This is a genomic window from Pseudomonas sp. NPDC086112, from assembly GCF_044746425.1.
Taxonomy (GTDB): Bacteria; Pseudomonadota; Gammaproteobacteria; order Pseudomonadales; family Pseudomonadaceae; genus Aquipseudomonas.
In genome coordinates this window covers 367-56,684 of record NZ_JBIVCD010000006.1, presented here as the reverse complement: position 1 = coordinate 56,684, position 56,318 = coordinate 367, and the positions used below count along the sequence as shown (strand labels likewise).

The following is a 56,318-nucleotide window of genomic DNA, read 5'->3' as shown; positions in this document are numbered from 1 at the left end:
CATCGAACTGTTTTGCCTGGCCGCCGAAGCAGGCAGCTTTACCGCAGCAGCTCTAGTGGCGGGTGTGACGCCGGCCGCGGTCAGTCGCTCGGTGTCGCGCATGGAAGAACGCTTGGGCGTGCGGCTGTTTGCGCGTACCACCCGCAGCGTCAAGCTGACCGACAGTGGCCGGCGTTATTTCGAGGAGTGTCGCGAGGCTCTCGCACAACTGGTCGAGGCCCAGCGCGAGGTAATGGGGCAGCAGCAAGAACCTTCTGGCACTTTGCGCATCAGCATTCCCACGACCTATGCCCATCATCGAATCCTGCCCTTGCTGCCTGCGTTTCGGGCGCGCTTTCCCGCCGTGAAAGTCGAGGCACATATCAGCAATCGCAACATCGATTTCGTCGGCGAAGGCTATGACATGGCAATCCGTGTGCGGGCCATTCCCGACTCCGGGCTGATTGCACGACCGTTGGAGGACGCCGCGCTGGTGATGATTGCCAGCCCTGATTACCTGAAGCACGCCGGCACCCCGCAGACCCTGGATGACTTGGCTCAGCACGAATGCATCCAGTACGAACTGCCCAGCAGTGGGCGGCGGATTGCCTGGCTGTTCAACGACAACGGTGGGCCGCGGGAGATTTTGGCCGAGGGCAACTACTGCTGTTCCGATGACGTATTGGGCGGCGTGACGCTGGCAAAAAGCGGCGCCGGAATCTTTCAAACTTACCGCTTCATCGTCGAAAAGGAACTGGCGGACGGTTCGCTGGTGGAAGTTCTCGAGCCCTACGGCGGACGTTCCCGCCCCTTCACTCTGCTGTATCCGCAAAGCCGCCATGTGCCGTTGCGGCTAAGAGCGTTTATCGATTTTCTGGTTGAGCATCTGCCGCGCTGAAAAGATCGCACCTGTTGGAGCTGCCGCAGGCTGCGATCTTTTTGCGCATGTTCGATCACCGCACAAATAATCCAGGCCTGAAGCCCTCTTCAATTGACCTTATTAACCGGTTAGTACAATTTCTCTCCACAGGCTGAAACCCTCGGCCAATGCCAAAAATAATATGTGGAGAGACCCGATGTCCCCTATCGTTCTGGTGCTCAACGGCCCGAACCTGAACCTGCTGGGCACCCGTGAACCGGCGACTTATGGCCACGAAACCTTGGCGGACATTTCAGCGCTGTGCGGTCGCGCGGCCGAAGAGTTCGGCCTGACAGTGGAGTTTCGCCAGACCAACCATGAAGGCGAATTGCTCGACTGGATTCACACCGCCCGTGGCCGCTGCGCCGGGATCGTCATCAACCCGGCCGCCTGGACTCACACCTCGGTCGCCATTCGCGATGCCTTGGTTGCCAGCGAATTGCCGGTGATCGAAGTGCATCTGTCCAACGTCCATGCCCGTGAACCCTTCCGGCATCACTCCTTTGTTTCGTCCATCGCCACTGCGGTCATGTGCGGTTTCGGCAGCCACGGCTATCGTTTGGCGCTGGAGCATTTCAGCCATCGTTTGGAAGGTTAAGCGTCATGACACAGAACACCGTGGTATTGGCCGGGCTGATCGGTGCCGGCATTCAGGCTTCCCGCACTCCCGCGCTGCACGAGCATGAAGGTGACGCTCAGGGTTTGCGTTACCTGTATCGGTTGATCGATCTGGATCAATTGAAGCTCGACAGCAGTGCCCTGCCCGACCTGCTGATGGCCGCCGAACGAATGAATTTCACCGGGCTGAACATCACCTTCCCGTGCAAGCAGACGATCATCCCGTTGCTGGACGAATTGTCGCCGGAAGCCCGCGGTATTGGCGCGGTGAACACGGTGGTGCTCAAGGACGGTAAACGCATCGGCCACAACACCGACTGCCTGGGTTTTGCCGAGGGCTTTCGCCGTGGTTTGCAGGGCGTTGCTCTTGAGCGCGTCGTACAAATGGGCGCTGGTGGCGCAGGCGCGGCAGTGGCCCACGCGCTATTGAGCGAAGGCGTACAGCTGCTGAGCATTTTCGATGTGGATAACAGCCGTGCCCAGACGTTGGCGAACAACCTCAATCAGCATTTTGGCTTCGGCCGGGCCGTTGCCGGCCATGACTTGGCGAGTACCCTGGCCGAGGCCGACGGACTGGTGAACACCACGCCGATGGGCATGAAAAAGCTGCCGGGCATGCCAGTGCCGGTGGAGCTGCTTCGGGCGCAATTGTGGGTCGCGGAGATCGTTTACTTCCCACTGGAAACCGAACTGCTGCGCAACGCTCGCGCGCTGGGTTGCCGCACCCTGGATGGCGGCACCATGGCGGTGTTTCAGGCAGTGAAGGCGTTTGAACTGTTCAGCGGGGTGGTGCCGGATGCTCAGCGGATGATGGCGCATTTTCAGAGCATGAATGGTTGAAAAGCTTCGCGGGCAAGCCTCGCTCCTACGGGATCACCGCTAGCCCTGTAGGAGCGAGGCTTGCCCGCGAAGACGTCAGGCCTGCAAATATCGCAAAACCGACTCGCAAATCATCACCCGATGACGCTGCTTGATGCTTTCGTCCGGCAAGTCGATCTGAAAGATCTCACCGAAGGTATGACGGTTCGACACCCGATAGAAGCAAAACGAGCTGATCAGCAGATGCACATCCAATGGATCGAGGTCGGTGCGGAATACACCTTCTTCGCAACCGCGACGCAAAATCTCGCCCAGCGAATCGAGGATGGTGTTGTTCATCGCCTTGATCGCATCGGAGCGCTTCACATACTCGGCGTTGTGAATGTTCTCGATGCTGACGATACGCACGAAATCGACGTTGCGATCATGGTGATCGAAGGTGAATTCCACCAACCGCCGAATCGCTTCCACCGGCGCCAGTTCGGCCAGGTGCAGACGGTTTTCGGTGCTGCGGATATCCCCGTAGAGTTTCTCCAGCACCTCGACATAGAGCTGTTCCTTACTGCCGAAGTAGTAATAGATCATGCGTTTTGAGGTGTGGATGCGTTCGGCAATTGCATCGACGCGCGCACCGGAAAGTCCCTGCTGAACGAACTCGACAATGGCCTCTTGAAGAATGTTCTCGCGGGTCTTTTCCGGGTTGTTCTTGCGACTCTTGCGAGGCTCGGCAATTGGCTTTTCGGGCGCAGCGGAGAGTTCTGTAATTATTGTCATTGCGGGCTCACGGCCATCACTGCACAAGCTGGCGATTATGGGCTGCCGCGCCCAGTGAAGGAAGCCACGAGGCAGCAGTTATGTACCCGTGTTTACGATTTTCCTACAACTTTGCCTGACGTACGCCACCACTTCGCGATTTAGCCATCGCCGCCAGTCGCACTGCCACGTTGGCTGCGCCGTAACCCGCGTAGCCATTTTTGCGCTGGATGATTTCAAAGAAGAAGCGCCCTTCGAACGGCTCGGTGTACACATGAAACAGCTCGCCGCCCTGAGTATCGCGGTCGTAAAGCACGTTGAAATAGGCCAGCTCGCTGAGGAATTCATCGTCGAAATCGAAGCGTGCGGCGAGGTCATCGTAGTAGTTGAGCGGGATATCCAGCAGCGGTACGCCCGCCTCCTTCGCGCGACTGACTTCAGCAAAGATGTCGTCGCAATCGAAAGCGATGTGATGCACGCCGGAACCGCGATAACTCGACAGCGCGTGTGAGATGGCGGTGTTGCGGTTCTCGGAAATGTTCAGCGGCAGGCGGATCGAGCTGCATCGGCTGCGCAACGCGCGGCTCTTCACCAAACCATACGGGTCGGGCAGCACCACTTCATCGTCGGCTTCGAAATCCAGCAGGCTTTTATAGAACAGCACCCAACTGTCGAGGCTGTCGGCCGGCAGCGCCATCGCCATGTGATCGATACGCTTGAGGCCACCGCTGGCCACGGCCGTCGGTTGCAGATTGAAGTCGGTGCCGTAGACGTCGGCATTCTGGTCCACCAGGTAAATCAGGCTGCCGTCCGGCGCTCGCACCGCTGCCAGTTCCAGCTCATTGGGGCCAACGAGGCCGCGATAGGGCTGGCCTTTGTAAGCCACGGCACGGGCCAGCGCACTGGCGCTGTCCTGGACCCGCACGGCGGTGGCGCACAGTGATGGGCCGTGGGCCTCGAAAAAACTGTGGGCGAAGGAATAAGGCTCGCAATTGAGGATCAGGTTGATATCGCCCTGACGCAACAGGCTGACACTTTTGGAACGGTGCTGCCCGGCCTTGACGAAACCCAGCCGCTCCAGCCAATGGGACAGCTTGGCACCGAGGCTTTCATCCACTGCGAATTCAAGAAACTCGATGCCGTTGTATTCGCTGGCGCTTGGGGTCTGGAACAGAGTGTCGCGATTGGCCGGGGGTGTGGCTTCCTGTTCCAGACGTTGGCGGGTTTTCTCTTCCAGGTACAGCAACGAACGCAAACCGTCGGCGGCGTTGGCCCGTGGCGGTGCGGCGCGAAAGCCGTCGTTGAAGATCTCCAGCGACAGCGGCCCGGTGTAGCCACTCTTGATGATGGGCGCAAGGAAGCCCGGCAGATCGAATTCGCCCTGACCCGGGAAACAGCGGAAGTGTCGGCTCCACTCCAGCACATCCATGGCCAAAATCGGCGCGTCGGCCATTTGTACGAAGAAAATCTTGTCGCCGGGAATCTCGGCGATGGCGCTCGGGTCGCCCTTGAGCGACAGCGTATGAAAACTGTCCAGCAATACGCCGAGGCTTGGATGATCGGCCTGTCGAACGATGTTCCACACCTGCTGATACGTGTTGACGTGTCGACCCCACGCCAGCGCTTCGTAGCCGATCCGCAAACCACGAGCGCCGGCCCGTTCGGCGAGCAGGCGCAAGTCATCGACCAGGATCTGCTCATCACCGATGGAGTCGGCCGAGGCGTTGCTGCACACCAGCACCAGGTCGGTGCCCAGTTCCTGCATCAAATCGAACTTGCGCTCGGCCCGCTCCAGATTGCGTGGCAGGCGATCGCGGCGGCAACCTTCGAAATCCCGAAAGGGTTGAAACAGCGTGATGGCGATCCCGAGATCGGCGCACATCTGCCTGATTTCCCGCGGACTGCCGTCGTAGTAGAGAAGGTCGTTCTCGAAAATCTCCACGCCGTCAAAACCGGCGGCGGCGATGGCTTCGAGTTTTTCCGGCAAGGTGCCGCTCAAGGAAACGGTGGCAATGGAACGCTGCATGTGTCGACTCCCGGTGGTGGGGACATTCTTGTTGGGCAAATTATTGGCTTGACGAATCCACACAGCAATTCAAAGTGTACTACCCGGTTAGTTTTGCGGGCGATTATCGAACACAATGGCGGTTGGCGAATTGACGATTTTTCGTCCACTGCGCAACATCGACACCACATTGAGTCCGGCCACGACCCCATGGACTCGGTTACCAAAGACCCTGAACACCACATAAAAATTTCAAAAAACGGGTACACGCTCATGCGCTTATTCAACGCCTTGTTTGCTTGCTCCACCCTCACGCTGTATCTGGCATCCATCCGAACCTTGCGCCCTCTCGGCCGAACCGCGCCGCTGGCTGAATAACGCGTTGTCGTCAGTCCGACGAAAACACCTCAGCCGATCAATCACACCCGCGCCTGGCGCCGTCGATTGATCACGCGCCCTTGAAGTCCCGACAAGCCTCGCTTGTCAGTCATTGAACGGATGGCACATACACATGATTCCTTCTCAAAGCTCTCGCGTGGCTCCGGCCATGGGCGTCGCCACTGGCGGCATCGGCGACAAAATCCGCGGCGCCATGGCGGTCGGCAAAACCCGTTGGGGGATGCTGGCGCTGGTGTTTTTCGCCACCACTCTGAACTACATCGACCGCGCCGCCCTGGGCGTGATGCAGCCGATCCTGGCCAAGGAAATGAGTTGGACGGCGATGGACTACGCCAACATCAACTTCTGGTTTCAGGTCGGCTACGCCATCGGCTTTGTGCTGCAGGGCCGGTTGATCGACCGGGTCGGCGTCAAACGCGTGTTCTTCTGCGCGGTGCTGCTCTGGAGCCTGGCCACCGGTGCTCATGGCCTGGCCACTTCGGCGGTGGGCTTTATGGTCTGCCGGTTCATTCTCGGTCTGACCGAAGCGGCGAATTACCCGGCCTGCGTGAAAACCACCCGGTTGTGGTTCCCCGCCGGCGAGCGCGCCGTGGCCACCGGCATCTTCAACGCCGGGACCAACGTCGGCGCGATGTTCACGCCGATGCTGCTGCCGTTGATCCTCCACGCCTGGGGCTGGCAAGCCGCGTTCCTGTGCATGGCGGCGCTGGGCGGCATCTGGTTGCTGTTCTGGGGCCTGAAGTACTTCAACCCGGAAGATCACCCGAGCGTCAAGCAATCGGAACTGGACTACATCCAGAAGGAAGTCGAGCCGGAACAATCCCGCGTACCGTTCTCGAAAATCCTGCGCATGCGTGGCACCTGGGCCTTCGCCCTCGCCTACTCGATCACCGCGCCGGTGTTCTGGTTCTACCTGTACTGGCTGCCGCCGTTTCTCAATCAGCAATACAACCTGGGAATCAACGTGACCCAGATGGGTATTCCGCTGATCATCATCTACCTCACGGCTGACTTCGGCAGTGTCGGCGGCGGCATCCTGTCTTCGTTCCTGATCGGTCGCGGGATCAACCCGATCAAGGCGCGATTGATGTCCATGTTCCTGTTCGCCTGCTGCATCATCGGCGTGGTCATGGCCGCCGGCTCAAGCAACCTGTGGCTCGCGGTGTTCGCCATCTCCCTGGCCATCGGCGCGCACCAGGCCTGGACCGCGAACATCTGGAGCCTGGTGATGGACTACACGCCCAAGCACATGATGAGTACGGTGTTCGGCTTCGGCGGGATGTGCGCGGCAATCGGCGGGATGTTCATGACCCAGTTGGTCGGCCACATTCTGACGGTCACCCACAACAACTACACCGTGCTGTTCACCATGATTCCGGCGATGTACTTCATCGCACTGATCTGGATGTACTTCATGGCACCGCGCAAGATTCCTACCGTCACCGCGTAAACTCCCTTCCCCCGGCAGGCCTGATTCCAGGCCTGCCGCCCTCCTCTTGTCGACGCCGTTGTTGCCACGCCGCTGCCAACCCGCTGCAGCAAATCACCACAATCCCGATCACCGTAGTCAGGGTCGGCGTGTGGGAAAACAGCCACCAGCCCAGCAAACCTGCAAAGACAATCTGGCAATAGCCGAACGGCGCCAGCAACGCGGGCGCGGCGTGACGGAAGGCCTGGGTCAACAACAGATGCGCCGTCATTCCGCACGCCCCCAGCGCCACCATCAAAAACCCATGCCCCACGCTTGGGACTTGCCAGAAGAACGGCACCAGCGCACTCATCACCAACGTATTGCAGAGCCCAGCGAAAAAATTGCTGGTGGTCGGGCTATCGATTTCGCTGAGCTTGCGGGTGAGCAATTGATAGAAGCAGAAAAACAGCGCTGAGCAGAACGGCAGCAACACCGCAGGCGTGAACAGTTCGCCGCCGGGATGGACGATGATCAACACTCCGATGAACCCGCAAATCACCGCCAGCCATTGCCCGCGCGTCACCTGTTCACCGAGCAGTGGCACCGACAACGCCGTGACCAATACCGGTGCAAGAAAATTCACAGCCGTGGCTTCGGCCAACGGGATGAACAGCAAACCAGTCGTGAACAGCAAACTGGTCCCCAACAGGCACAACGCCCGCAACAGCTGCAGCAATGGCCGTTTGGTGCGTAGGACACGCAGCCCGGACTGCGGCAGAAAAATCCCTGCCATCAGCAAGGTGTGAACCACATAGCGGGCCCAGACCACCATGATGACGGGATAGAACCCCGAGAGATATTTCGACAAAGCGTCATGGCTGGAAAACAGGAAGGTGGCAACGACGATCAGCAGAATCCCTTTGAAGGGCTGATTGACACCGGAAAGCGGGGTGCTGACGGTCATGGGTTATCCCTGGGTCTTGAGATCAAAAGCTTCGCGGGCAAGCCTCGCGCCTACGGAGTCTCTGTTGTCCTTGTGGGAGATGAATTCCAATAATTTAGAACATGGTTCCAGATTCTTACATGAGAAAAAGCAAATAGTGTTCGAACAGCGCACAACTTTGTATGGGCGAAGGAAAATCCATGTAGGAGCGAGGCTTGCCCGCGAAGACGGTGTGTCATGCAACATTGATGTCGACAGACACACCGTCTTCGCGGGCAAGCCTCGCTCCTACAACAACTCTGAAGCCAGGCTCGCCGCCGACAACTCCTCGGCAAACTTCAGTAATAGCGGCGCCAGTTCATGCAAACGCGCCCCCGGCATCCGCGCACTTGGCCCGGCGATGCTGAGTACCCCGATCACCCGACCATCACCCGGATGCCGCACCACCGCTGCAATTGCCGACGTGCCGACCGCCGAACTCTCCTCGACCCAGGCATAGCCCTGCTCTCTGGCCAGACGCAGGCGTTCAAGCAATTCGATGTTGGAGCGCGGTGCATTTGGCCCGAGGTCCTTGGGCCGGTCACTGCCCTGGCGTTCCACCAGCGACAAGGCCTCGGCATCGCTCATGCTCGCCAGCCACGCATGCCCCGACGCGGTGTAAAACAACGGTGCATCGCGGCCCATGTCCGGGTCGTAGCGCAAGCCGGATCGGGCGCCCTGGGACTTGGCTATCCAGACCTGCCGCTCCCCTTCGATTACTCCAAGGCGCACCAGCTCACCGGTTTCCTGAGCCAGTCGATCAAGCACCGATTGAACGATATCCGCGCCGCTACTCGACAGGTAGCGAAAACCCAGGGCTACCAACTTGGTCGACAGGTGATAGCGCAGGTTCTCCGGATTCTGCCGCACATAGCCCAGTCGAATCAGCTCGGCGAGCAAACGATGGGTCGCGCTTTTGGGGATATCCAGTTGCTCTGCCAGCGTCTGCATCGGCAGGCCACGAGGGTCACTGGTAAGGCTTTCCAGCACGCTGAAAACACGTTCGATCTGACTGCCTGCCATGGGAGATTCCAAAATGAAATTTGACTGATTCTAAAAGACAACTCGAAGGAAGCAAAATCTGGAACCTGTCCGGCAGCAGTCTTGACCGAACCTGCAGTCCCCGTCCGTCCATGAAACCGCTAATGTCGCCACTTAGGAGAACCCCAGTCGCCAAGGGCTGTCAGACGACCGGACTGGCGCCATACCTACTCACCGGCAACACTCATCACCATGCGCCTTCATCAGGTAAAAAAGAGGATCCCCCATGCTTTGGAAAAAAGGCCGACGCAGCGACAACGTGGTCGATGCCCGTGGCGATGACGTCGGTGGTGGGGGCGGTGGAATGCGCTTCGGTGGAGGCAAGGGCCTGAGCCTGACGGCAATCCTGTTGATCGTCGGAATCGGCTGGATCACCGGCCAGGACCCGCTGCAGATCCTCGGCCAACTGACCGGGCAAATGAGTGAACAGTCCGCCCCGGCCCCCACCCAAACCCGCAAGGCGCCACCGGCCAATGATGAAGGGGCCGAATTCGTGCGCTCGATCCTCGGCGATACCGAAGACACCTGGCGCCAGATTTTCCAGCAGGCCGATCGACAATATAAAGACCCGACCCTGGTGCTGTTCAGCAACCGCGTCAACTCGGCCTGCGGCCTGGCGACTTCGGCGACCGGTCCCTTCTATTGCCCGGCTGACCAGAAGGTCTACCTCGATATGAGTTTCTTTCAAGAGATGTCCCAACGCTTTTCCGCCGCCGGCGACTTCGCCCAGGCCTACGTGATCGCTCACGAAGTCGGGCACCACGTGCAGACCCTGCTCGGCGTTTCCGCGAAGATTCAGGACGCTCGCCAACAGGGCCGGCAGATGGAAGGCGACAATGGTTTGCTGGTGCGTCAGGAATTGCAGGCCGATTGCCTGGCCGGCGTCTGGGCCCACAATGCGCAAAAACGTCTGAACTGGCTGGAACCCGGTGACATCGAAGAAGCCTTGAACGCCGCCAACGCCATCGGCGACGACCGCTTGCAACAGCAAGGTCAGGGCCGCGTGGTGCCGGACTCCTTCACCCACGGCACTTCGGCCCAGCGAGTGCGCTGGTTCAAGGCCGGGTTCGCACAGGGCCAGGTCGGCCAGTGCGACACCTTCGCGGCGAAGAGTCTGTGATGCGCAAGTGGCTGCTGGCTCTGCTAATCACCTGCGCAAGCACCCAGGCTGCCGAGCAAGGGGTCAAGGCGATCAGTTCCGGGCGCCTGCTGTTGAGCGCCGGGGAAATCGCGGTGAGCATGGGCCCGACACCGGAAAAAATAGAACGCGTAGTGATCATCGTCCATGGTCGATTACGCGATGCTGAAACCTATCGCCAAAGCGCCGAACGCGCTGCCGAGCAAGCCGGGCAAAGCGCGAACACCCTGGTGCTCGCCCCGCAGTTTCTCAACGAAACCGACGTCGCGAGCCAACCGGTGCCTGACAGTGTTTTACGCTGGCAAGGCAACGACTGGATGGCCGGCGGTTTATCCACCGCGCCGTTTACGCTGAGTTCCTATGCGGCGCTCGACGAAATCATCGCGCGACTGGGTGATCGGCGACAGTTTCCGGACGTGAAGCAAATCGTCATTGCCGGCCACTCCGGCGGTGCTCAGGTGGTTCAACGTTATGCCTTGCTGAGCCACCCTCAGCCAGCCCTCGAGGCGGAAGGCGTGAAGGTGCGCTATGTGATCGCCAATGCTTCGTCGTACGCTTACTTCAATGAGCAACGGCCGGTGGCGTTCAGTCACGCGAAATGTCCGAATTTCAATCGCTGGAAGTACGGACTGGCGAATCTGCCCGCCTATGCCGATGGACAAACACCTGCGCAACTCGAAGACAACTACGTCAAACGTGACATCGTTTATTTACTCGGGCAGCAGGACATCGACCCGAATCATCCGGCGCTGGATAAAAGTTGCGAGGCCAAAGCCCAGGGTGCTTCTCGATTGATTCGTGGGCGCCACTATTTCAATTATCTGAAACGGCGCCATCCGCAAGGGTTGAGTCAGCAGCTCATTGAAGTGCCTGGGGTCGGGCACAATGGGGATGGGATGTTTACATCGCCTGAGGGGCAGAAGGTGTTGTTCGGGCAGTGAGGGTTGCGGGGCCGGGCAGTGCCCCTTCGCGAGCAAGCCCGCTCCCACAGTAGATTTTGGTGTACACAAAATCTGTGTTCACACCGATCAAATGTGGGAGCGGGCTTGCTCGCGAAAGCGGTTAACCCGACAACATATCCCTCAAGCCGAAAGCATCTGCCGCAACACCACGCAATCGGCTGCATGCCAATCCGCCAATTCCGGCCAAGGATTATCCGGCAGATTCACCAGCACCGTCCGCGTCCCCGCCGCCCGGCCGCAATCCAGATCGAAGCGGTAATCACCGACCATCACCATTTCGCTCGCCGGCACTTTCCAGGCTTCGGCCAGTTTCAGCAATCCACCAGGATGCGGTTTGGGCGGTGCTTCATCGCGGCCCAGTACATCCTCCACCGCAAAGCAATCAGCCAGTCCGATGGCCTCCAGCGTGACATGGGCCAGCTCGCGAGCATTGCGCGTGAGAATGCCCAGGCGATAACCGCGCCCGGCCAACTCACGCACCAGTTCCACCGCGCCCGGCGCCGGCTTCGAACCCAGCGCCAGATCCCGCTCGTGCTCCAGCAGCCACGCGTGTTTGGCCGCGGCTTCATCGGCCGGCAGCGCAGCGAGGTGGGTCAGGATGTCGTGTTCGGCGGGAATCGCCAACGCCACGCGAATCGCCGCGAAGTCATGCACCGCCACCGTCAAGGTGCCGTCCATGTCGAACACCCAGTGCCGCACCTCGGCCAGGCTCATGCCCAATCCTTGCGATGGCGAATCAGGCCTTCCTGAGTGACCGAAGCCACCAGTTGCCCGGCACGGTTGAATACGCTGCCACGGGAGAATCCGCGGGAATTGCCGGCCCACGGGCTGTCCATGGCGTACAGCAACCAGTCATCGGCGCGCAGGTCGGCGTGGAACCACAAGGCGTGATCGAGGCTGGCGACCTGCATGTCTTTCTGCCAGACCGATTTGCCGTGGGGCAGCATCGAGGTGGTCAGCAGACCGAAGTCCGACGCGTAGGCCAGCAGGTATTTGTGCAGCGCCGGGGTGTCAGCCAACGCACCGTCGGCGCGGAACCAGACGTATTTGACTGGGTCGGCGGGCTGCGGATTGTAGGGGTCTTTTTCGGTCACCGGCCGGACTTCGATCGGTTTCGGGCACAGCAGTTTTTCGCGCATGTGCTCAGGAATCAGGTGCGCGCGCTGCTGGGTGAGCTCCAGCTCCGACGGCAAGTTTTCCGGGCCGACTACTTGCGGCATCTCAGTCTGGTGCTGGAAGCCTTCTTCGTCGTACTGGAACGAGGCGCTGCAAGTGAAAATCGGATGGCCCTTCTGGATCGCCGTCACCCGGCGCGTGCTGAAACTGCCGCCATCGCGCACCCGATCGACCTGATACACCACCGGCAATTTGGCATCGCCCGGGCGCAGGAAATAACCGTGCATCGAATGCACATGGCGCGCTGCCTCGACGGTCTGACTGGCCGCCGACAGGGACTGGCCGAGTACCTGGCCGCCGAACAACTGACGAAAACCCAGGTCTTGGCTGCGACCACGGAACAGGTTTTCTTCAATCGGTTCCAGGGTCAGCAGGTCTACCAGATCTTCCAACACTTGGCTCATTCAGACTCTCCTCACACAACGCAATGCCGCGCAGTCTTGGCTGCGGCGGTCGATTCAGTTTATGGCCCGGTTCAACATGAGGGCCATTGTAAACGTCCGCGCCTGCTTATCCATGCAAGGTTTGCAGCCATTGCTCACGGGTGATGCGGTACAGCACGTGCGGACGCAGCGGATGATCGGCTGCAAGCCGCGGGTGCTCGAAGTCATCGACGGGGGCATGGTGCATGCCGATCGCTTGCATGACTTTCTCGGATGGCAGATTGGTCTTGGTGGTGAATGCCACGACCTCTTGTAGCGCCAACCGATCAAACCCGCAGCGCAGAGCGGTCCACGCCGCTTCACCGGCATAGCCCAGGCCCCAATGCTCGCGCGCCAGGCGCCAGCCGATTTCAGTGGCCGGCGTAAATGGCGCATCGAAGCCGACCACACCCAGCCCGGTAAACCCGATGAACGCCCCGGTGTCCTTGCGCTCCAGTGCCCAGAGACCGAAACCATGCTCGGCAAAATGCCCGCGAATCCGCCCGATCAACGAGGCACTTTCCAGTCGACTCAAGGGTGCCGGAAAATAACGCATCACTTGTGGATCGGCGCACATCGCCGCAAACGCCGGCAAATCCTCATCACGCCACTGCCGTAACAACAGTCGTGCGCTTTCGAGTTCCAGTATCGGCTCCATCGTGCCTCCTCCCCCGTTTCCATGCCGCAAGTCTACATCGCTGGTAGGATCGTTCACTCATTCCTACATGCCTTCCTGTATAAATCTGCCATGCCCCTGCCACTGATCTACCACGAAGACTACAGTCCCGAGTTCCCGGCGGATCACCGCTTCCCCATGGACAAGTTTCGCCTGCTGCGCGATCACCTGGTGGACAGTGGGCTGACCCGCGACACCGATTTGCTGCGCCCGGACCTCTGCCCGCCAGAGATTCTCGCCCTCGCCCATGACCCTGCATATATCGAACGCTACATGGGCGGCGAATTGTCCCGCGAAGATCAACGACGCCTCGGCTTGCCCTGGAGCGAAGCGCTGGCCCGGCGCACGGTGCGAGCGGTCGGCGGTTCGCTGCTGGCGGCCGAACAGGCACTGGAGCATGGTTTGGCCTGCCACCTGGCTGGCGGCACTCACCACGCGCATTACGATCATCCCGCCGGGTTCTGCATCTTCAATGACCTGGCGGTGATCAGCCATTACCTGCTGGAAAGTGGCCGAGTGAACCGGGTGCTGATCTTCGACTGCGATGTGCATCAGGGCGACGGGACTGCACGAATCCTGCACAACACCCCTGAGGCGATAACCGTTTCCCTGCACTGCGAAAAGAATTTTCCTGCACGCAAAGCCGAAAGTGATTGGGATATTCCGTTGCCGATGGGCATGGGCGATGCCGATTACCTGAAAGTGGTGGACGACGCACTCAACTATTTGCTGCCGCTCTACCAACCGGACCTGGTGCTGTACGACGCCGGTGTCGATGTGCATAAGGATGACGCACTGGGTTATCTGAAGCTGACAGACGAAGGCGTCGCCGCTCGCGATGAAAGCGTGATGCGCCATTGCCTGGGCCGGGATATTCCGGTGGTCGGCGTGATCGGCGGCGGCTACAGCAAAGACCGCAAAGCCCTGGCACGCCGTCATGGCATCCTCCATCACAGCGCCCAACGGGTGTGGCAGTCATCAGGTTGTCATTGATGTGTGGGTCTTTACCCACAATGCCTGTGGAACCGCCTGTGGATAACCTGAGTGAAAGGGTCTGCAGGCCATGCGGGGTGTAGGCTACAGAGCGGTGGTTGTTTTTTAACCACCTTTGAAAACACCGACGATCAAATGTGGGAGCGGGCTTGCTCGCGAAGGCGATTTAACAATCAACATTGATATCGACTGACCCACCGCTTTCGCGAGCAAGCCCGCTCCCACATTGATCGGGGCTGATAGAATGCCCGGCTTCATTCCGCCAGACCGCAGCGCATTCCATGACCCAGCCCTCCACTTCCCTCCCCCCTCACATCGCCATCATCGGCGGCGGCCCCGCCGGTTTGATGGCGGCTGAAGTGCTGAGCCAGGCCGGGATCAAGGTCGATCTGTACGACGGCATGCCTTCAGTGGGGCGAAAATTCCTCCTCGCCGGGGTCGGCGGCATGAACATCACCCATTCCGAGGCCTACCCGGCGTTTCTCTCGCGCTATGCCGAACGGGCACCGCAGATTGCGCCGCTGTTACGGTCCTTCGGCGCCGACGCCTTGTGCCAATGGATTCATGACCTCGGTATCGAAACCTTTGTCGGCAGCTCCGGCCGGGTGTTTCCTACCGACATGAAAGCCGCGCCCCTGTTGCGTGCCTGGCTCAAGCGCCTGCGCGATGCCGGCGTCGTTATCCACACCCGCCATCGCTGGCTCGGTTGGGATGACAACAATGACTTGCGCATCGACAGCCCCGAAGGTGAAAAAACCATTCAAGCCGACGCGACCCTGCTGGCCCTGGGCGGCGGCAGTTGGTCGCGCCTCGGTTCGGACGGTGCCTGGATGTTGCCGCTGGAACAGCGCGGTGTAGGACTGGCGCCACTGCAACCAAGCAATTGCGGCTTCGAGGTGCAGGCCTGGAGCGAATTGATGGTCAGCAAATTCGCCGGCAGCCCGCTGAAAAACATCGCCATTGGCCTCAATGACGACGTGCCGCGACTCGGGGAATGTGTGATCACTGCCACGGGAATTGAAGGCAGTTTGATCTACGCCCTGTCGGCACCGATCCGCGAAGCAATCAATCAACACCGCTCGGCAACCATTCACCTCGACCTGTTGCCGGGCAAGCCTGTGGATAAAATCCAGGCGGTGCTAAGCAAACCTCGCGGCTCCCGTTCCATGGCCAAACACCTGCACAGTCAGCTTGGGCTTGATGGGGTGAAAGCGGCGCTGTTGCGAGAGCTGACACCGGCCGACTGTTTTACCGATCCGGCATTGCTGGCCAAAGCGATCAAGGCATTGCCGCTGACATTGGTGAAAACCCGGCCATTGGACGAGGCCATCAGCAGCGCGGGGGGCGTGATGTTCGAGTCGATGGATGAACGTTTGATGCTCAAGCAACTGCCCGGCGTGTTCTGCGCGGGAGAAATGCTCGATTGGGAAGCGCCGACCGGCGGCTATCTGCTGACCGCGTGTTTCGCCAGTGGGCGAGCGGCGGGGTTGGGGATGGTGGAGTGGTTGAAACACAAGGATTGAGACCGAGGCGCGCCCTTCGCGAGCAAGCCCGCTTGCCCACATTCATTCGAGTTCTTTCAGTAAGAATGCGATTGAATGTGGGAGCGGGCTTGCTCGCGAAAGCGGTCTAACCGGCGCAGCGTTTAATCAAGGCTTACGCTTACGCGGCCCGGTATTAAACACCGGCACTTTACGCACAGGCTTGATCGAAGGCTCCGGCGCCGAGGCATCACCGCTCTCGACCCACTTACCCAAATTGCGCTTGCCGCCACTGGAGGTTTTTGGCTTCTTCGGTTTTTTCGGCTTCTTGACCACCTGACCGCTGGCATCGGTATCCGGCACGCGGTGCTCAGGCTCGAAATCCTGCTCCATCTGACGAGTCAACGTCTGACGGGTCAACGTCTCGATGGCCGACAGCAAATTCACCTCATCGGCACACACCAGCGAAATAGCCTGCCCGGTTGCGCCCGCACGGCCGGTGCGACCAATGCGGTGGATGTAGTCCTCGGCCACGATCGGCAGGTCGAAATTGACCACCAATGGCAAATCTTCGATATCCAGGCCACGGGCGGCAACATCGGTGGCTACAAGGATCTGCACTTCACTGGCCTTGAAACGATCCAGTGCCCGCTGACGGGTCGCCTGAGGTTTGTCGCCGTGGATGCCGTCGGCATTGATGCCCAGGCCCTGGAGCTTTTCCACCAACGCGTCTACGCCGTTACGGGTCTTGGCAAACACCAGCACCTGCTTCCACTTGCCCTTGCGCATCAAGTGAACGAACAGCTCCGACTTGCGCTTCTTGTCCACCGTCACCACCCATTGCTTGACGGTGTTGGCGGCGACGTTGCGCGGGCTGACTTCGATGCTCAGCGGGTCGTTGAGCATTTGCCCGGCCAGCAGGCGGATCGCATCGGAGAACGTGGCAGAGAACAGCAACGTCTGACGTTTCTTCGGCAATACGCGGTAAATGTTCCCAAGCTCCTCGGAAAAGCCCAGATCGAGCATGCGATCGGCTTCGTCCAGCACCAGGGTTTGCAACTGGTTGAACTTGAGCGCGTTCTGGCGGAACAGGTCGAGCAAGCGGCCCGGAGTCGCCACCAACAGGTCGACGCCCTTGCGCAGCTTCATCATTTGCGGGTTGATGCTGACGCCGCCGTACACCGCGTACGTGCTCAACGGCAGGTTCTCGGCGTACTGGCGCACGGCTTCGTGAACCTGTTCGGCCAGCTCGCGGGTTGGCACCAGGATCAATGCGCGCACGGAGTTGGCGCTGACTTTCGGCCCTTCCATGGCCAGCAATTGCAGCAGCGGCAGGGCGAAACCGGCGGTTTTGCCGGTGCCGGTCTGGGCGGCGGCCATCAGGTCGCGACCGGCCAGCACCGCCGGAATGGCTTGCGCCTGGACCGGCGTAGGAGTCTGGTAGCCGAGCGTCTCGAGAGCGCGCAGCAAAGGTTCGATCAGGCCAAGGGTGGCGAAAGTCATGGGAGTACCGTAGGAAAATTCAGCGCGGGTTTTTCAAAACAAGTGTGCAAAACAAGATGCAATGGCGCGCAGTTTACCCTAATTCGCACGGGATTCTGTCGGCACCACTACGCCAGGCCGATCTGCACCTCGGCGCCACTGCGGCAACCCGATCAGCACCACGGCACTGATGATCACTGTCATGGCCAGCGCTTCTTCAATACCAATGGTCTCGCCAACAAATACGATACCCAGCAACACCGCCACCGCCGGGTTGACGTAGGCATAACTGGTGGCCGCTGCCGGACGCACGTGTTTCAGCAGGTACATGTACGCGTTGAAGGCGATGATCGAACCGAAGAACGTCAGATAGGCCAATGCGGCCCAACCTTCGATCGGCGGCATAGCCTCCAGATGCTCACCGCTCACCGCGCTGCCGATCAACAACACCACGCCGCCCACCAGCATTTCCACGGCACTGGCCATCGCGCCTTGTGGCAACGGCAAGTGTTTGCTCCACACCGAACCGAACGCCCAGGACGCTGCCGCGAACACCAGCAATGCCGCGCCCAACGGGCTCGATTGCAGATTGGAACCGAGGTTGAGCATGGCGATACCGATCAGCCCGAGCACAATCCCGGCCCATTCGAGACGGGTATTACGCGCGCCCCAGAAATATCCACACAACAAAGTGAACAGTGGCACCGTCGCCACCGCCAACGCGGCAACGCCGGAGGCCACGCCTGTATGCTCGGCGACGCTCACCGCACCGTTACCGCACGTGAGCAGCAAAATCCCGATGATCCCCGCCGCTTTCCACTGCGCCCACGTTGGTGCAGGTGCCCCGCGCCAGCGCAGGAACGCGTACATCAACGTACCGGCGATCACGAAACGAATACCGGCGAGCAGTAACGGCGGCCAGTACTGCACGCCGATTCGAATCACCAGGTAGGTCGACCCCCAAATCACGTACAGCGCGAAAAAAGCAGCGATCAGCGGTAAGGAAAAACGGCGTATGCCAGGCATGGGCAGCTCGAGAACAAGACAAAGAGAGCCGCTATTCTAGAAAGGCCGGCGGCGGAAAATAAGTTACAAAACCTGTTTATAGCGCCGGTACACTTTTCAAAACACGGAGTTCAGCGCTATAAACCGTGTTTTCGAAAGTCAGTCTTTTTTCAGGAATGCCATGATGGACAAATACGACCGCATGCTCCTCAGCGCCCTGTTGGAAAACGGTCGTGCGTCCTACGCCGAACTGGCGCGCAAGGTGAACCTGTCCGCTCCGGCGGTGGCCGAGCGCGTGGCCAAACTTGAGGCCTGCGGGGTGATCACCGGCTACCAGGCGAAAGTCGACATGGCCAAACTCGGCCTGCCGATCCAGTGCGTCATCGAACTGCGCCTGAACCAGCACGGCAACCAGAAAACCTACGACGAACTGATCAAAATCCCACAGCTCACCGAATGCCACCGCGTCACCGGCGACCCGTGCGTGATCATGCAAGCGGCGGTGGGCTCGATGCCGGAGCTGGAAGAGTTGATCAACCGGATCGCCACGTTCGGGTTCAGCAAGACCTCGATCGTGCTGTCCAGCGCCATTGAGAAGCGCGTGCCGTTGGGGCAGTTGGAGGGGAATGGTAAATCGTGATGCGGTGTCTGCTCTGACGCCTTCGCGGGCAAGCCTCGCTCCTACAGAACTGCACCGAACTTGTAGGAGCGAGGCTTGCCCGCGAAGAGGCCAGTAGAAACACTACAAAACCTTAAAACCCGCGATACCGCTTGAGATGCTCATTGATCTTCGCCGCCGGCACTTTCTGCAAACTGACGAGCAGATCATGGGACAACTCCCGCAACCCATGCTTGCGCCGCAACTCTTCAGCCAAGTGCGCCGTCAGGTTGGCCGCCATTTCGGCATCGGCCATGGCCCGGTGAGCCTTTCCGGTATTGGGCAGGCTGGCGAAAGTGGTGAGGGTGCCGAGTTTGTGGTCCGGCGCGGCGGGCATCAGGCGGCGGGCGAGTAACAGCGAGCAGGCAAAGTTCTGCAAGCGTGTGCGTTTGATTCGCCCGAGTTCGTAGTCCCAGAACTTCTGGTCGAACGCAGCGTTGTGCGCCAGCAGCGGTGTGATGCCGACGAATTCATTGACCTCGTTCATCACCTGCTCGGCCGAGGGCGCGGTGCGTAGCATGGCGTTGCTGATGCCGGTGAGTTGCTCAATAAAAGCCGGCACCCGCACGCCAGCGTTCATCAGGCTTTGGTAACGCTCGACAATGCGCCCCTGTTCAAGAATCACCACGGCAATTTCCGTGGCCCGGCAGCTGCTGCTCGGGGAGAGTCCGGTGGTTTCAAAGTCGATGACTGCTATGCGTTCCAAACCTGTTTCAACTCCATAAAAATCAATTCTTGAGCAGCAACGCGCCTTCGATCGGCACATAACGGCTGGCAGCGCGGATCAGCGAGTTGGCGGTGAGACCGGGCACGCCATAGGCCACCGCTTGCACGCCGTGCTTGCTGATAATGCGCTCGAGCAACATATCGAAATCGCCGTCACCGGAGGCCAGCACGATTTCGTCGACATGGTCGGCGGCGTCCATGATGTCGAGGGTGATGCCCACATCCCAGTCGCCTTTGGCCGAACCGTCGCTGCGCTGGATGTAGGGCTTGAGCTTCACAATGAAGCCGAGATTGCGCAGGATCTGCTGAAATTGCTGCTGCTTGCTGTCGCCACGATCGATCGCATAGGCATAGGCCTCGACGATTTGCCCTTCTTTACTGACGTCAGCCCATAGCGCGGCGTAGTTGAAGTGGCAACCATAGGCCTGACGCACGGTGTAATAGAGGTTCTGGACATCGGCGAACACTGCGATTTTTTTCACCGTACATCCTCTTTGGCGTGCCGAAGCGCGGGCAGGATCAGGCACCAGGCCCGAAAAGTTGCCCAGTATGCCAGCCCGAAGGATTGTTCCGCGAATAATCGGCCATGTGGTGAGGGAGCAAGCTCCCTCGCCACAGATGTGTCAGACGAAGGAATCGTCGTCGCCACCGAAGAACGATGAGCTGTCATCGCTATAGTCGGCGTCAGCGTATCCGCCTTGATCGCTGGAATTGTCAGCCACGCGCTGATCGTCGCCCCAGCCATTGCCGCTGTCGCTCTGATCGTTGACCTGAGCCGGCTCTTCCTTGATGACTTCAACCACTTCCGGCTGCTGATGATGCTGAAACAGACTGCTGATGCCCTGCGCCAACATCACACCACCGGCCACGCCCGCTGCGGTTTTTAATGCCCCGCCGAGGAAACTGCTGCCGGCGGCCTGTTGTGGTGCGTAGTTTTGCTGGGGCGGCGCTCCGAAGTTCTGCTGAGTAGCCGGCGCACTGAAGTTTTGCTGTGGCGGCTGCGAGTTGAACGACGGCCGCCCCGGTTCACGCCAGCCGCCATTCGACGGGGCTGCGCTTTGAGTCGGAGCAGGCTGTGGATCACGGGAAGCGCCACCGAAGATGCTCGACAAAAAGCCACCGCTGCTCGGTGCCGGAGCCTGAGCCTTGGCCGATTGCAGCTCAGCCTGCAATTGCTGGATTTGTTGATTAAGTTGCTTGTTCTGTTCGTCGAGGCTCTTGATGGCAGCCTCTTGCACCAGAATCGCCTGGGTCATGAAATAGCCCGCCGCTGGCTGGCGAGTCAGGTGTTCCTTGATCCGTGCTTCGGCTTGGGCGTCGCGCGGGGCTGAATCCGTTTCGGCCTGTTGCAGCCGGGAAAACAGTCCATCGATCAGGGTTTGTTCTTCGCTGTTCATGGCGACCTCATAGATTGCCGGGAATATCGTCGCCCTCATCCACGGTGGACAAGGTGCTCACCAGTAATGGGGCTGATACAGGATGTTTCAATGACCTTTACCGAACGTTTACGTTTGCGCCCCAAAGGGGTTCATCGGTTAAAGTGAGGCACCTGCTTTCGACCTGCGATACCGACTGATGAATCCGTTCGATGTACTGCGTGACTCTCTGTATTTCTTCAAGCGCAATCTGCGCCAGATCGTGCAGCTGTGCCTGCCGCTGGTGATTGTCGAGGCGCTGCTGCAACAAGTGGTCGACCACTCCACGGAGCCGGACAGTTTCCCCGGCATCAGTGTGATTGTCGGCCTGCTGGTGTATCCGCTATACACCGCCGCGCTGATCCTGTTTCTCGATGCCCGCAGCCGTGGCGAAACGCCGCGCACCCGCGACTTGCTGGCGACCTCTGCAACCCTGTGGCCACGCTTCGCCGTGCTGACCGCCCTCAACACACTGCTGATCCTGATTGGCCTGTCGCTGTATTTCCTGCCGGGGATCTGGCTGATGGTGACGCTGGCGTTCGGCGAGTACCTGCTGGTGCTGCGCGGCCTGGCACCGCTGGCGGCGATGAAGGAAAGCCTGCGCCTGACCCGCGGAAACTTCCTGCGCATTCTGGTGTGCATTCTGTGCGTGATGGGCCCGCTGTGGGTGCTCAAGGGGGCGACGTTGGCGGTTTACCCTGATCCACAGAACCCGGTGATCTCGCTGCTGATCGACAGCGCCCACAGCTTCCTGCAACTGTTCACCAGCGTGGTGGTGTTCCGTTTGTTCATGCTGATTAGCGATGCACCGGAGAAAGCTGACGGAGCGCTCTGAGCGCTCTACCTTGGGCTTGGGCGCTGCTCTCGGTTATGCTCGAGGTCAATTTTGTAACGCTATAAGCCGAGCCATGACCCGTCTACTGCGCTACACCCTGCTGGGCCTGCTGATTGCCATTGGCCTGATTGCTTTGCTGATCTACAGCCTGACCTGGCGCCCCCAGGCCAAGGAAGCGCTGCCGGTCAGTTGCAACACCCAGGCGCCGACGCTGGTGCCCGGCCAGGCGCTAACGGTGATGACCTGGAACGTCCAGTACCTGGCAGGCAAGCGCTACGTGTTCTGGAACGATCTGGCTGCAGGAAAAGACGAGCGCCCTACGCCTGAAGACATGGCCTTCAGCCTCGACGAAGTGGCGCGGGTGATTCGCGACGAGCAACCGGACATCGTGCTGTTGCAGGAACTCGATGACGGCGCCAAGGCCAGTGACTACCAGAACCAGTTCAAATTGCTTCAGGATCGAGTCACTGACCTGTATCCCTGCAGCGCGCAAGCCTTCGACTGGAAAGCCGACTTCGTGCCTGAATCGCCCATCTACGGCAGCGTTGGCCGGCAATTGGCAACCCTGAGCCGCTACCAGATCGAACACGCCGAACGCCTGCAATTACCGGTCGCACCGGCCAATTTCATCAGCCGTCAGTTCAAGCCGAAAAACGCCTTGCTGGTCACTCACCTGCCATTGAGCAATGGCGGCCAAATGGCCGTGTTCAATACCCATCTGGAACGTGCCACGCCCCCGCTCGACGAAACCTTGCAACGCCAGGTGACAGCCGTGGCCAAGGTCCTCGACAAGTACGAAAGCCGCGGCACGCCGTGGTTGATCGGTGGCGACTTCAACCTGTTGCCGTTGGGCCAGTATCGACGCCTGCCCGCCGAGCAACGCACGCCCTACTCCGCCGACAGCGCGCTGCATGTGCTGTGGGACAAATACCCGATGATCCCCACCAACAACGAAGCCAGCGGTATCGACCGGGTACAATGGCTGACCCACTACCCGAATGACCCGGGCTTGAACGGCCCGGACCGGACCGTCGACTACCTGTTTTACAGCCCGCACATCAAACGAGTCGAGGCAAGGGTGAGGCAGGACGATACGTTGCGCATTTCCGATCACTTGCCGGTGATTGCGCGGTTTCTGTTGCCGGCAGCGCCTTAGGTCAAAAGCTTCGCGAGCAAGCCCGCTCCCACACTGGATCTCGGTGGTACACAAATGCTGTATTCACTGAAGATCTAATGTGGGAGCGGGCTTGCTCGCGAATGCCGCACCATTGATGCCACTGACTACTTACGCGGTTTGATCCGCGCCGTCGCCTCGGCCACCAGCGGATCATCCGGCCAGTAGTGCTTCGGATACCGCCCCTTCAAATCCTTCTTCACCTCGGCATACGTACTGCGCCAGAAGTTCGCCAGGTCCTGCGTCACCTGCACCGGTCGCCGCGCCGGGGACAGCAGATGAAGCTTGACCACTTGCCGGCCACCGGCAATGCGCGGGGTCTCGGCCAAGCCGAACAGCTCCTGCAAACGCACCGCCAGAATCGGCGGCTGTTCGCTGTAATCCAGACGAATCGAAGAGCCCGATGGCACGCTCAAATGATGCGGTGCAAGTTCTTCGAGCCATTGCGGCAGCGGCCACGGCAACAAGTTATGAACGATGCTCGACAGGTCCAGATTGGCGAAGTGACTAAGTCGCGAGACTTTGCCCAGATACGGCATCAGCCAATGCTCGAGGCTTTTGAGCAATGCAGCATCGCTGACATCCGGCCATTCACTCTGCTCCTTACTGCCGAGATCCAACTGACGCAACAACGCAACCCGCGCCTGCCACTGACGCAGCTCTGGCGTCCAGGGCAACAGCTCCAGGCCTTTACGCCGCACCAGATTCACCAACGCCTGACTGCGAGCGCTTTCATCGAGCCCGGTCAGCGGTTCGCGGCTGAGGATCAATTCGCCGACCTTGCGCTGACGCTCGGCCCGCAGCACGCCTTCGCGCTCATCCCAATCCAGTTGATCGACGCAACGCACCTGCTCGGCCAACACCGAATCGAACAACGCCGGATCGAAATCCGTCGCCAGATAAATCCGTTCTTCACGCTGGCCCTGGCGACTGCCCAGATCAGCGATCACCAGCCACGGTTGCTTCATCAGGCTGTCTGCCTCGGCGAACAACGCTGCGCGACCGTTGGCCAGACGATACTCCGCGCCACCGGCACGACGCTGCTGCGCAACCCGGTCGGGATAAGCCAACGCCAGCAACGCGCCGAGCCAGCGCGGATGTTCAGGATCGCTGACCGGCTCCGACGCTTTGCCCCGCAGGTAACCGCGATACTGCCGCGCCAGTTGCCGAGCCCGTTGAACACCGCCCTGGGCACCACGAGCAGCCCGCTCTTCGCCGGACAGCAGCACCAGTCGACTGTGCAGATCCGCGCCGGCACCACGCAAGATATCCCGTTCACCGAGCAGTGCCGCGACATTGCAGGCCATGTCGGCGAGACCGAGCGCCTGGCCACGTAACAGCAAATGAGCGATCCGTGGATGGGCCGGCAGTTCAGCCATGGCCTGACCGTGACGGGTCAGCGCCTCGCCCTCCAGCGCGCCCAAACGTTCAAGCAGATCTTGAGCCTGTGCATAAGCCGCTGCGGGCGGGACATCGAGCCAAACCAACTGACCCGGCGTCACGCCCCAACGACCCAGTTGCAAGGCCAGTCCGGCGAGGTCCGCCGAGAGAATTTCCGCACTGGCGTAAGCCGCCAGTTGCTCATGCTGATCCTGCGACCACAGGCGATAACACACGCCGGGCTCCAAACGCCCTGCCCGACCTGCGCGCTGCGTGGCGCTGGCTTTGGAAATCCGCTGAGTATCCAGGCGAGTCATGCCGCTGCCGGGGTCGAAACGCGGCACTCGCGCCAGCCCGGCATCGATCACCACGCGCACACCGTTGATAGTCAGGCTGGTCTCGGCGATGTTGGTCGCCAGCACCACTTTGCGTTTGCCGGCGGGCGCCGGATCGATCGCGGCGCGTTGGGCGGCGAGGTCCAATTCACCGTGCAACGGGCAGAGCAGAACCTGTGTGCTATCGTCCAGCGCATCGGCGAGTTGTTGATGCACCCGACGAATTTCCGCCTGCCCCGGCAGGAACACCAGCAGGCTGCCGGTCTCATCGTTCAGCGCGTCGAGAATGGTCTGCACCACCCTTGGCTCGATAAATTCACCGGGCTGAAACGGTCGCCCCCAACGCATCGCCACCGGGTACATGCGACCTTCGCTGCGCAGGATTGGCGCATCATCGAGCAACCCGGCCAGGCGTTCACCTTCCAGGGTTGCCGACATCAACAGAATTTTCAGCGGTTGGTCGTCGCGAAACAACTCGCGGCCATTGAGGCTCAGGGCCAACGCCAGATCGGCGTCGAGACTGCGTTCGTGGAATTCGTCAAAGATCAGCAGGCCCACGCCTTCGAGCGCCGGGTCGTCTTGCAAGCGCCGGGTGAGGATACCTTCAGTGACCACTTCGATGCGGGTGTCGGGGCCGACTTTGCTGTCGAGACGAATGCGGTAGCCAACGGTTTCGCCAACCTTCTCACCCAGCTCACTGGCCAACCGCTCCGCCGCCGCCCGTGCGGCCAAGCGGCGCGGTTCGAGCATCAGAATGGTCTGCCCGGCCAGCCATGGCTCGTTGAGCAAGGCCAAGGGCACGCGGGTGGTTTTACCGGCGCCGGGCGGTGCTTCGAGCACGGCTTCGTGGCGTGTAGCGAGGGCTTCACGCAGGGCGGGTAAAACTTCATCAATCGGCAAAGAAATCATGCTGGCTCCCAAACAGAGGGCCGAGTATAACGGCGTTCGGCGCGGTCCTAATTCATATAGACGTCCCTTCGTTTCCAGATAACCCAGGAGATTTCACATGCGTGCTCCCTTTCGCTTGATCGGCGGTGTATTGGTCGCGACTTTGCTGACCCAAATGACCGCCTGCGGCACGATTTTCTACCCCGATCGTCGCGGGCAGATCGATGGCAAGATCGACCCGGTCATCGTCGCGCTGGATGCCGTGGGCCTGCTGTTTTATATCATTCCGGGGTTGATTGCCTTTGCGGTGGACTTTGCGACTGGCGCCATTTACTACGAGCCCGGCCGAACCGCCCAGGTGGCCCCGGAAAAACTCAAGGAAGCCATCGGCGCCGACGGCAAGGTCGATAACCACAAGTTGCAGACTATTCTGGAAAGTGAACTGGGCCGCAGCTTCCCGCTGGACGATCCGCGCCTGATCCAGCACAAGGGCAGCGCCCAGCAACTCGCTATGTTTGGCCTGCAACCGGCTGCATAATTCGTGCATTTGAAGGAATCACAGCACTGATGACTACCCCTACCGAACACGCCCGCCTGCTACGGCTGGCGACGCGCGCCTCGGTGGCGGTGGCGTGCATCTTGATCGTCGCCAAAGCCATCGCCTGGTGGTTGAGCGGTTCGGTGAGCATGCTCGCCGGGCTGACCGATTCTGCACTCGATGGCGTCAGCTCGCTGCTCAATCTGCTGGCCGTGCATTACGCCTTGCGCCCGGCCGACGACGATCATCGGTACGGGCATGGCAAGGCCGAATCATTGGCGGGCATGGCTCAGGCGCTGTTCATTGGCGGCAGTGCCGTGCTGATTGCCTTGCAGGCGATCGAACGGTTGAAACATCCGGAGCCGATAGGTGCTGCGTGGCTCAGCATCGGGGTGATTGTGTTCTCCCTCGCCCTGACCGTGGCCCTGCTGATGTTGCAACATCGGGTGATCAAGGCAACCGGTTCTAACGTCGTGAGTGCCGACTCCTTGCATTACCGCTCAGACTTGCTGCTCAACGGCAGCATTCTGGTGGCGCTGGTGTTGGCCGGGTTTGGCTGGCATCAAGTCGACCCCTGGTTCGGATTGGGGATCGCCGCCTACATCCTCTGGAGCGCCATTCATATCGCCCGAGAGAGTTTTGCCGTGCTGATGGATGAAGAGCTGCCGCCAGGTGTCAGCCAGCACATGCTTGAACTGGCCTGCAGCGTGCCGGGGGTTTTGGGCGCCCACGATCTGCGCACACGAATCTCCGGCAACCAGTGGTTTGTGCAATTGCATCTGGAGTTGCCGGGAGAGCTGACGCTGTCAGTCGCCCACGGCATCAGCGATCAAGCCGCCGATGCGATTCACGCTGCTTACCCGCGAGCCGAAGTGCTGGTGCACGCCGACCCGCAGGAAGTGGTGAACGCCGCCGGGGCTCAGTAGCTCACCTGATAACCGCGACTGCTCAGGCAGTTGCCCTGGGCCTGTCGGTAGACTTGCACCACCGACGGGGCCGGTTGATAGGTGACGGCACGCGGATCGAAACCGCTCTGCTCCACGGCCCAGCGATAACACTCGTAACCGTCCCGACTGACCTCCTCCGGCGACTGGCCGTTGGCCGGATACGCCACCACGTCATAACCACTGCTCACCGGTTGCGGCTGCACCGGTGGTTCGACCACGACGTAATCCCGAGTGCTCTCCTGATAGGCGTAATACGCGCCGGCCGCCAGGAACAACAGCGCACCGCCGATCCACACTTCACGCGCGTAATCGGGCAAATAGCTGACCCGAATCCCGCGAGGTGGCTGAACCACCACGTAACGCGGGCCTTGCGGGCGATACCAATAACCACCGGAATAGAAATAATCCTGGCCACGATACGGCACGCGGTAGTTGCGCTCCGGGAAGCGGTCGATCACGTACCCCGGGCGATACTGTGGGCCGGGGCCCCAGCCATTGCCGCGCCCATCCGGGCGACCGGGCCAGCGACGATCATCATGACGTGAGCCCTGCCCGCCACTCTGCCAGTGCTGGTTGTCATAGTTGCGCGGCTGCTCGTCCTGATAGTAGCCACGCCGGGGTTCCTGGGTCTGGCGCACGGTGTCGGGCCGGCCCTGAATTGGCAGATTGTTACTGGGTTGTTGCGGCGGTCGGCCCTGAACATTGGGATCGTGCGACGGACGGTTCTGACGCTCGCCGCCCTGATTCTGGTCGTGGAGCTCGAACTGGCGGCTGTTGTCACCACGAATGATTTCGTTGTTCTGCCGGTGTGGCTGATTGTTACCGTCATGCCCCTGACCTTTGCCCTGATGATCCGGCCCGCGTTGGCCGCCATCAGGCCCACGGATTTGCGGCTCATCGGCCAGCGATTGCGCAGTGACACTCACACATAGCAAACCAACACCGGCCAAACGCCAGATGCGCGACTTCATGCTTTTCCTCACTGCGGGTTAGGGCCTGTACGTAAGACTGGGAAAGCACAGGCCGGTTCTGCAACAGGTTATCAGTCACGCAACTTATTTATTGAGGGTCGCCCATAAATTCCGGGCAATAAAAAAGGGAGACCCGTCGGCCTCCCTTTGAGAACTTCGTCCGTGCTCGACGCTTATGACGTCGGCTCACCTCACGCCGTCTTCTGGACAGTGTGTAGCTCGGGGGCCGACACAGCCCCGGTGGGGGTGGCGACCGCAGCTGGCCTGATTGGGCGAGCCGCACTGGACTGTTTGTCCGAGCAGTGATTCTGGTGATAAGAATAGGCCCGGAGCACCGGCAGAGGATTGCGAAGATTGCTCAAATAAACATCACTTGCGCAATTTTTAACTCAGGATAGATAATCCGCCGCAATAGTTATGACAAAGGCCTGATTGATGAGCAAACTCGACCGATACGACCTGAGCATTTTGGCTGAATTACAACGCGACGCGCGCATCTCCAATCAGGAGCTGGCCGAACGCATCGGCCTGTCGCCTTCGCCTTGCTCGCGGCGGGTCAAGCAGCTGGAAGACGACGGTTACATCACCCGCCAGGTCGCCCTGCTGGACCGCAAGATGCTCGGCCTGAGCCTGACCGCCTACGTGCTGATCGGCATGGACCGCCATACTCCCGAGCGGTTCGAGAACTTCGAAGCCGCCATTCGCACCTTGCCGCAGGTGCTGGAATGCAGCCTGGTGACGGGGATGGATGCCGATTATCAGCTCAAGGTGGTGGTGCCGGACATGGACCACTATCAGAAACTGCTGCTGGGGCATCTCACCCGGATTGAAGGGGTGACCAGTGTGCGGTCGAGTTTTGTGCTTAATCAGGTGCTCAACAGTACCGAGTTGCCGCTGACTCATCTGCGCAGCTGAGGACGCCTTCGCGAGCAAGCCCGCTCCCACAGGGGAATGCATTCCAAATGTGGGAGCGGGCTTGCTCGCGAAGGCGCCGGAACAGGCGACGAATGACTGCGACACACCGACGCAGGTCAATACTCCGCCAATTCGTCGTGGCGTATACTCCAGCGCCTTTTAGCCCCGCCCACGCTGGAGATGTTCAATGGATCCTGCAGTACTCGAAGAGTGGATGATGACTGGACTGGTCAGCATCCTGATCATTTTCATGGGTTTCATCGTCTGGGATCTGGCGAAAAAATCCAAGGCCGGGCGCTTCGGCTCGTTCATTCTGTTCTTCGTACTAGGGCTGGGCGTGGCCGCGTTCGTGATCAAAAGCGTGGTCATCGGCCTGATCGAATCCGGCACTCTATAAGCGCGCCGGCACTTCCTTCCACTGGCCCTGATCGAGCCCTTCGATCGACCAGTCACCGATTCTGACCCGCACCAGACGCAACGTCGGCAAGCCGACCGCCGCAGTCATGCGTCGTACCTGACGGTTGCGGCCTTCGCGAATCACCAGTTCCAGCCAACTGGTCGGCACGCTTTTACGAAAGCGCACTGGCGGGTTGCGCGGCCACAGTTCAGGCTCATCCAATTGCCGCGCTTCAGCCGGCAACGTCATGCCGTCGTTCAGCTCGACGCCATCGCGCAATCGCTGCAACTGCTCGGCGGTTGGCTCACCTTCCACTTGCACCCAGTAAGTCTTGGCCAGTTTGTGTTTCGGGTCGGCAATTCGCGCCTGAAGCTGGCCGTCGTTGGTCAGCAACAGCAAGCCTTCGCTGTCGCGGTCCAGCCGCCCTGCCGGGTAGATTCCCGGAATCTCGATGAAATCCTTGAGCGTCGCCCGCCCTTCGCCGTCGCTGAATTGCGTCAGCACATCAAAAGGTTTGTTGAACAGAATCAGCTTCGGCTCGGCCGGCGGCGCTTTGGCGACACGGCGCGGGGCTGATTGCGGGTTGTTCGCGCCAGGGCGGCGAGAGACGGGACGTTGTGGACGAGACATGAGGAAAGGAACATCTAACGGTCAGGGCTGCTAATGCTAGTGCCCTGACCGCCAAATGACCATGACAACTCTCGATCAGCGGAACGGCGGCTCATCGAAGCTGCGCAGTTTGCGCGAGTGCAGCGAGTTGAGTTCGGTGCGCAACAGATCCACCGCTTCGATGCCGATCTTCAAGTGCTGGCTGACCGCGCGTTCATAGAAAGCGTTGGCCGAACCCGGCAGTTTGATTTCGCTGTGCAACGGTTTATCCGATACGCAGAGCAACGTGCCGTATGGCACCCGCAAGCGGTAACCCTGCGCGGCGATGGTGCCGCTTTCCATGTCCACCGCCACGGCGCGGGACAGGTTGATCAGCGGACGCTCCTGCGCCCAGCGCAGCTCCCAGTTACGGTCGTCGTAGGTCAGCACGGTGCCGGTGCGCAGGCGCTTCTTCAGCTCGTCGCCCTTCTCACCGGTGATGTTGGCCGCCGCTTGCTGCAACGCCATCTGCACTTCAGCCAGGGCCGGAATCGGAATGTTCGGCGGCACAACCCGGTCGAGAATCCCGTCGCGACGCATGTAAGCGTGGGCCAGCACGTAGTCGCCAATGGTCTGCGACTGACGCAAGCCGCCACAGTGACCAATCATCAGCCAGCAATGCGGACGCAGCACCGCCAGGTGGTCGGTGATGTTCTTGGCGTTGGACGGGCCGACGCCGATGTTCACCAGGGTCACGCCATGGCCGTCGCTGGCGATCAGGTGATAAGCCGGCATCTGGTAACGGTGCCAGACCACGCCCGCGGCAATCGCCGACGCCTCGCCGTGGTCCATGCCCTTTTCGATGATCACGTTACCGGGCAACACCATGCGCACAAAACGCGGATCATTGCGCAGTTGCTCCAGGCCATGAACGATGAACTGGTCGACGTAGCGGTGGTAGTTGGTCAGCAGAATCCACGGCTGCACATGGCGCCAGTCGCTGCCGGTGTAATGCACCAGCCGGCGCAGGGAGAAGTCCACTCGCGCGGCGTCGAACAGGGCCAGTGGCAACGGGTCGGTGTTTTCCCAGTCATACAAGCCATCGGCGATGCCATCGGTGGCGGCCGACAAATCCGTACTCGGGAACACTCGCGCCAGCACCGCCGCCGTAACGCCGGAACCGGCCAGCTCATCGCCCTGCTCGACCACGTACGGATAAGGAATGTTCTGCTGGCTGACGCCGACTTCCACGGTCACGGTGAAGTCGTGCATCAACGGGACGAGTTGTTCCAGCAGGTATTTGCGGAAAGCCCGGGGATGGGTGACGGTGACGCTGTAGGTTCCCGGCAGTTGAACCTTGGCATAGGCGCGAGTGGTCTGTGGGACTTCGCCCTGGCAAAGGTAGGTAAGACGCAACTCGGGATAACGAAACAGAGCCCGCTGTTCAGCGTCCGGTTCGACGCGATCCTTGAGATAACGCTTGAGCGCCTGATTCAGCGCGGTGGTTGCACGCTCGTGCAAGGCAGCAAGCCGATCCACGGCTTGCTCGGCGGTTTGAACGACAATAAACGCTTCGGTCACGATCAGCTTCCTGTGTTCTGACTTGCAGACCTTCATCTTGCCTGCATCATCGCTTCACGGGAACCCTGTGGGAGCGGGCTTGCTCGCGAATGCGGTTTACCATTCAACAATGATGTTGACTGACAGGCCGCATTCGCGAGCAAGCCCGCTCCCACATTTATTTGCGTCGATCACAAAGGAGTGGTCAGAATCCTTGCGGCGTCGACCGGGCAACAATCGCTTCCACATCCAGCCCGCGCGGCAATGTTCCATACACCCGACCGGCCGAACCCAGACGGCTGGCGATAAAAGCATCACTGACCGCCGCATTCCCCGCCTCCAGCAACAACTTGGCCTGAAGCCCCAAGGCAATGTCTTCGGTGAGCTGGCGGGCGCGGTATTGAATGTCGTCGGTGTCCTTGAACGCCGCCTGCAATTGGCTGATGTGTGCGGCCAGGCGTTTGTCGCCATGACCGTCGCCCAACTCGCTGAACAGCACATCAAGCACACCCGGCTCTTTCGACAATGCGCGTAATACGTCGAGGCATTGCACGTTGCCGGAACCTTCCCACGTCGAGTTGACCGGGGCCTCACGGTACAGACGCGGCAGGATGCTTTCTTCGACATAACCGGCGCCGCCCATGCATTCGGCAGCCTCATTGATCATCGCGGGCGCGCGTTTGCAGATCCAGTACTTGCCCACCGCCGTCACCAGTCGGGCGAATTTCGCTTCGTGATTGTCATCCAGATGATCCAGCGCCCGGCCCATGCGAAAACTCAAAGCCAACGCCGCTTCGCTTTCCAGGGCCAGGTCGGCCAGCACGTTTTGCATCAAGGGTTGCTCGCTGAGCAATTTGCCTGCGACCTTGCGGTGGGCGCAGTGATGGCTGGCCTGGGTCAGGGCCTGGCGCATCAGCGCACTGGAGCCGACCATGCAATCGAAGCGGGTCATGGCGACCATTTCGATGATGGTTGGAACACCCCGGCCCTCTTCGCCGACCATCCAGGCCAGGGCGCCACGGAACTCCACCTCGCTGGAGGCATTGGACCAGTTGCCGAGTTTGTTTTTCAGCCGCTGTATGTAGAACTGATTGCGTGTGTCGTCCGGGCGATGACGCGGCAGCAGGAAACAGGTCAAGCCTTTGTCGGTCTGGGCCAAGGTCAGGAAGGCGTCGCACATCGGCGCCGAGCAAAACCACTTATGGCCCACCAGTTCATACGCCTGACCGGGACCGCTGGCGCCGACCGGATACGCCTTGGTGGTGTTGGCCCGCACGTCGGTGCCGCCCTGTTTCTCGGTCATGGCCATGCCGATAGTGACCCCGGCCTTGTGGGCCATGCCGACGTTGCGCGGGTCGTATTCGGTGGCGAGGATTTTCGGCAGCCATTGTTCGGCCAGATCCGGTTGCAGGCGCATCGCCGGGACGCTGGCGAAGGTCATGGTCAGCGGGCAACCACTGCCGGCTTCAGCCTGACTGTGTAAATAGGTCATGGATGCACGGGCAACGTGGGCGCCCGATTGCGGGTCGGTCCAGGGCAAGCTTGTCAGGCCATGCTCCACCGCCGTGCGCATCAATTCGTGGTAGGCGGGATGAAACTCCACCAGATCGATGCGATGACCGTAGCGGTCATGACTGACGAACACCGGTTTGTTCTGATTGGCCGCAAACCCCGCCTCCATCAGCGGCCCGCCGGCCAATGCGCCATAAGCGTCAATTCGCGACTCGGCCCAACCGGCATCGAAACGCCGCGACCACTCCTGCAAAGGCAGGTCGATGCGATAGAGGTTGGCGCCGTCCAGCGACGGCGGCTGATTGGTGACTTCGTGGGTTTCGGCGAACTGATGCAGGTTCATGGCGGGGCTCCTTTGGTCAGCCAAGGGACTTTCAGTTAAGCACCGCCCCGAGGTTGAACAAAGTGGCATATCTGCCTAACTGTCGGCGCTTTCGCCTTGCCCTGGACAGAGCACCCGCCGATAGAGCGCCGCCTGTAAATCTTCGAATTTCACCGGTTTGCTCAGGTAGTCGACCAAGGTATCGCTTGGGCAGTAGGCCCGATCCGCACTCTGGGCGATCATGAACACGGGTAACTCGGCACAACCCGGCAAGGCGCGGATCCGACCGCAGATCGAGGCGCCATCCAGTGGCGGCAGCTGACAGTCGAGCAGCGCCGCATCAACGGTTTCACGCTGCAAGTAATCGAGCGCCGCGACGCCGCTGTCAGCGGTGCGCACGCGGAACCCAAGCTTGAGCAACATGCCACGCATCACCAATTGATTGATGCTGTTGTCATCGACCAGCAACACCGTGCAGTCCTGAGGCAAACGCAGGCCGGTGGTTTGCCGGGTGATTGCGGGTGCAGATTCCACCACCGGCAACGGCAGCTCGAACTCGACGTCCAGTTGAAAGCGACTGCCGCGACCCGGTTCCGAGCGATGACTCAGGCGCCCGCCGAGCAATTCGACCAGTTGCCGACAAATGGCCAGGCCAACGCCCAAACCACCGTATTCACGGGTCATCGAACCGTCGACCTGAAAAAAGCGTTGATACAGCGTTGCCTCATCCAAATCGGTGAAGCCAATGCCGGTATCGATCACCGCAAAGGACAGCGCCAGCCGATCGGGCGCTACCGGTTTACCCGTCACCCGCAGCGCCAATCCGCCGACCCGGGTGAATTTGATCGCGTTATCCAGCAGGCATTCCAGGCATTGCGTCAGCTTGCCGCTGTCGCCGTGCAAACGATCCGGCAGCCCGGATGTCACCTCGACCTTGAAGTCCAGCGACTTGCTCGCCGCATTGCCATCGAACTGCAGACGCAAGGCCTCGACCACACCGCGCAAACTGAAGGTGTCCGGATAGACCTTGAGTTTGCCGGCCTGCAATTCGGTCAGGGTGAGGATGCCGTTGACCATGCGCATCATGTCCCGCGCCGAACCTGCAGCCGTTTGCTGATATTGCTCCATCTCAGGGTTCATCTCGACGGTTTGCATCAACTCCAGCGAACCGATTACACCATTCATGGGCGTGCGCAGTTCGTGGGTCAGGGTGGCGAGGAATTCGTCCTTGAGCTTGTTGCTGTGAGCCAGTTGCTGGTTCAACACTTCGAGCTTCTGACCGGCATCAAACAGCGTTTGCGCCTGTTGCTCGCGCATGGCGTTGATGCGATCGGCCAGGGCCAGGGACAGCAGCGCCACTTCGATCGCCGAGCCGATCTGGCTGGCGTACATGGTCAGGAATACGTTGGGCAAATAACCCAGCACCATCAGGGTGTTGACCACACCACCGAGCAGGAACGCCGACCAGGCAATGATGAAATACCGCGCGACCCGCAGGCCACGCCACCAGGCGAAAATCCCGGCGGCGAAAATCACCACGGTGAAAACCAACGCCAGCAACGTCGCCAGCCGCAGGGCCAGGGCGTAATTGGTCATTAATGACAACCCGACCACCAGCGCACTGAACGCAATCAACGCCAGCAGCAAACGGTCGAGCCAGCGACTGTGGGTGGCCGTCTGCAAAAAGCTGCGGGCGAACTGGCTGCCGAACAATCCTGAACAGCCGATGAAGAACGGCGTCGCGGCGTTGGCCCACCAGGGATTGTTCGGCCAGAAATACTCCACGGCCGCGCCGTTCACTGACAGCTGATACAAGCCGAACGAGGCGATATAGATGATGTAGTAGAGGTAGCTGGTGTCGCGCACACTAAGGAAGATGAACAGGTTGTAGACCAGCATCCCCAGCAACACACCATAAATCAGCCCCAGCACATAAAGCCGCACCGGCTGCTCTTCGAGGTAAGCGGTGCTTGACCACAAGGTGACGGGCGCCTGAATCGAGCCTTGGCTTTGCAGGCGCAAATACACGGTTTGCGCCTCCTCGGGCGCAAAGTTCAGACCAAACAGATAGTTGTTCTGGCGGATCTCGCGAGTGGCGAACGGCAACGCATCGCCGGTCTGTCGGACCAATTGATAGTCACCGCCAGCATCGGCCAAGTACAGATCAAGGTGATCGAGGGGCGGATAAGCCAGTTCCAGCAACCAGGTCCGTTGCGCCGACGGGTTGGTCGGGCGGTATTGCAGGTCGATTTTCAGCCAGAACGCCGAACGCGAATAACCGGCGTTCAGAGTGGCTTTATCATGAGGCTTGAACTGCCCGGCCGCCGCTTGCGCACGGACATCAGCGATGGTCGCCTGACCGCCCGCGTCTTCATAAACCTGCATCGTTCGGCCCAGGGGAAGGCTCTGGGTGAACTCGTCGAATTCGACGGCGCTCGCCAGGAGGGGCAAGCACAACAGCAACATCAGCAAATAGCGCATTTAAGCCCCAGCGTGGCCTGTCCGGTTCTGTCAGGAAGCCCCCCATTCCTTTTGAGTAGACGTAAAACCGGTATTACCTGTTATTGGTTTGGATCCACTCTAGCATAGCCGTTGATGGCCATTGAACACCATTGAAATTTTTCCTGAAAAGGCTCTAGAACAAGCGTTCCAGCTCTATACATTGAGTTAGAGCTGTTGGCTTGGTCAGGTTGTGACAAGGGTACCCGGCACACATCCCTCTGTAGCAGCTGCCGAAGGCTGCGTTCAACGGCGAAGCCGTTGCAAAATCAATCACCGCAGTGCATCAGGCTAACCGTGAACACAGGCTTGACGACCGCTACGCGGCCGAACGCAGCCTTCGGCAGCTGCTACAGGGACCGCGTCACGGTTCACGGGCCGACACCCGAAAAAACATGTTTGGTGGTAAGCTCGCGCACCATGAATATCTACAGCTCTCGCCCCGTTGTCCTCTGTCTCTCCGGCCACGACCCTAGTGGTGGCGCCGGCTTGCAGGCAGATATCGAAGCCCTGCTCGCCCAGGGTTGTCATGCGGCTCCGGCCGTCACCGCCCTGACGGTGCAAGACACCGTCAACGTCACTGACTTCCGCGTTCTCGATCGCGAGTGGGTGTTGGCCCAGGCCAACGCCGTGCTCAATGATTCCGAAGTCGCCGCCGTCAAACTGGGCATGCTCGGTTCCCTGGAAATGGTCGACACCGTGGTCGAACTGCTTTCAGCACACCCGCATTTGCCGGTGGTCTGCGACCCGGTGCTGCGCGCCGGCGGCGGTGGACGACTGGGCAAAGACGAAGTCGGCTACGCCATGCGCGAACGCCTGTTGCCGCTGTCGATCATTGCCACCCCCAACCTTCCCGAAGCTCGCATTCTCGCCGAACTGCCCGAAGGCACCGCGGACGAGTGCGCTGAAAAACTCCTGCCGTTCGTCAAACACCTGCTGATCACCGGCGGTCATGGCGACGAACACGAAATACACAATCGCCTGTACAGCCGCGACGGTCGCCGCGAAACCTTTACCTGCCAGCGCCTGCCCGGCAGTTATCACGGTTCCGGTTGCACGCTGGCCAGCGCCCTCGCCGGTCGTCTGGCCCAGGGCGAACACCTCGCCAGTGCCGTAAAGAGCGCGCTTGACTACACTTGGCGCACCTTGCGTGATGCGGAGCAGCTGGGCAAAGGCCAGTTCGTGCCGCGCCGCTTGCCACTGGACTTCTGTTCGTAACGCCATGAGGCTTGTCCGATGAAACTACGTGGCCTGTACGCCATTACCGACAGCCAGTTACTGGCCGGGAAATTTCTTTCGTACGTGGAGGCGGCGCTCGAAGGCGGCGTCACCCTGCTGCAATACCGTGACAAGAGCAGCGACGAGGCCCGCCGCCTGCGCGAAGCCGAAGCCCTGCGCGATCTGTGCGAACGCTACAAGACTCATCTGATCATCAACGATGACGCCGAACTGGCCGCACGCCTGAACGTCGGCGTGCACCTGGGCCAGACCGATGGCCCGCTGATGCCGGTTCGGGCACTGCTCGGTCGTCAGGCCATCATCGGTTCGACCTGCCACGCGCAACTCGAACTCGCCGAACAAGCCGCCAAAGAAGGCGCCAGTTACGTCGCCTTCGGTCGCTTCTTCAATTCCAATACCAAACCCGGCGCACCGGCCTGCGGCCTCGAACTGCTTGATCAGGCCCGCAGCAAATTGCATCTGCCGATCTGCGCGATCGGCGGCATCACGCTGGACAACGCTGCGCCACTGGTGGCCCACGGGGTCGACTTGCTGGCGGTGGTGCATGGCCTGTTTGGCGCCGACAGCCCGGCTGAAGTGACACGCCGCGCCCGCGCCTTTAACGAATTGTTCAAATCCTGATTTTTGAGAGCCCGATCATGTCTCGTTCCGAAACCCTGTTTGCCAATGCCCAAAAACACATTCCCGGAGGCGTGAACTCGCCTGTTCGTGCGTTCAAGAGTGTTGGCGGCACGCCGCTGTTCTTCAAACACGCCGAAGGCGCCTACGTCACCGACGAAGATGACAAGCGCTATGTGGATTACGTCGGTTCCTGGGGGCCGATGATTCTCGGCCACAGCCATCCGGACGTGCTGGACGCGGTGCGCAAACAGCTGGAACACGGCCTGTCCTACGGCGCCCCGACCGCGATGGAAACCGAAATGGCCGATCTGGTCTGCTCGATCGTGCCGTCGATGGAAATGGTGCGCATGGTCAGCTCCGGCACCGAAGCGACCATGAGCGCCATCCGTCTGGCCCGTGGCTTTACCGGCCGTGACAGCATCATCAAGTTCGAAGGCTGCTACCACGGCCACTCCGACAGCCTGCTGGTCAAGGCCGGTTCCGGCGCCCTGACCCAAGGCGTACCAAGTTCGGCCGGTGTACCGGCGGCGTTCGCCAAACACACCCTGACCCTGCCGTTCAACGACATCGACGCGGTAGCAACCATGCTCGCCGAAGTCGGCCAGGACGTGGCCTGCATCATCGTCGAGCCCGTGGCCGGCAACATGAACTGCGTACCGCCGGCACCGGGCTTCCTTGAAGGCCTGCGGACCCTGTGCGACAAGCACGGCGTGGTGCTGATTTTCGACGAAGTGATGACCGGTTTCCGTGTCGCCCTCGGTGGTGCCCAAGCCCACTACGGCGTCACGCCGGACCTGAGCACCTTCGGCAAGATCATCGGTGGCGGCATGCCGGTTGGCTGCTTCGGCGGCAAACGCAAGATCATGGAGCAAATCGCGCCACTGGGGCCGGTCTACCAGGCCGGCACGTTGTCGGGTAACCCGCTGGCGATGGCGGCGGGCCTGACCACGCTGCGCCTGATCAGTCGTCCTGGTTTCCACGCCGAGCTGAGCGACTACACCAGCCGTCTGCTTGATGGTCTGCAACAGCGCGCCGACGCCGCCGGCATTCCGTTCGTGACCACTCAGGCCGGCGGCATGTTCGGTCTGTACTTCAGCGGCGCCGACGACATCGTGACCTTCGAGGATGTGATGGCCAGCGATGCCGGCCTGTTCGGGCGTTTCTTCCACCTGATGCTCGAAGGCGGCGTGTACCTGGCGCCAAGCGCCTTCGAAGCCGGTTTCACCTCGATCGCCCACGGTGAGACCGAGTTGAAACTGACACTGGACGCCGCCGAGCGTGCATTCGCCGCATTGAAATAAAGCTGCAACGCTGACGTTGGCCATTGCCAATGTCAGCTTTCACCTACATTCGCGCCCTTTTTCCTACTCATCTGCCAATAATCCCCCGCAAAGTGGGCGATATATTTCCCGTGCAGCAGAAAAACGAGTAAAGACTTTGTAAGGTTGGCCCTGCTTATTTCATAATGCGCGCTTATTGGATCCCCTCGATGGGTCCACGCGCCCCTCAGAGGTAAGTCGATTCCCATGAACCGCACCGGCCGCACCCTTGCATTGGGCTGCCTGTTGCTCCTTCAGCCCCTGCTCGCGCTCGCACAAGCAGGCGGCAACTCGTTGTTGATCCCGGCGATGGGTCGCTGCACCCTCAATACTCAGCCGCAAGACCTGACGCAAGCGCTCGCTGCCTGTCAGAAAGCGTCGGATGAAGGGGATGCGCAAGCGCAATACGAGTTGGGTGAGTTCTACTACGACGGCAAAAACGCGCCGCGCGACCTCAATCAAGCCCTGAGCTACTTCGAAAAGGCCTCGCTGCAAGGCCACGCCCAGGCGCAATTCAAACTTGGCACCATGTTCTTCCATGGCGAAGGCGTACCGGCCAATAACGTTCAGGCGTATATCGTGCTGAAAATGGCCGCGGTCAACGGCGCCGAAGAGGCGCTGGACACCGCCGACGAAGTCGCCGAAAAAATGCCCCGCGAAGATCTGGAAGTCGCTACCCAGGTACTGGGGCAAATTTTCCGTAAATACCTGATGGAATTGCAGAGCGCCGATGGGCGTACGCCGTTTTCGCCACTGCCCTGAATTCTGCGTTGGTCTTTCTGGCCTCTTCGCGGGCAAGCCTCGCTCCTACAAGGGCAGCGCGGGCCTGTAGGAGCGAGGCTTGCCCGCGAAGGGAGCGGCTCGGTCTTGAAGACTACTTCTCAGGCATCGGCATCGGAAACGGCATGACATTGCCGACCGCGCCACGGGCTTCGCTGATTTTCGGTGTGCCCAAGCGCTCGACCTCGTCGATGCGCACGATCGAATGCATCGGTACAAAACTGCGTACAACGCCTTCGAACTGAGCCTTGAGCTTCTCTTCGCTCGGATCGACGACCACTTGCGTGCGCTCGCCAAAGACGAACTCTTCCACTTCCAGGAAGCCCCACAGATCACTTTGATAGATCTGCTTGGCGTACATTTCGTACACCTGGCCCTGATTGAGGAAAATCACCTTGTAGATTGGAGCTTCACGTTTGGTCATGGTGGGCGGGTAACACATCGGGGATAAAAATGAGGGCGCGAACTATAGCATAGCCACCGGACGCGCAACGGTAGGAACCTTGGTGCATGTTCCCTATAATGCGCGGTTCTTTGAATCACGTGATGACTCTATCCATGGCCAAGAAGCTTTACATCGAAACCCACGGTTGCCAGATGAACGAGTACGACAGCTCGCGCATGGTCGATCTGCTGGGTGAACACCAGGCCCTGGAAGTCACCGCTCGCGCTGAAGACGCCGACGTGATCCTGCTCAACACCTGCTCGATCCGCGAACGCGCCCAGGACCGGGTGTATTCCCAGCTGGGTCGCTGGCGCGAATTGAAACTGGCTAACCCGGAAATGGTCATCGCCGTCGGCGGCTGCGTGGCCAGCCAGGAAGGCGCGGCCATCCGTGATCGCGCTCCGTACGTCGACGTGGTATTCGGCCCGCAGACCCTGCACCGCCTACCGGAAATGATCGACGCCGCGCGCCAGACCAAACTGCCGCAAGTCGACGTCTCGTTCCCGGAAATCGAAAAATTCGACCACTTGCCCGAGCCGCGCATCGACGGGCCGAGCGCTTACGTGTCGGTCATGGAAGGCTGCAGCAAGTACTGCACGTTCTGCGTGGTGCCTTATACGCGCGGTGAAGAAGTCAGCCGACCGTTCGACGACGTGATTGCCGAGATCATTCACCTGGCCGAAAACGGCGTGCGCGAAGTGACCTTGCTGGGGCAGAACGTCAACGGTTATCGCGGCACCACTCATGATGGGCGCCTGGCTGATCTGGCGGAATTGATCCGGGTAGTAGCCGCTGTCGATGGCATCGACCGGATTCGCTACACCACCTCGCACCCGCTGGAATTCTCCGACAGCCTGATCCAGGCCCACGCCGAAGTGCCGGAGCTGGTGAAACACCTGCATTTGCCGGTGCAATCGGGTTCCGACCGGATCCTCGCGGCGATGAAGCGCAACCACACCGCACTGGAGTACAAATCCAAACTGCGCAAGTTGCGGGCCGCCGTGCCGGGGATCTGCATCAGTTCTGACTTCATCGTCGGCTTCCCGGGCGAGACCGAAAAAGACTTCGAACAGACCATGAAGCTGATCGAAGACGTCGGTTTCGACTTTTCCTACTCGTTCGTTTATAGCCAGCGTCCGGGCACGCCGGCCGCCGATCTGGCCGACGAAACGCCGGAAGAACTGAAAAAAGAACGTTTGAACGCCCTGCAACATCGCCTGAACCAGCAAGGTTTCGAGATCAGCCGACAAATGGTGGGCTCCATTCAGCGGATTCTGGTCACCGATTATTCGAAAAAAGACCCCGGTGAACTGCAAGGCCGGACCGAGAATAATCGTATCGTCAACTTCCGCTGCGACAATCCGACCCTGATCGGCCAGTTCGCCGATGTGCGCATCGATGCCGCGCAACCGCACTCGCTGCGGGGCTCGCTGTTGTAGGAGCGAGGCTTGCCCGCGAAGGCCGCACCGCGGTCTGTCTGACGGACCGCGTTATCGTTCTTCGCGGGCAAGCCTCGCTCCTACAAGGACGGTGTTCAACATTGGTCGGTTTAAGAGCTTTCGTACCCAGGCGACTGGCGCTATCCTTGATTCATCATAATTGCCCCAGGGCGGCTAAATACGACCTTGAACGCACCCATAGAACCACATCGTTTCATCCTCGAGCCTTTTGAAGCTCGCCGCTTCGCCAATCTGTGCGGGCAATTCGACGAGCATCTGCGCTTGATCGAACAGCGCCTCGCGATCGAGATCCGCAACCGCGGAAATCAGTTCGAACTGATCGGCGAGCCCAAGCACACCACCTCCGCGGAAAACCTTCTGCGCCGCTTGTACCGGGAAACCAAAGGTACCGAGCTGTCGCCAGACATGGTTCACCTGTTCCTGCAGGAATCGGCCGTCGAGGAACTGGACAACCACTCCCCCGCCGAACCGTCCGTCGCCTTGCGCACCAAGAAAGGCATGATTCGCCCTCGCGGCTTGAATCAGGTGCGCTATGTGAAGGAAATCCTCGGTAACGACATCAACTTCGGCATCGGCCCGGCCGGTACCGGCAAGACCTATCTGGCCGTTGCCTGCGCGGTAGATGCGCTGGAACGCGAGCAGATTCGCCGTATTCTGCTGGTTCGTCCGGCGGTTGAAGCGGGCGAAAAGCTCGGCTTCCTGCCCGGCGACCTGTCCCAGAAAATCGACCCGTACCTGCGCCCGCTCTATGACGCGCTCTACGAAATGCTCGGCTTCGAATACGTGGCCAAGCTGATCGAGCGCCAAGTAATCGAAGTCGCGCCGCTGGCCTACATGCGCGGTCGTACGCTGAACAACAGTTTCATCATCCTCGACGAAAGCCAGAACACCACCGTCGAGCAGATGAAGATGTTCCTGACCCGGATCGGTTTCGGTTCCACCGCCGTCATCACTGGTGACATCACCCAGGTCGACCTGCCGAAAGGCACCAAGTCCGGGCTGCATCATGTGATCGAGGTGCTCAAAGACGTTCCGGGGATCAGCTTCACCCACTTCATGCCCAAGGACGTGGTGCGCCATCCGTTGGTGCAACGCATTGTCGAGGCCTATGAGCGCTTCGAAAATCGTACAGCCGACGAAACGGCGAAGCCCTCTCCCAAGGACACTCGCCCCGATGCTTGAGCTTGACCTGCAACTGGCTACCGAAGCGTCTGCCCCAAGCGAAGCCGAATTCCGCCAATGGTGCGAACTGGCCCTGCGCCAGCGTACTGCCGACTCCGAAATGACCATCCGCTTGGTCGATGAAGAGGAAGCCCGCGAACTGAACTTCACCTGGCGGCAGAAAGACTACGCCACCAACGTTTTGTCGTTTCCGGCCGATGTCCCCGATGAGTTTCTCGATATTCCCCTGCTCGGCGATCTGGTGATCTGCGTAGCGGTGGTCGAGCGCGAAGCGGCGGAACAAGGCAAGGAAATAAAGGCTCACTGGGCGCACCTGGTCATTCACGGCTGCTTGCATCTGCTTGGTTACGACCATATAGATGACGATGAAGCCGAAGAGATGGAAGCACTGGAACGAACGTTGCTTGCAGAGTTGGGTCATCCAGACCCTTATGCGGACGACGAAACAGACACATCCCCAATCGTAACAACAAAGGATTCAGAGTAATCGCTATGAGCGAAGATCGATCGAGCAACGGGCAGAAGTCATGGCTGGGTAAGCTCACCCAGGCTTTTGCCCACGAGCCGAAAAACCGCCAGGAGCTGCTGGAGCTGCTGCGCGATGCCCATCAAAACAAGTTGCTGGACAGCGAAGCGCTGGCCATCGTCGAAGGCGCCATCCAGGTTGCAGACCTGCAAGTACGGGACATCATGGTCCCGCGCTCGCAGATGATCAGCATCAAGGCGACCCAGACACCTCGCGAGTTCCTGCCGGCCGTGGTCGACTCGGCCCACTCCCGCTACCCGGTGATCGGCGAAAGCCATGATGACGTGATGGGCGTGTTGCTGGCCAAGGACTTGCTGCCGTTGATCCTCAAGGAGAACGGCGACAGCTTCAACATCAAGGACCTGCTGCGCCCGGCTACCTTCGTGCCCGAGTCCAAGCGCCTGAATGTGCTGCTGCGTGAGTTTCGCGCCAACCATAACCACATGGCCATCGTCATTGACGAATACGGCGGCGTGGCCGGTCTGGTGACCATCGAAGACGTGCTGGAACAGATCGTCGGCGACATCGAAGACGAGCACGACGTCGAAGAAGACAGCTACATCAAGCCGCTGCCCAGCGGTGACTTCCTGATCAAGGCCCTGACGCCGATCGATAACTTCAACGAGTTCTTCGACAGCGAATTCTCCGACGATGAATTCGACACCGTCGGTGGCTTGGTGATGAGCGCGTTCGGGCACTTGCCAAAACGCAACGAAATCACTGAAATCGGCGCCTATCGCTTCCGCATCCTGAACGCCGACAGCCGTCGGATTCACTTGCTGCGTCTGACACCTATTGCCCGGTAAAAATTAAGGAAAGAAATGCACTGGATGACCCGCCCCGGCTGGCCCGGTAACTTGCTGGCCGTGGCGGCCGGTGCACTCACCACTCTGGCCCTGGCGCCGTTCGATATCTGGCCGCTGGCATTGCTGGCGGTCGGTTTCTTTTACGCCGCTTTGCGTGAACTGAACCCCCGTCAGGCCCTGGGCCGTGGCTGGTGTTTCGGTTTCGGCCTGTTTGCCGCGGGCACTAGCTGGATCTACTACAGCATCCACAACTTTGGTGGCGCCTCGGTGCTGCTGGCCGGATTCTTGATGCTGCTGTTCACCGCGGCGATTGCCTGGTTCTTCGCCCTGCCCGCCTGGATTTGGGCGCGTTGGCTGCGCCGTAACGAAGCGCCTCTGGCCGATGCCTTGGCATTTGCGGCGTTGTGGGTGGGTCAGGAAGCCTTTCGCGGCTGGTTCCTTACCGGTTTCCCATGGCTCTATTCCGGCTACAGCCAGCTCGATGGCCCACTGGCCGGGCTCGCGCCGGTCGGCGGAATGTGGCTGATTTCCTTCACCCTGGCCCTGACGGCTGCGCTGATCTACAACGCTGCGCGCCTGGTACGCACTGGCCGTAAAGGCTTCATCGCTGTCGGCGTGTTACTGCTGGCAGGCCCATGGGTGGCCGGCATGGCGCTCAAGGAACATGCCTGGACCAGCCCGGCAGGCGCACCACTGAGCGTCGCGGCGATTCAGGGCAACATCGAACAAAGCATGAAGTGGGACCCCTCGCAGCTCAATGCGCAGCTGGCGCTGTACCGCGACATGAGTTTCAGTTCCAAACGCGTCGACCTGCTGATCTGGCCGGAAACGGCGGTCCCGGTGCTCAAGGAGTCCGCCGAGGGCTATCTGAACATGATGGGAAGCTTCGCCGCCGAGCGTAAATCCGCGTTGATCACCGGCGTGCCGATTCGCCAGGAACTCCATCACGAGAAGCGCTATTTCAACGGCATTACCGTCGTCGGTGAAGGCGATGGCACTTACCTGAAGCAGAAACTGGTGCCGTTCGGCGAATACGTGCCACTGCAGGAAGTCTTGCGCGGCCTGATCGCTTTCTTCGACCTGCCGATGTCCGACTTCGCCCGAGGGCCGGCCGATCAAGCGCTGCTGCAAGCCAAGGGTTATCAGATTGCGCCGTTCATCTGCTACGAAGTGGTCTACCCGGAATTCGCCGCCGGCCTCGCTGCCCGTAGCGATTTGCTGCTGACCATCAGCAACGACACCTGGTTCGGCACCTCGATCGGCCCGCTGCAACACTTGCAGATGGCGCAGATGCGCGCACTTGAAGCCGGCCGCTGGATGATCCGCGCCACCAACAACGGCGTGACCGGCCTGATCAACCCGTTTGGCCAGATCACTGTGCAGATCCCGCAGTTCGAACAAGGCATTCTGTATGGCGAAGTGGTGCCGATGCACAACCTGACGCCCTACCTGCAATGGCGTTCGTGGCCGTTGATCATCAGTTGCGTGTTGTTGTTTGGTTGGGCATTGGTGGCCAACCGGATGGCGAAAACCGTTTAAAGCTTCGCGAGCAAGCCCGCTCCCACAGTAGATCTACGGTGAACACAGTATGTATGAACACTCGAGATCCAATGTGGGAGCGGGCTTGCTCGCGAAGACGGCATCACAGGCACAACATCAATCAGCGTCAACATCGCCTCGATAAAACAACGAATACCCGATCTGCCCCACCGCCTCATTCATCAACTGCCCGCTCTGCCAGATCGATTTGAACTCCGGCATCCAGCCGCCCAGCGGCCGGGCATTGTCCACGCCTAAAAACCCCACTGGCGCGGGCACTACCTCAAATCCGGCCTGCTGGAAACTCCAGACCGCTCGCGGCATGTGCCAGGCCTGAGTCACGACCACCACCCGCTTGATCCCCTCCGGCAACAACACCTGAGCGCTGAATTGCGCGTTTTCCCAGGTCGTGCGGCTGCGCCCTTCCTGCCAGCGTACCGTCACGCCAAAATCATCGAGCAATGAGTCCGCCATCAGCTTCGCTTCGGTCGGTGGAGTGCCGTAATGCAGGCCGCCGCTGGTCAGAATCGGCAAGCCGGACGCCTTGGCCAGGCGCGCTGCATAGCGCTCACGTCCCAGGCCTACTCCGGTCGGCTGGTCAACGCCCCAAGCCGGATCGCCCCGCTCACGCCCTGAACCCAGCACCACGATCGCGTCCGCCCGTCGGCCCAAGGTTGCCCATTCCTCGCGCGCCAGCGGCGACTCGCGCTCCAGCGCCTTGGCACTCCACTCCACCACGACCGGCAGGCTCATCAACCAGAAGCCGCCCACGCCCAAGATGAAACACACCCCCGCCAGTCTCGGCCTTGAGCGGCGCCACCACCAGGCAAGTACCAGCAGCAGCAATAAAATGCCGGGCGGCAGAAGAAGTTGTTTAATGAAATAACGAAAAGGCATCGGGCATCTCCATAGATGCCCGAAGCCTAGGTGGGTTGACGCAACGCGACAACAAATGTGGAAGGACTTTGTTTCAAAAAACCATTTTCCATGGCTTCAAGTGCCCTTACTTGAATTGCAAAGACCGGACCTTTCCCGCGCCTTTGCCGGGTGCCTTATCCTTGAGCCAGATGATCTTGGCCGAACGTGGTGCCTCGAGTTGCTTCACTGCTGCTGACAAGCATCCCTGCGTTTCACGTTCACTACGATCCAGATAGGCCTTGACCAGTTCAAACTCTGCGGGGCTCAAACCACGCAGCTCCAGCTCCAGGGGACGCTCATCACGCAGCCGTCCGGCAGTTTTGGCCGAATCCAGCGCCATTGCGAGACGGTCTATCAGTTTTTCGTACAGCTCCGGTTTTGTAGCTTTTTGCTGTGACTCAACCATCCATCACCTCATTGAAGATAAGACTCACTCCCCTTTTAGAGCTTAGCCTCGCTGAAAAAACCGGCTGAGTGCCGCGACCAACGGCCCTCGGAGCGGGTAATGGCCACGTCCTTGCGTGTAATCAGGGTTTCCCTCGGTAGAGTGCGGTCATGTATGCTACGGCGCTTCCTGTAACTCCACTTCCAGCTCGCCTGGGCACCGAAACGCCGATTTGGCGTTATCACCGTCCAGCGTTGCATTGAAGAGGATTAGGCCACCCCTATTCAGTTCAAAAGTAGCCATGCACGAACAATATCAGCCCCGTGAAATCGAAGCCGCCGCCCAGTCATTCTGGGACGAGCAAAAGTCCTTTGAAGTCAGTGAACAGCCAGGCAAGGAGACGTTCTACTGCCTGTCGATGTTCCCTTACCCCAGCGGCAAGCTACACATGGGGCACGTGCGCAACTACACCATCGGCGACGTGATCTCCCGCTACCAGCGCATGCAAGGCAAGAACGTCCTGCAACCCATGGGTTGGGACGCCTTCGGCATGCCGGCGGAAAACGCCGCGATGAAGAACAACGTAGCGCCCGCCAAGTGGACCTACGAAAACATCGCCTACATGAAAAGCCAGCTGCGCAGCCTGGGCCTGGCGGTGGACTGGTCGCGCGAAGTGACCACCTGCAAGCCTGATTACTACCGCTGGGAACAATGGCTGTTCACTCGCCTGTTCGAAAAAGGCGTGATTTACAAAAAAAGCGGCACTGTGAACTGGGACCCGGTCGACCAGACCGTTCTGGCCAACGAGCAAGTGATCGACGGTCGCGGCTGGCGTTCCGGCGCGCTGATCGAAAAGCGCGAAATCCCGATGTACTACTTCAAGATCACCGCCTACGCGGATGAGCTGCTGGAAAGCCTCGACGAACTGACGGGCTGGCCTGAACAGGTCAAGACCATGCAGCGCAACTGGATCGGCAAATCCCGCGGCATGGAAGTGCAGTTTCCGTACAACGTCGACTCCATCGGCGAAGCCGGCGCACTGAAAGTTTTCACTACCCGTCCGGACACCCTGATGGGCGCAACCTACGTTGCGGTGGCCGCCGAACACCATCTGGCGACCCTGGCCGCGCAGAACAACCCTGAGCTGCAAGCGTTCATCGCTGAATGCAAGGGCGGCAGCGTTGCCGAAGCCGACGTCGCCACTCAAGAGAAAAAAGGCCTGCCGACCTCGCTGTTCGTCGAACACCCGCTGACCGGGGAGAAACTCCCGGTGTGGGTCGCCAACTACGTGCTGATGCATTACGGCGATGGCGCGGTCATGGCTGTTCCGGCTCACGACGAACGTGATTTCGAGTTCGCCACCAAGTACAACCTGCCGATCAAATCCGTGGTGCGCACAAGTTCCGGCGACACCAACCCGGCTCCTTGGCAGGATGCGTACGGCGAGCACGGCACGCTGATCAACTCCGGCGAATTCGACGGCCTCGACTTCGCAGGTGCGTTCGACGCCATTGAAGTGGCGCTGATCAAGAAAAACCTCGGTGCCTCGCGCACCCAGTTCCGCCTGCGTGACTGGGGCATCAGCCGTCAGCGCTACTGGGGCTGCCCGATCCCGATCATCCACTGCGACACCTGCGGTGATGTGCCGGTCCCGGAAGATCAACTGCCCGTGGTGCTGCCGGAAGACGTCGTACCGGACGGCGCCGGTTCGCCACTGGCGCGCATGCCCGAGTTCTACGAGTGCACCTGCCCGAAATGCGGCGCTGCAGCCAAGCGTGAAACCGACACCATGGACACCTTTGTCGAGTCCTCGTGGTACTACGCCCGCTACGCCTCGCCACACTATGAAGGTGGTCTGGTGGAAAAATCGGCGGCCGACCATTGGTTGCCGGTGGATCAGTACATCGGTGGCATCGAACACGCCATTCTTCACCTGCTTTATGCGCGCTTCTTCCACAAGCTGATGCGTGATGAAGGCCTGGTGAGCTCCAACGAGCCATTCAAGAACCTGCTGACCCAGGGCATGGTGATCGCCGAGACTTACTACCGTCGCGAAGCCAACGGTGCCTACACGTGGTTCAACCCGGCGGATGTCGAACTTGAACGCGACAGCAAGGCCAAGGTCATTAGCGCCAAGCTGATCGCAGACGGCCTGCCGGTGGAAATCGGTGGCACCGAGAAGATGGCCAAGTCAAAGAACAACGGCGTCGACCCACAATCGATGATTGACCAGTTCGGCGCAGACACCTGCCGCCTGTTCATGATGTTCGCCTCGCCACCCGACATGAGCGCGGAATGGTCCGACTCCGGCGTAGAGGGTTCGCACCGCTTCCTCAAGCGCGTCTGGCGCCTGGCTCAAGCGCACGTCACTCAGGGCCTGCCGGGCAAACTGGACGTCGCCAGCCTGAACGACAAGCAAAAAGCCATTCGCCGTTCGATCCACCAGGCCATCAAGCAGGCCAGCCACGACGTCGGCCAGAACCACAAATTCAACACCGCCATCGCCCAAGTGATGACGCTGATGAACGTGCTGGAAAAAGCCGCGCAAAGCACCGAACAGGATCGCGCACTGATTCACGAGGGTCTGGAAACCGTAGTCCTGCTGCTGGCTCCGATCACCCCGCACATCAGCCACGAACTGTGGCATCGCCTGGGTCACGCCGATCCGGTCATCGATGCCGGTTGGCCGGTGCTGGATGAAAGCGCCCTGGTACAGGACAGCCTGCAGCTTGTCATTCAAGTCAACGGCAAGCTGCGCGGCCACCTCGAAATGCCGGCCAGCGCCAGCCGCGAAGAAGTCGAAGCGGCCGCACGGGCCAACGAAAACGTCCTGCGCTTCGTCGATGGCCTGACTATTCGCAAAGTGATCGTAGTGCCCGGGAAACTGGTCAATATCGTCGCCAGCTAAATTGGATCGGGCGCCAGGTGATGCCTGGCGCCGAGTAAAACCTTTCGGGCCGCTTGACCGGCCCACATGGTTTCAAGGGGAGCAACAAAATGATCAAACGCAATTTGCTGGTGATGGGCCTTGCAGTCCTGCTGAGCGCCTGCGGTTTCCAGCTGCGCGGCACCGGCACCACTGAACTGGCGATCAAGGAACTCGATCTGAGCGCCCGCAATGCCTACGGCGAAACCGTAACGCAATTGCGTCAGGTGCTGGAAAGCAGTGGCGTCAAGGTCTACAGCGGCGCACCTCACAAACTGGTGCTGACCGATGAGCAGGAAAGCCAGCGCATCCTCAGTTACGCAGGCGCCGGTCGTACTGGCGAGTACCAGATGACCATGGTGCTGAACTACGACATCCGGGGTCAGAGCAACCTGCCACTGCTGAGCGACAAGCTCGAAGTGCAGAAAGTCTTCATCCATGACGGCAACAACCTGGTGGGTTCCGACCAGGAAGCCAACGATGCCCGCAAGGAAATGCGTCGTGAACTGGTTCAACGCATGATGCTGCGCCTGCAACAGCTCTCCCCAACTCAGCTGGAACAGCTGCAGCAGACCGCTGACGCCAGGGCCAAGGCTGAAACCGACGCGCTGGAAGCGGCACAGAAAGCTGAAGCGCAGACGCCGCGTCAGTCGCCTATCGAACTGCCGCAGCAATAAGCCTTACGGGGCGCTCAGGCGCCCCGTTTGCCTCTTCTTATGAAACTCGCCCCCGCCCAACTCGCTAAACACCTGCAAGGTGCCCTCGCGCCGGTCTACGTCATCAGTGGCGATGACCCACTGCTGTGTCAGGAAGCCGCCGACGCCATTCGCGCGGCTGCCCGCCAGCAAGGTTTCGATGAACGCCAGGTCTTTGCCGCCGACGCCAGTTTCGACTGGGGTACGCTGCTGCAGGCCGGCGCCAGCATGTCGCTGTTCGCCGAAAAACGTCTTCTGGAACTGCGTCTGCCCTCCGGCAAACCCGGAGACAAAGGCGCCGCGGCACTTATCGAATACTGTTCGCGCCCCGCCGAAGACACGGTGTTGCTGATCAGTCTGCCCAAGCTTGACGGCAGTGCGCAGAAGACCAAGTGGGGCAAGGCGCTGGTCGAAGGCCCGCAGACCCAGTTCGTGCAGATCTGGCCCGTGGACACCAATCAGTTGCCGAGCTGGATCCGTCAACGCCTGTCCCAGGCCGGGCTTTCCGCCAGCCAGGACGCCGTCGAACTGATTGCCGCCAGGGTCGAGGGCAACCTGCTGGCTGCCGCCCAGGAAATCGAAAAGCTCAAGCTGATGGCCGAAGGTGGCCAGATCACCGTCGAAACCGTGCAAGCAGCGGTAGCCGACAGTGCGCGTTTTGATGTCTTCGGCTTGACCGATGCGATTCTCAATGGCGAGGCCGCTCACGCCCTGCGCATGCTCGAAGGGTTGCGCGGCGAAGGCGTCGAACCGCCGGTGATTCTCTGGGCGCTGGCCCGGGAACTGCGTCTGCTGGCCAACCTGTCGCTGCAATACAGCCAAGGCGTGCCGCTCGACAAAGCCTTCAGCCAGGCCCGACCGCCAATCTGGGACAAACGCAAACCGTTGATGAGCAAAGCGCTGCAACGCTATTCGGCACAACGCTGGGCGCAGTTGCTGTTGGAAGCCCAGCGCATCGACGCGCAGATCAAAGGCCAGGCGGCGGGTTCGCCGTGGATGAGTCTGAGTCGGTTGACGCTGTTGATGGCTGGCCAGAGATTATCGCTGCCTGCCGAGTAATGTTTTTGACCCATAACGGCCATTCGCGGGCAAGCCTCGCTCCTACAGAGATCGTGTGTGATTCCTGTAGGAGCGAGGCTTGCCCGCGAAGGCGTCCGAAAGGTCCTACACAATGTAGGGACTAGACAGAATCCCTACTTCGGCAGATCATTTCCCCCGCAAAACCCACTCACTTGCGAGAGATCATCATGAGCAAAAAGCCATCTAAACATGGCCCCAACAAGGCCAAATCCATCGTCGCCCAGCCACTGTTCCGCAGCCGTCAGGAACGAGCCGGCAAGGGCAAAGGCAGCTACCGCCGCGAAGCCTTCCAGTCTAACAGCTGGGAGGCTTCTTACTTTCTGGCCGCTTGAATCAGCAATCAATTCACTGCCTGATCTTGCGCCTGAAAAGCGAAGGTCACTTTTTCGTCCAGCGTTGCGGGCATTGTCACTTTGATAATGGGTATGCTTTCTCCAGTGACCTCCTTGAATCGAAGTTGATCCTTTTGCACTTCCGTCAATCCTGAAGAACTTCCGACAATGACATAAAAGAAGGCCTCAATTGGCAGAACCGCGGCCGCCCCCTTTTCCCAAGTTTCCATCTTCACATCATTGGGTATATCAAAAGCTCTAGGCGTCACCAAGCGACCTGCCTGCATGCCTTTGACAAAGTTGGGGCCGGCAAGCGCATCAATCGAATCTCGGACATCAAAACTGCACACACCCCTCCTGTTATGACTTTCAGAAGCATATTGTTGGTAATTCCCTGCCCATTTTTCAGGGGTGTCGATACCCTGAGAAGCGCAGGCAACGGTTGAGGCGTACCCGGAAATACCGCCGCAACCCTTGTCGCTACGATGATCGGAATCCCCGTCCACGGGAAAGAAACACAAAACGGGGATCTTGAGTTTACTTGGAGGAGTTTTCAAAACAGGGTAAAAAATCAGACCCTTCTTATAGCCCATGGCAAGTCTTTTCATCTTGTAGTCCGAACGGACAAATGAAAATGAAGTGCCTCCCACCCTTACTGCCGTAGGGCTCGGATCCCAGACATCGAATCCGTCTGCAGTGGCCGTTCCACGTAGCAAAATTCCACTGCACAAGAATGCTGGCCTTCTATCCAGTCCATCGCATCGAGTGGTGGCAGTATCTCTGTAACGCGCAGCCAACTCGGCTGCCACTAACGGACCGCGAGTTGCCAACGGCGGTTCCGTCGTCGCCGAGGTAGTCATATTGTTGTAAATTGAATCGTTGCTCACATCGTGTGATGTCGAACAGCCCAAAATCAGGAAAAACAACAACGAAAGCACTATCCTTTTCATGTAAAAAGTCCCCATCGATGAACGATAAAGTTGCCTGTATCGATCATTTAACAGTTTGAAAAGAGCCCCGAATAGCTGCCAGATCTGACAGTTGGAGAGCGCATGAAATGGGACTAGGCTAGCCAGTTGGCTAGCAAGCTTTCAGTCCAAATGTTTGCCAAGCGACCGATTCTCTCAGCAGGCATGTTAAGGTCTGCACCTGATTCGTATCCTCTGGACCTGTGCATGCCCCTTTGTATTTCCCGTCGTTGGCCTCTTCGCCAACTGATAGCTGCCTCCAGCCTCGTTCTGCTTGTCGCCTGCGCGGAAAAACCCACCGCTGCCGACGCCCAACCGCTTCAGACCCGCACCGTTGCGACGGCCCCTGCGGTTATTCCGCCGGTGGTTCCAACCGGTGAAAATCTCGACATCCAGCCTACCCAGACCTTTGCCGAATGGCAGGCGGGTTTCCGTAAGGACGCCCTCGCCGCCGGCATTCGCGCCGACCTGTTCGATCGTGCTTTTGCCAATGTCAGCGTGGACGACAGCGTGATCCGTGCCGATCGCAGCCAACCGGAATTCACTCGCCCGGTGTGGGAGTACCTCGATGGCGCGCTGTCGCCGCTACGGGTGCGCAAAGGTCAGGCGCTTGTCGGCGAGCACGCCGACATCCTGCAAAGCATCGAACAGCGCTACGGCGTCGACCGTCAGGCTCTGGTCGCGGTGTGGGGCATGGAAAGTAACTTTGGTCAGTTCCAGGGCAGCAAGTCGGTGATCAACTCCCTGGCGACCCTGGCTTATGAAGGGCGACGCCCCGGGTTTGCCCACGCGCAACTGATCGCGGCCTTGCAAATCCTGCAACAAGGCGATATCGCCCCCGAGAAAATGCTCGGCTCCTGGGCAGGCGCCATGGGCCAGACCCAGTTCATTCCGACCACCTACAACACCCACGCCGTAGACTTCGACGGTGATGGCCGCCGCGACATCTGGAACAGCTCTGCTGATGCATTGGCCTCGACCGCGCACTACCTGCAAAGCTCCGGCTGGCAGAAAGGTCAGCCCTGGGGCTTCGAAGTACAATTGGCGAGCGGCTTCAATTACGTCCTGGCCGATGGCGCGATTCGCAAGAGTGTGGCCGAGTGGCGACAACTGGGGGTAACCCTGCCCAATGGCGGCCAGGTTCCGGCAGGTTCCGAACACCTGTCGGCCGCCCTGTTGTTGCCGGCAGGCTATCGCGGCCCGGCGTTCCTGGTCCTCGATAACTTCCGCGCGATTCTCAAGTACAACAACTCTTCGTCCTATGCCTTGGCCGTGAGTCTGTTGTCCGAGCGCTTCAATGGCGGCGGTTTGATCAGCGGTCTATGGCCAAAAGATGACTTGCCGCTGAGCCGTACCGAGCGAATCGAGCTGCAAAACCTGCTGAGCGCCCAGAACTACGACGCAGGGACCGCCGACGGGATTATCGGCGCCAATACCCGCAAAGCGATCCGCAGCGCGCAGCAGTCGTTTGGCTGGCCGGCGGATGGTTATCCGACGCACAAGTTGCTGGAAGGGTTGCGTAGCCGCTAAAAGCTTCGCGGGCAAGCCTCGCTCCTACAGGGTTTATGACGACCCAACAATTCCGTAGGAGCGAGGCTTGCCCGCGAAGACTGACTATCAGGCGCTAACGAACTACTGCCTGATCACCACATCCTGCTCCAACACCAACGCCTTGTCCCCCGCATCCAGCCTGACCAGCGCGCCCATCGGCAGCGTCAGATTCGGATCACAATGCCCGCTACGCCATCCGGCCAGCACGGGGATGCGCAACGGCGCAAAGGTCTGCTTGAGCAACTTCTTCAGCGCGATCGCATCAACCCCTGCCACATCCCCCACCAGAACCCCGCGCAGCTTGTGCAACGTGCCGGCCAGACGCAAATGAGTCAGCAGCCGGTCGATGCGATACAGCGGCTCGTTGATGTCTTCGATGAACAGGATGACGCCCTCGGCATCGATCTCGTAAGGCGTGCCCATGGTCGCGGCGATCATCGACAGATTGCCCCCCAGCAAACGCCCGTGAGCGATACCGGGCTCGATGGTGGTCAACGGCCAGGCCACCGGGTGAGAAAGCACACTGCCCGCCTTCACCTGCCCGCGCAGCATGTTGAAAAACGAGAACTCGGTGGGTTGCTGCTTGTCACCCAGCAGGTCCGCGTTGAGCATCGGGCCGTGAAACGTCACGAAGCCTGCATAACGACTGATGGCCAAGTGCAGCGCAGTGACGTCGCTGTAACCGATAAACGGCTTGGCGTTGTTGCGCAGTAATTCGAAATCGATGCGATCAAGCAAACGCGGCGTACCGTAACCGCCACGCAGACAGAGGATGGCATCGACCTCGCTGTCGGCGAATGCGCCATGCAAGTCATTGAGCCGCACATCATCACTGCCAGCCAGATAACCGTCTTGCTCATAAACGCCGGGAAACACGCGCAGCGAATAGCCGCGAGCGCGCATCCAGCCGATGGCTTTATCGGTGTCCAGCGCTGCGGGGCCGGCGGGCGCGATCACGCCAATCAGCCCTGTAGGTGGCAAGGCCGGAACGGGGGTATGAGGACAAAGGGTGTGGGTCGGTCGAGCAGTCATCCATGATTCTCCCTGTGAACGCTTCAGCACACAGTAGTCAGGAACGGGAATAAACAGAAGAGGGTCAATCGCACCACGGTTTGCAGGAAAAGACTGTAATCGCCGTGAGCACTGCTAAAAAAAGGCCCGCAAGGCCTGGAAGCCTTGCGGGCCTTTTTTGCTCTCATAACGGGATCAGGACGACATCAGCTCGGCCTTGACCAGTTTCGCCTGCTCGTCAGCGTGGTACGAGGAGCGTACCAGCGGCCCGGAAGCAACGTTCTTGAAGCCCATCTTGTAACCTTCCTCGGCGAACCAGGCGAAGGTGTCCGGGTGTACGAAGCGCTGGACCGGCAAGTGGCTGCGGGACGGTTGCAGGTACTGGCCCAGGGTCAGCATGTCGATGTCGTGTTCGCGCATGCGCTTCATGACTTCGATGACTTCTTCGTCGGTTTCGCCCAGGCCCAGCATCAAACCGGACTTGGTCGGAATGTGCGGCATCATCTGCTTGAAGCGTTGCAGCAGGGTCAGCGACCACTGGTAATCCGAACCCGGACGCGCAGCCTTGTACAGGCGCGGCACGGTTTCCAGGTTGTGGTTGAACACATCCGGCG

General features: G+C 60.0%; 53 protein-coding genes (1 of these 53 running past the window's edge). 29 read left to right on the top strand and 24 right to left on the bottom strand.

Annotated elements, in window-relative coordinates:
• From ACIPLA_RS06570 to ACIPLA_RS06560, 3 genes are all read left to right on the top strand, one after another.
• Positions 1–877 carry the 3' portion of a LysR family transcriptional regulator gene (locus ACIPLA_RS06570; RefSeq protein WP_401172502.1) on the top strand. 35 nt of this gene lie to the left of the window's left edge, so the window shows 877 of its 912 coding nt (coding positions 36–912); its start codon lies beyond the left edge, outside the window; the stop codon is at positions 875–877.
• A gap of 178 nt (positions 878–1,055) precedes the next feature.
• Positions 1,056–1,496 carry a type II 3-dehydroquinate dehydratase gene (aroQ, locus tag ACIPLA_RS06565; protein ID WP_123498635.1) on the top strand — a complete coding sequence of 147 codons (441 nt, stop codon included), beginning with the start codon at positions 1,056–1,058 and terminating at the stop codon, positions 1,494–1,496.
• Between the two features lie 5 nt (positions 1,497–1,501).
• Positions 1,502–2,356, top strand: coding sequence for a shikimate dehydrogenase (locus ACIPLA_RS06560; protein WP_401172497.1), 855 nt, complete (start codon positions 1,502–1,504; stop codon positions 2,354–2,356).
• Positions 2,357–2,431: 75 nt separating this feature from the next.
• Here the strand turns inward: ACIPLA_RS06560 and ACIPLA_RS06555 are convergent, their stop codons facing one another.
• Both ACIPLA_RS06555 and quiC read right to left on the bottom strand, forming a co-directional pair.
• The gene (locus ACIPLA_RS06555; RefSeq protein ID WP_218398830.1) at positions 2,432–3,109 is read right to left on the bottom strand and encodes a TetR family transcriptional regulator; all 678 of its coding nucleotides are present in this window, start codon (positions 3,107–3,109) and stop codon (positions 2,432–2,434) included.
• A gap of 103 nt (positions 3,110–3,212) precedes the next feature.
• Positions 3,213–5,114 carry a 3-dehydroshikimate dehydratase QuiC gene (gene quiC / locus ACIPLA_RS06550; RefSeq protein WP_192345360.1) on the bottom strand — a complete coding sequence of 634 codons (1,902 nt, stop codon included), beginning with the start codon at positions 5,112–5,114 and terminating at the stop codon, positions 3,213–3,215.
• Positions 5,115–5,604: 490 nt separating this feature from the next.
• On the opposite strand from quiC, the gene ACIPLA_RS06545 reads away from it, so the two are divergent.
• A complete protein-coding gene (locus ACIPLA_RS06545; protein WP_192345359.1) occupies positions 5,605–6,942 on the top strand; it encodes an MFS transporter in 1,338 nt (445 codons plus the stop codon).
• On the opposite strand, the gene ACIPLA_RS06540 is transcribed toward ACIPLA_RS06545, so the two are convergent.
• Entirely contained in the window at positions 6,932–7,867 is a 936-nt protein-coding gene (locus ACIPLA_RS06540; protein ID WP_218398832.1) for a DMT family transporter, read from the bottom strand. The two genes, ACIPLA_RS06545 and ACIPLA_RS06540, sit on opposite strands and share 11 nt — an antisense overlap.
• Before the next feature lie 267 nt (positions 7,868–8,134).
• Positions 8,135–8,908, bottom strand: coding sequence for an IclR family transcriptional regulator (locus ACIPLA_RS06535; protein ID WP_218398833.1), 774 nt, complete (start codon positions 8,906–8,908; stop codon positions 8,135–8,137).
• Between the two features lie 244 nt (positions 8,909–9,152).
• Between ACIPLA_RS06535 and ACIPLA_RS06530 the strand changes: the two genes are divergently transcribed.
• A complete protein-coding gene (locus ACIPLA_RS06530) occupies positions 9,153–10,046 on the top strand; it encodes a neutral zinc metallopeptidase (RefSeq protein WP_123498621.1) in 894 nt (297 codons plus the stop codon).
• Complete coding sequence (locus ACIPLA_RS06525; protein WP_218398835.1) at positions 10,046–11,005, top strand: alpha/beta fold hydrolase; 960 nt, start codon at positions 10,046–10,048, stop codon at positions 11,003–11,005. Before ACIPLA_RS06530 ends, ACIPLA_RS06525 begins: the two co-directional genes overlap by 1 nt.
• Before the next feature lie 141 nt (positions 11,006–11,146).
• Here ACIPLA_RS06525 and ACIPLA_RS06520 read toward each other — a convergent pair whose 3' ends face one another.
• The 3 genes from ACIPLA_RS06520 to ACIPLA_RS06510 form a co-directional block, all read right to left on the bottom strand.
• Positions 11,147–11,740, bottom strand: a complete 594-nt coding sequence (locus ACIPLA_RS06520) for an HAD family hydrolase (protein WP_401172489.1) — start codon at positions 11,738–11,740, stop codon at positions 11,147–11,149.
• Complete coding sequence (gene tesB, locus ACIPLA_RS06515) at positions 11,737–12,606, bottom strand: acyl-CoA thioesterase II (RefSeq protein WP_063342445.1); 870 nt, start codon at positions 12,604–12,606, stop codon at positions 11,737–11,739. The genes ACIPLA_RS06520 and tesB overlap by 4 nt, the downstream gene beginning before the upstream one ends.
• A gap of 106 nt (positions 12,607–12,712) precedes the next feature.
• Entirely contained in the window at positions 12,713–13,282 is a 570-nt protein-coding gene (locus ACIPLA_RS06510) for a GNAT family N-acetyltransferase (RefSeq protein WP_218398837.1), read from the bottom strand.
• Between the two features lie 90 nt (positions 13,283–13,372).
• On the opposite strand from ACIPLA_RS06510, the gene ACIPLA_RS06505 reads away from it, so the two are divergent.
• Together ACIPLA_RS06505 and ACIPLA_RS06500 are read left to right on the top strand one after the other, a co-directional pair.
• Positions 13,373–14,293, top strand: a complete 921-nt coding sequence (locus ACIPLA_RS06505; RefSeq protein ID WP_008070042.1) for a histone deacetylase — start codon at positions 13,373–13,375, stop codon at positions 14,291–14,293.
• Between the two features lie 281 nt (positions 14,294–14,574).
• Positions 14,575–15,816: a TIGR03862 family flavoprotein gene (locus tag ACIPLA_RS06500; protein WP_401172485.1), complete on the top strand. Its 1,242-nt coding sequence runs from the start codon at positions 14,575–14,577 to the stop codon at positions 15,814–15,816.
• A gap of 126 nt (positions 15,817–15,942) precedes the next feature.
• On the opposite strand, the gene ACIPLA_RS06495 is transcribed toward ACIPLA_RS06500, so the two are convergent.
• Both ACIPLA_RS06495 and yedA read right to left on the bottom strand, forming a co-directional pair.
• Positions 15,943–17,277, bottom strand: coding sequence for a DEAD/DEAH box helicase (locus ACIPLA_RS06495; RefSeq protein ID WP_401172482.1), 1,335 nt, complete (start codon positions 17,275–17,277; stop codon positions 15,943–15,945).
• 78 nt (positions 17,278–17,355) lie between these two features.
• Complete coding sequence (gene yedA, locus ACIPLA_RS06490) at positions 17,356–18,282, bottom strand: drug/metabolite exporter YedA (RefSeq protein ID WP_123498607.1); 927 nt, start codon at positions 18,280–18,282, stop codon at positions 17,356–17,358.
• Positions 18,283–18,445: 163 nt separating this feature from the next.
• Here yedA and ACIPLA_RS06485 point away from each other — a divergent pair, with 163 nt between their 5' ends.
• The gene (locus ACIPLA_RS06485) at positions 18,446–18,901 is read left to right on the top strand and encodes an Lrp/AsnC family transcriptional regulator (protein ID WP_052967442.1); all 456 of its coding nucleotides are present in this window, start codon (positions 18,446–18,448) and stop codon (positions 18,899–18,901) included.
• A 112-nt stretch (positions 18,902–19,013) separates the two neighbouring features.
• Here ACIPLA_RS06485 and ACIPLA_RS06480 read toward each other — a convergent pair whose 3' ends face one another.
• From ACIPLA_RS06480 to ACIPLA_RS06470, 3 genes are all read right to left on the bottom strand, one after another.
• Positions 19,014–19,625 (bottom strand): PolC-type DNA polymerase III, encoded by a 612-nt coding sequence (locus ACIPLA_RS06480; protein WP_007895390.1) that lies wholly within the window; start codon positions 19,623–19,625, stop codon positions 19,014–19,016.
• A gap of 22 nt (positions 19,626–19,647) precedes the next feature.
• On the bottom strand, positions 19,648–20,127 hold the full coding sequence (locus ACIPLA_RS06475; protein WP_095633876.1) for an NYN domain-containing protein: 480 nt from the start codon (positions 20,125–20,127) through the stop codon (positions 19,648–19,650).
• Between the two features lie 141 nt (positions 20,128–20,268).
• Positions 20,269–21,042, bottom strand: a complete 774-nt coding sequence (locus ACIPLA_RS06470; protein ID WP_401172476.1) for a DUF2076 domain-containing protein — start codon at positions 21,040–21,042, stop codon at positions 20,269–20,271.
• A gap of 178 nt (positions 21,043–21,220) precedes the next feature.
• Here ACIPLA_RS06470 and ACIPLA_RS06465 point away from each other — a divergent pair, with 178 nt between their 5' ends.
• Together ACIPLA_RS06465 and ACIPLA_RS06460 are read left to right on the top strand one after the other, a co-directional pair.
• Positions 21,221–21,895 carry a YciC family protein gene (locus ACIPLA_RS06465; protein ID WP_192345349.1) on the top strand — a complete coding sequence of 225 codons (675 nt, stop codon included), beginning with the start codon at positions 21,221–21,223 and terminating at the stop codon, positions 21,893–21,895.
• Positions 21,896–21,968: 73 nt separating this feature from the next.
• Entirely contained in the window at positions 21,969–23,051 is a 1,083-nt protein-coding gene (locus ACIPLA_RS06460; protein WP_401172473.1) for an endonuclease/exonuclease/phosphatase family protein, read from the top strand.
• 125 nt (positions 23,052–23,176) lie between these two features.
• Here the strand turns inward: ACIPLA_RS06460 and hrpB are convergent, their stop codons facing one another.
• A complete protein-coding gene (gene hrpB, locus ACIPLA_RS06455; RefSeq protein ID WP_401172470.1) occupies positions 23,177–25,693 on the bottom strand; it encodes an ATP-dependent helicase HrpB in 2,517 nt (838 codons plus the stop codon).
• A 97-nt stretch (positions 25,694–25,790) separates the two neighbouring features.
• Here hrpB and ACIPLA_RS06450 point away from each other — a divergent pair, with 97 nt between their 5' ends.
• Positions 25,791–26,210, top strand: a complete 420-nt coding sequence (locus ACIPLA_RS06450; protein WP_401172467.1) for a polyribonucleotide nucleotidyltransferase — start codon at positions 25,791–25,793, stop codon at positions 26,208–26,210.
• Positions 26,211–26,239: 29 nt separating this feature from the next.
• A complete protein-coding gene (locus ACIPLA_RS06445; protein WP_401172464.1) occupies positions 26,240–27,136 on the top strand; it encodes a cation diffusion facilitator family transporter in 897 nt (298 codons plus the stop codon).
• Here ACIPLA_RS06445 and ACIPLA_RS06440 read toward each other — a convergent pair.
• The gene (locus ACIPLA_RS06440) at positions 27,130–28,128 is read right to left on the bottom strand and encodes a DUF6515 family protein (protein WP_401172461.1); all 999 of its coding nucleotides are present in this window, start codon (positions 28,126–28,128) and stop codon (positions 27,130–27,132) included. The two genes, ACIPLA_RS06445 and ACIPLA_RS06440, sit on opposite strands and share 7 nt — an antisense overlap.
• A 435-nt stretch (positions 28,129–28,563) precedes the next feature.
• On the opposite strand from ACIPLA_RS06440, the gene ACIPLA_RS06435 reads away from it, so the two are divergent.
• Both ACIPLA_RS06435 and ACIPLA_RS06430 read left to right on the top strand, forming a co-directional pair.
• On the top strand, positions 28,564–29,043 hold the full coding sequence (locus tag ACIPLA_RS06435) for an Lrp/AsnC family transcriptional regulator (protein WP_007894448.1): 480 nt from the start codon (positions 28,564–28,566) through the stop codon (positions 29,041–29,043).
• Positions 29,044–29,230: 187 nt separating this feature from the next.
• Positions 29,231–29,440 carry a DUF2788 domain-containing protein gene (locus ACIPLA_RS06430; RefSeq protein ID WP_007894445.1) on the top strand — a complete coding sequence of 70 codons (210 nt, stop codon included), beginning with the start codon at positions 29,231–29,233 and terminating at the stop codon, positions 29,438–29,440.
• Here the strand turns inward: ACIPLA_RS06430 and ACIPLA_RS06425 are convergent.
• The 4 genes from ACIPLA_RS06425 to ACIPLA_RS06410 all read right to left on the bottom strand — a co-directional run bounded on the left by ACIPLA_RS06425 (position 29,435) and on the right by ACIPLA_RS06410 (position 35,903).
• Positions 29,435–30,070: a pseudouridine synthase gene (locus ACIPLA_RS06425; RefSeq protein WP_123720516.1), complete on the bottom strand. Its 636-nt coding sequence runs from the start codon at positions 30,068–30,070 to the stop codon at positions 29,435–29,437. The genes ACIPLA_RS06430 and ACIPLA_RS06425 overlap by 6 nt on opposite strands.
• A 75-nt stretch (positions 30,071–30,145) precedes the next feature.
• Positions 30,146–31,645 (bottom strand): AMP nucleosidase, encoded by a 1,500-nt coding sequence (gene amn / locus ACIPLA_RS06420; RefSeq protein ID WP_161794734.1) that lies wholly within the window; start codon positions 31,643–31,645, stop codon positions 30,146–30,148.
• A 148-nt stretch (positions 31,646–31,793) separates the two neighbouring features.
• Positions 31,794–33,443: an acyl-CoA dehydrogenase family protein gene (locus tag ACIPLA_RS06415; RefSeq protein ID WP_401172457.1), complete on the bottom strand. Its 1,650-nt coding sequence runs from the start codon at positions 33,441–33,443 to the stop codon at positions 31,794–31,796.
• A 75-nt stretch (positions 33,444–33,518) separates the two neighbouring features.
• A complete protein-coding gene (locus ACIPLA_RS06410) occupies positions 33,519–35,903 on the bottom strand; it encodes a 7TM diverse intracellular signaling domain-containing protein (RefSeq protein WP_401172454.1) in 2,385 nt (794 codons plus the stop codon).
• 438 nt (positions 35,904–36,341) lie between these two features.
• On the opposite strand from ACIPLA_RS06410, the gene ACIPLA_RS06405 reads away from it, so the two are divergent.
• The 4 genes from ACIPLA_RS06405 (at position 36,342) to ACIPLA_RS06390 (ending at position 39,862) form a co-directional block, all read left to right on the top strand.
• On the top strand, positions 36,342–37,139 hold the full coding sequence (locus tag ACIPLA_RS06405; RefSeq protein ID WP_008012635.1) for a hydroxymethylpyrimidine/phosphomethylpyrimidine kinase: 798 nt from the start codon (positions 36,342–36,344) through the stop codon (positions 37,137–37,139).
• An 18-nt stretch (positions 37,140–37,157) separates the two neighbouring features.
• Positions 37,158–37,781, top strand: a complete 624-nt coding sequence (gene thiE, locus ACIPLA_RS06400; protein WP_123498585.1) for a thiamine phosphate synthase — start codon at positions 37,158–37,160, stop codon at positions 37,779–37,781.
• Positions 37,782–37,798: 17 nt separating this feature from the next.
• Positions 37,799–39,082 carry a glutamate-1-semialdehyde 2,1-aminomutase gene (gene hemL / locus ACIPLA_RS06395; protein WP_123498583.1) on the top strand — a complete coding sequence of 428 codons (1,284 nt, stop codon included), beginning with the start codon at positions 37,799–37,801 and terminating at the stop codon, positions 39,080–39,082.
• Positions 39,083–39,307: 225 nt separating this feature from the next.
• A complete protein-coding gene (locus ACIPLA_RS06390; RefSeq protein WP_008070087.1) occupies positions 39,308–39,862 on the top strand; it encodes a tetratricopeptide repeat protein in 555 nt (184 codons plus the stop codon).
• 112 nt (positions 39,863–39,974) lie between these two features.
• Here ACIPLA_RS06390 and ACIPLA_RS06385 read toward each other — a convergent pair whose 3' ends face one another.
• Positions 39,975–40,304 carry a DUF1820 family protein gene (locus ACIPLA_RS06385; RefSeq protein WP_007894425.1) on the bottom strand — a complete coding sequence of 110 codons (330 nt, stop codon included), beginning with the start codon at positions 40,302–40,304 and terminating at the stop codon, positions 39,975–39,977.
• Positions 40,305–40,438: 134 nt separating this feature from the next.
• Between ACIPLA_RS06385 and miaB the strand changes: the two genes are divergently transcribed.
• The 5 genes from miaB to lnt all read left to right on the top strand — a co-directional run bounded on the left by miaB (position 40,439) and on the right by lnt (position 45,838).
• Complete coding sequence (gene miaB, locus ACIPLA_RS06380) at positions 40,439–41,764, top strand: tRNA (N6-isopentenyl adenosine(37)-C2)-methylthiotransferase MiaB (protein WP_401172447.1); 1,326 nt, start codon at positions 40,439–40,441, stop codon at positions 41,762–41,764.
• Between the two features lie 186 nt (positions 41,765–41,950).
• Positions 41,951–42,967 carry a PhoH family protein gene (locus ACIPLA_RS06375; protein ID WP_123498577.1) on the top strand — a complete coding sequence of 339 codons (1,017 nt, stop codon included), beginning with the start codon at positions 41,951–41,953 and terminating at the stop codon, positions 42,965–42,967.
• Positions 42,960–43,454 carry an rRNA maturation RNase YbeY gene (gene ybeY, locus ACIPLA_RS06370; protein ID WP_218398850.1) on the top strand — a complete coding sequence of 165 codons (495 nt, stop codon included), beginning with the start codon at positions 42,960–42,962 and terminating at the stop codon, positions 43,452–43,454. Before ACIPLA_RS06375 ends, ybeY begins: the two co-directional genes overlap by 8 nt.
• A 5-nt stretch (positions 43,455–43,459) precedes the next feature.
• Entirely contained in the window at positions 43,460–44,299 is an 840-nt protein-coding gene (locus ACIPLA_RS06365; protein ID WP_007894419.1) for an HlyC/CorC family transporter, read from the top strand.
• Positions 44,300–44,314: 15 nt separating this feature from the next.
• Positions 44,315–45,838 (top strand): apolipoprotein N-acyltransferase, encoded by a 1,524-nt coding sequence (gene lnt / locus ACIPLA_RS06360; RefSeq protein ID WP_123498575.1) that lies wholly within the window; start codon positions 44,315–44,317, stop codon positions 45,836–45,838.
• A gap of 117 nt (positions 45,839–45,955) precedes the next feature.
• Here the strand turns inward: lnt and ACIPLA_RS06355 are convergent, their stop codons facing one another.
• Together ACIPLA_RS06355 and ACIPLA_RS06350 are read right to left on the bottom strand one after the other, a co-directional pair.
• A complete protein-coding gene (locus tag ACIPLA_RS06355) occupies positions 45,956–46,735 on the bottom strand; it encodes a YdcF family protein (protein WP_401172441.1) in 780 nt (259 codons plus the stop codon).
• A 106-nt stretch (positions 46,736–46,841) separates the two neighbouring features.
• A complete protein-coding gene (locus tag ACIPLA_RS06350) occupies positions 46,842–47,162 on the bottom strand; it encodes a hypothetical protein (protein WP_123498571.1) in 321 nt (106 codons plus the stop codon).
• Between the two features lie 280 nt (positions 47,163–47,442).
• Between ACIPLA_RS06350 and leuS the strand changes: the two genes are divergently transcribed.
• From leuS to arfA, 4 genes are all read left to right on the top strand, one after another.
• Entirely contained in the window at positions 47,443–50,049 is a 2,607-nt protein-coding gene (gene leuS, locus ACIPLA_RS06345) for a leucine--tRNA ligase (protein ID WP_401172437.1), read from the top strand.
• A gap of 89 nt (positions 50,050–50,138) precedes the next feature.
• A complete protein-coding gene (lptE, locus tag ACIPLA_RS06340; RefSeq protein WP_218398854.1) occupies positions 50,139–50,744 on the top strand; it encodes an LPS assembly lipoprotein LptE in 606 nt (201 codons plus the stop codon).
• Positions 50,745–50,783: 39 nt separating this feature from the next.
• Entirely contained in the window at positions 50,784–51,821 is a 1,038-nt protein-coding gene (gene holA, locus ACIPLA_RS06335) for a DNA polymerase III subunit delta (protein WP_008070097.1), read from the top strand.
• A 188-nt stretch (positions 51,822–52,009) separates the two neighbouring features.
• The gene (gene arfA, locus ACIPLA_RS06330) at positions 52,010–52,174 is read left to right on the top strand and encodes an alternative ribosome rescue factor ArfA (protein ID WP_046069682.1); all 165 of its coding nucleotides are present in this window, start codon (positions 52,010–52,012) and stop codon (positions 52,172–52,174) included.
• A gap of 8 nt (positions 52,175–52,182) precedes the next feature.
• Here the strand turns inward: arfA and ACIPLA_RS06325 are convergent, their stop codons facing one another.
• Entirely contained in the window at positions 52,183–53,124 is a 942-nt protein-coding gene (locus ACIPLA_RS06325) for a hypothetical protein (RefSeq protein ID WP_218398855.1), read from the bottom strand.
• A 225-nt stretch (positions 53,125–53,349) separates the two neighbouring features.
• Between ACIPLA_RS06325 and ACIPLA_RS06320 the strand changes: the two genes are divergently transcribed.
• Positions 53,350–54,672, top strand: coding sequence for a lytic murein transglycosylase (locus ACIPLA_RS06320; protein ID WP_123498561.1), 1,323 nt, complete (start codon positions 53,350–53,352; stop codon positions 54,670–54,672).
• Positions 54,673–54,774: 102 nt separating this feature from the next.
• On the opposite strand, the gene ACIPLA_RS06315 is transcribed toward ACIPLA_RS06320, so the two are convergent.
• Together ACIPLA_RS06315 and ACIPLA_RS06310 are read right to left on the bottom strand one after the other, a co-directional pair.
• A complete protein-coding gene (locus tag ACIPLA_RS06315; RefSeq protein WP_401172432.1) occupies positions 54,775–55,725 on the bottom strand; it encodes an LD-carboxypeptidase in 951 nt (316 codons plus the stop codon).
• A 174-nt stretch (positions 55,726–55,899) separates the two neighbouring features.
• On the bottom strand, positions 55,900–56,318 hold a 419-nt coding region (locus tag ACIPLA_RS06310; protein WP_401172429.1), incomplete at its 5' end, for a radical SAM protein.

What these genes read in the sequence shown, in the direction of transcription:
- aroQ (WP_123498635.1), top strand. Translation starts at nt 1,056, where the DNA reads ATGTCCCCTATCGTTCTGGTGCTCAACGGCCCGAACCTGAACCTGCTG.
- ACIPLA_RS06560 (WP_401172497.1), top strand. Translation starts at nt 1,502, where the DNA reads ATGACACAGAACACCGTGGTATTGGCCGGGCTGATCGGTGCCGGCATT.
- ACIPLA_RS06555 (WP_218398830.1), bottom strand. Translation starts at nt 3,109, where the DNA reads ATGACAATAATTACAGAACTCTCCGCTGCGCCCGAAAAGCCAATTGCC.
- quiC (WP_192345360.1), bottom strand. Translation starts at nt 5,114, where the DNA reads ATGCAGCGTTCCATTGCCACCGTTTCCTTGAGCGGCACCTTGCCGGAA.
- ACIPLA_RS06545 (WP_192345359.1), top strand. Translation starts at nt 5,605, where the DNA reads ATGATTCCTTCTCAAAGCTCTCGCGTGGCTCCGGCCATGGGCGTCGCC.
- ACIPLA_RS06540 (WP_218398832.1), bottom strand. Translation starts at nt 7,867, where the DNA reads ATGACCGTCAGCACCCCGCTTTCCGGTGTCAATCAGCCCTTCAAAGGG.
- ACIPLA_RS06535 (WP_218398833.1), bottom strand. Translation starts at nt 8,908, where the DNA reads ATGGCAGGCAGTCAGATCGAACGTGTTTTCAGCGTGCTGGAAAGCCTT.
- ACIPLA_RS06530 (WP_123498621.1), top strand. Translation starts at nt 9,153, where the DNA reads ATGCTTTGGAAAAAAGGCCGACGCAGCGACAACGTGGTCGATGCCCGT.
- ACIPLA_RS06525 (WP_218398835.1), top strand. Translation starts at nt 10,046, where the DNA reads ATGCGCAAGTGGCTGCTGGCTCTGCTAATCACCTGCGCAAGCACCCAG.
- ACIPLA_RS06520 (WP_401172489.1), bottom strand. Translation starts at nt 11,740, where the DNA reads ATGAGCCTGGCCGAGGTGCGGCACTGGGTGTTCGACATGGACGGCACC.
- tesB (WP_063342445.1), bottom strand. Translation starts at nt 12,606, where the DNA reads ATGAGCCAAGTGTTGGAAGATCTGGTAGACCTGCTGACCCTGGAACCG.
- ACIPLA_RS06510 (WP_218398837.1), bottom strand. Translation starts at nt 13,282, where the DNA reads ATGGAGCCGATACTGGAACTCGAAAGCGCACGACTGTTGTTACGGCAG.
- ACIPLA_RS06505 (WP_008070042.1), top strand. Translation starts at nt 13,373, where the DNA reads ATGCCCCTGCCACTGATCTACCACGAAGACTACAGTCCCGAGTTCCCG.
- ACIPLA_RS06500 (WP_401172485.1), top strand. Translation starts at nt 14,575, where the DNA reads ATGACCCAGCCCTCCACTTCCCTCCCCCCTCACATCGCCATCATCGGC.
- ACIPLA_RS06495 (WP_401172482.1), bottom strand. Translation starts at nt 17,277, where the DNA reads ATGACTTTCGCCACCCTTGGCCTGATCGAACCTTTGCTGCGCGCTCTC.
- yedA (WP_123498607.1), bottom strand. Translation starts at nt 18,282, where the DNA reads ATGCCTGGCATACGCCGTTTTTCCTTACCGCTGATCGCTGCTTTTTTC.
- ACIPLA_RS06485 (WP_052967442.1), top strand. Translation starts at nt 18,446, where the DNA reads ATGGACAAATACGACCGCATGCTCCTCAGCGCCCTGTTGGAAAACGGT.
- ACIPLA_RS06470 (WP_401172476.1), bottom strand. Translation starts at nt 21,042, where the DNA reads ATGAACAGCGAAGAACAAACCCTGATCGATGGACTGTTTTCCCGGCTG.
- ACIPLA_RS06465 (WP_192345349.1), top strand. Translation starts at nt 21,221, where the DNA reads ATGAATCCGTTCGATGTACTGCGTGACTCTCTGTATTTCTTCAAGCGC.
- ACIPLA_RS06460 (WP_401172473.1), top strand. Translation starts at nt 21,969, where the DNA reads ATGACCCGTCTACTGCGCTACACCCTGCTGGGCCTGCTGATTGCCATT.
- hrpB (WP_401172470.1), bottom strand. Translation starts at nt 25,693, where the DNA reads ATGATTTCTTTGCCGATTGATGAAGTTTTACCCGCCCTGCGTGAAGCC.
- ACIPLA_RS06450 (WP_401172467.1), top strand. Translation starts at nt 25,791, where the DNA reads ATGCGTGCTCCCTTTCGCTTGATCGGCGGTGTATTGGTCGCGACTTTG.
- ACIPLA_RS06445 (WP_401172464.1), top strand. Translation starts at nt 26,240, where the DNA reads ATGACTACCCCTACCGAACACGCCCGCCTGCTACGGCTGGCGACGCGC.
- ACIPLA_RS06440 (WP_401172461.1), bottom strand. Translation starts at nt 28,128, where the DNA reads ATGAAGTCGCGCATCTGGCGTTTGGCCGGTGTTGGTTTGCTATGTGTG.
- ACIPLA_RS06435 (WP_007894448.1), top strand. Translation starts at nt 28,564, where the DNA reads ATGAGCAAACTCGACCGATACGACCTGAGCATTTTGGCTGAATTACAA.
- ACIPLA_RS06430 (WP_007894445.1), top strand. Translation starts at nt 29,231, where the DNA reads ATGGATCCTGCAGTACTCGAAGAGTGGATGATGACTGGACTGGTCAGC.
- ACIPLA_RS06425 (WP_123720516.1), bottom strand. Translation starts at nt 30,070, where the DNA reads ATGTCTCGTCCACAACGTCCCGTCTCTCGCCGCCCTGGCGCGAACAAC.
- amn (WP_161794734.1), bottom strand. Translation starts at nt 31,645, where the DNA reads ATGAAGGTCTGCAAGTCAGAACACAGGAAGCTGATCGTGACCGAAGCG.
- ACIPLA_RS06415 (WP_401172457.1), bottom strand. Translation starts at nt 33,443, where the DNA reads ATGAACCTGCATCAGTTCGCCGAAACCCACGAAGTCACCAATCAGCCG.
- ACIPLA_RS06410 (WP_401172454.1), bottom strand. Translation starts at nt 35,903, where the DNA reads ATGCGCTATTTGCTGATGTTGCTGTTGTGCTTGCCCCTCCTGGCGAGC.
- ACIPLA_RS06405 (WP_008012635.1), top strand. Translation starts at nt 36,342, where the DNA reads ATGAATATCTACAGCTCTCGCCCCGTTGTCCTCTGTCTCTCCGGCCAC.
- thiE (WP_123498585.1), top strand. Translation starts at nt 37,158, where the DNA reads ATGAAACTACGTGGCCTGTACGCCATTACCGACAGCCAGTTACTGGCC.
- hemL (WP_123498583.1), top strand. Translation starts at nt 37,799, where the DNA reads ATGTCTCGTTCCGAAACCCTGTTTGCCAATGCCCAAAAACACATTCCC.
- ACIPLA_RS06390 (WP_008070087.1), top strand. Translation starts at nt 39,308, where the DNA reads ATGAACCGCACCGGCCGCACCCTTGCATTGGGCTGCCTGTTGCTCCTT.
- ACIPLA_RS06385 (WP_007894425.1), bottom strand. Translation starts at nt 40,304, where the DNA reads ATGACCAAACGTGAAGCTCCAATCTACAAGGTGATTTTCCTCAATCAG.
- miaB (WP_401172447.1), top strand. Translation starts at nt 40,439, where the DNA reads ATGGCCAAGAAGCTTTACATCGAAACCCACGGTTGCCAGATGAACGAG.
- ybeY (WP_218398850.1), top strand. Translation starts at nt 42,960, where the DNA reads ATGCTTGAGCTTGACCTGCAACTGGCTACCGAAGCGTCTGCCCCAAGC.
- ACIPLA_RS06365 (WP_007894419.1), top strand. Translation starts at nt 43,460, where the DNA reads ATGAGCGAAGATCGATCGAGCAACGGGCAGAAGTCATGGCTGGGTAAG.
- lnt (WP_123498575.1), top strand. Translation starts at nt 44,315, where the DNA reads ATGCACTGGATGACCCGCCCCGGCTGGCCCGGTAACTTGCTGGCCGTG.
- ACIPLA_RS06355 (WP_401172441.1), bottom strand. Translation starts at nt 46,735, where the DNA reads ATGCCTTTTCGTTATTTCATTAAACAACTTCTTCTGCCGCCCGGCATT.
- ACIPLA_RS06350 (WP_123498571.1), bottom strand. Translation starts at nt 47,162, where the DNA reads ATGGTTGAGTCACAGCAAAAAGCTACAAAACCGGAGCTGTACGAAAAA.
- leuS (WP_401172437.1), top strand. Translation starts at nt 47,443, where the DNA reads ATGCACGAACAATATCAGCCCCGTGAAATCGAAGCCGCCGCCCAGTCA.
- lptE (WP_218398854.1), top strand. Translation starts at nt 50,139, where the DNA reads ATGATCAAACGCAATTTGCTGGTGATGGGCCTTGCAGTCCTGCTGAGC.
- holA (WP_008070097.1), top strand. Translation starts at nt 50,784, where the DNA reads ATGAAACTCGCCCCCGCCCAACTCGCTAAACACCTGCAAGGTGCCCTC.
- arfA (WP_046069682.1), top strand. Translation starts at nt 52,010, where the DNA reads ATGAGCAAAAAGCCATCTAAACATGGCCCCAACAAGGCCAAATCCATC.
- ACIPLA_RS06325 (WP_218398855.1), bottom strand. Translation starts at nt 53,124, where the DNA reads ATGAAAAGGATAGTGCTTTCGTTGTTGTTTTTCCTGATTTTGGGCTGT.
- ACIPLA_RS06320 (WP_123498561.1), top strand. Translation starts at nt 53,350, where the DNA reads ATGCCCCTTTGTATTTCCCGTCGTTGGCCTCTTCGCCAACTGATAGCT.
- ACIPLA_RS06315 (WP_401172432.1), bottom strand. Translation starts at nt 55,725, where the DNA reads ATGACTGCTCGACCGACCCACACCCTTTGTCCTCATACCCCCGTTCCG.